Origin of the sequence: Haladaptatus litoreus, assembly GCF_900156425.1 — an archaeon.
GTDB lineage: Archaea > Halobacteriota > Halobacteria > Halobacteriales > Haladaptataceae > Haladaptatus > Haladaptatus litoreus.
In genome coordinates this window covers 1-54,703 of sequence record NZ_FTNO01000001.1, presented here as the reverse complement: position 1 = coordinate 54,703, position 54,703 = coordinate 1, and the positions used below count along the sequence as shown (strand labels likewise).

Here is a 54,703-nt window from a genome sequence, read left to right as displayed (position 1 = left end):
CTCGAACCGCCTCCCGCTCGTTTTGCTCGCTCGTTTGACCGATGTACACCGTCAGGTCGGCGTCGGCCCACGGCAGGTCTCGGTCGGTCGCGTCGGTCATGGGTCGGGAAGCCAGCGACGACTGTGAGGACATCACCGACTGCGGGGCGGAGCTGTGATTCAGGCCGAGGGTGTGACCGAGTTCGTGTTTGATAATGTGAACCGTCGAATCGCTGGAAAACGAATCGTCCACGTCGATGTGCATGGGGCGAGAAATCTGGTTTGCGTTCGTGATGTAGGGTGCACACCCCGCGGCGTGCTCGACTCGCGGACAGCTTTCGACGTTCTCCACGAAGTTAACGATGAGGTCGGGACTCTCCGCATCCGGAACGAGTTCGTACTGAATCGCGTAGCCCGCGTACTGTTCGCTGTTTGCCTCCCAGTAGTCGAGCGCCTGCTGCACTTCCTCGCGGTACTCACGGTCTGAGTTCGCGCTCGTGTTAATCGCCACCGTCACGACCGATTCACCCCACGGATTCGACCGGTCTGCGATGGCTCCCTCGGAAGCGGTTTGTCCCGTCCCCTGCGTCGGATTTCGCGTCGAATCGCCGAACGTCGGGTCAGTCGTGTCACCCCGTTCGACCTCAGTCGGCAGGTCGAACTGAACGCTGGCACAACCGGACAAGACGAGACAGAGGACGAGCAGAAGGGCGCGCCGCGTCATTATCCTATAGACGGGCCACGATGGTATCAAGCCTTGGGACTCCGGAAAGTACAGTCGAAGTCGAGGGTGTGGGTGTACGACGCCGATTCGACCTGAATCGTCGCGTGGTCGATGCCGAACTGCTCACCGAGTTCCTGCTGACAGTGGCGAAGCACGGCGTCGGGGTCAACCTCCTCTTCGACCACGACGTGCGCCGAAAGCGTGTACTGCGTCGAACTCAGCGACCAGACGTGCACATCGTGGGCTTCCACGACGCCCGGCAGGTCGGTCAGATACGCGCGAACTTCGTCCACGTCGATTCCGGCGGGGGTTCCTTGCAAGAGGATGTTCAGACTCTCGGAAAAGAGGTCTTTCGCGGAGTAAAGCACCAACAGCGCGACGAAGACGGCGAACAGCGGGTCGAGAACGTACAAATCGGTGAAGACGAGCGCAATCCCGACGGCAATCGCCGCGACGCTTCCCAGCGCGTCCGCGATGAGGTGGAGAAACGCGCCTTCGACGTTCAAAATTCCGCGGTGTTCCGACAGCACCCACGCGCCAGCGAGGTTTGCCAAGAGTCCGAGCACGCCCACGATGACCACGAGTTCGGCATCGATTGGCTGTGGATTGCCGAATCGCTGAAGCGAATCGAACAGCACGTAACCGACCGCGAGCAACAAGAGGAGTCCGTTTCCCAGCGCGCCGAGGACTTCGGCGCGCTGGTAGCCGTAGGTTCTGCGAGCGTCGGCGGGACGCGCGGAAATCCACGCCGCGAACAGCGCGAGGCCGAGGCTCGCGCTGTCGGCGAGCATGTGAACCGCGTCTGCTAGCAGGGTCAGCGACCCCGAGTAGAGTGCGCCGACAAGTTCCACGACGAAGAAAATCGTGTTGATAACCAGTGCGATAGCCAAGGCGCGAAAACTAGTGTCGCCGGAATCGTCGGCGTCGTCGTGGCCAGCATGGTCGTGCGCCATCGAACGAGGTACGGGCCGAAGGGTATCAGTCGTTTTGGGAAGTCGGCTCTTCGAAGTTACTCCTCGTCCGGTTTGACCCCGGCCAACCGCATCGCGTTGCTCGTCACGCCGAGGCTCATGCCCATGTCGCCGATGACGATGGCTTGGGCGACGCTGACCAGTCCGAGCGGTGCGCCCACCGCGAGGACGGCTTTCACCGCGAGACTCGTCCAGATGTTCTGCCGGATGACGCCGTTGGCCTTGCGGGCGAGTTTACGGAGGTACGGGAGTTTCGACAGGTCGTCGCCCATCAGAGCCACGTCGGCGGTTTCGATGGCGGTGTCGGTGCCCGCCGCGCCCATGGCGACCCCGACCGTCGCGGCGGCCATCGCGGGCGCGTCGTTGATGCCGTCGCCGACCATCGCCACGCCACCCTCAGTGAGTTCCTCGACGGCGGCCACCTTCTCTTCCGGCATGAGTTCGGCCCGGAACTCGTCCACTCCGACCTGTTCCGCGATTGCGCGGGCGGTGCCTTCGTTGTCGCCCGTGAGTATCACGATGTTCGAGATGCCGAGGTCGTGGAGACGGTGGACCGTTTCTTTCGCGCCGGGACGGACTTCGTCTGCGATGGCGATGACGCCTTCCAGTTCGTCCTCGGTTCCGACGAAAACGATGGTTTTGCCCTCCTGCTCGAACCGTGGGACGACTTCTGCGAGCAAGTCGAGGCAGTCCTCGCGGCCGTCGCAGATGCTCTCAGGTTCGACCGATTCGACCGTCTCACCCTGCTGGACGACCGCGTTACCTCCATCAGTCGTCAGATGCGTGTGTTCGAGGTCGAAGCCCAATTCGGCGAACAGTGCAGGTTTTCCGGCGTAGTGAGTGACACCGTCCAAATCTGCCCGGACGCCTTTTCCGGTCAGACTCTCAAAATCGGAGACGTCGCGCTCGCCGACGCCTCGCTCGTGCGCGTGGCCGATGATTGCTTCGGCGATTGGGTGTTCGCTCCGGTGTTCGATGCTGTGGGCACACTGAAGCACGTCGTCCGCGCTGTTTCCGTTGAGCGAGATAACGTCCGTGACGGTCAGTTCACCCCTGGTCAGCGTACCGGTTTTGTCGAAGGCGACCGAATCGAGTTCGCCCATCGCTTCGAGGTGGTCGCCACCTTTGACGAGAACCCCGTTTCGCGCCGAACTGGTGAGTCCGGACACCACGCTGACGGGCGTGCTGATGACGAATGCGCAGGGACAGGCCACCACGAGAAGCGTCAGACCGCGGGTGAACCAGTCCTGAAATGGTGCGCCGAGGAAGAGCGGCGGCACCGCGGCGGTGAGAATCGCCGCAACCACCACGACGGGGGTGTAGTAACGCGCAAATCGGTCGACGAACTGCTCGTGTTCGGTCTGGTTGCCCTGTGCATCCTCGACCATCTCCACAATGTTCGAGATGGTCGAATCGCCCGCTTCCGCGGTCGATTCGACTTCGAGGTAGCCCTCTTCGTTTACCGTCCCGGCGAACACTTCGTCACCGGCTTCTTTCTCGACAGGGACGCTTTCGCCCGTGATTGGTGCCTGATTCACGGAACTCGTTCCCTCGCGCACGTCGCCGTCCACCGGGATTTTCTCGCCGGGACGGACGACCACGGTGTCCCCGACGTGAACGTCTTCGACCGGAATCGTCTCCTCGTTTCCGTCTCGGCGAACAGTCGCCATGTCGGGCGACAAGTCCATCAGTTCGCGCAGGGAGTTTCGCGCTCTGTCCATCGAAAACCGTTCGAGGAGTTCGGCGACACTGAACAGCACCGCGAGCGTCGCGGCTTCGAAGTAGAGACCGACGCCGAGCGCGCCGAGGATTCCGACGGACATCAGCAGGTCGATGTCGAGACTGGCGTTTTTCGCGGAGTAGTAGCCGTTTCGAACGATTTCCTGTCCGCCGATTACGGTGGCAGCGAGGAAACCGATATCCGCGGCGGTGAACGTCCGACCAACTGCGGAGAACAGTTCGGGATTCGAAGCGGTGAAGAAGAATTCAAGCGACAGTCCGAAGACGAGGAAAAGCCCGCCAGCCCACGTTTTCATGGCGCGGGTGCTCTTCCACACCGTATGCGGGGATTCGACCGCGGAACCGTCGGAACTGTCATCGGTCGTCACCTCCTCCACTTCGTAGCCTGCACTCTCCACTGCCCGTACGAGGTCGTCGCGGGACGCGTCCGAGGAGGTGGTGATAACGACTCGCCCCGACGTGGGCTGTGTGTCGTACTCCGTCACCCCGTCCACGTCGGAAAGCGCGTTTTCGACTTTTCCGGCGCAAGATGGACAGTCCATACTGGGAACAGAAAGCGTCTCGGTTCGCGTGTCGTCCACGTCGTAGCCCGCACTCTCGACGGCGGTTCGGATAGCATCTGCATCGGTTCGGTTCGCGTCGAATGTGACGACTAACCGGCCCGAGGCAACCTGTGCGTCGGTTTCCTCGATTCCATCGAGGGATTCGACGCTTTTCGTCACTTTCCCGGCACAGGACGGACAGTCCATGCTCGGAACCGAGAGACGAAGCGTCTCAGCCTCGTTGTTGCTCATTATCGGACCGTAGTAGCTGAAGAGTTATTAATCACCCTGCCACAAAACCGGGGCGGTTTGTGGAATATTTATTAAATAATACAACCATAGTTAACAATAAGACGCTCGTCTGACTTTGTTTCTCTGCGTTCCAGGAACGTTTCATCGGCATATTTAGTGTGAAAAACACGGTTCAAAACCGTTCAATCCGTTAATAGACCGTTGAAAACGGAAACGGTGCATAACCATCGTTCTCACTTATTGGGGTCGCAGTGTACCGTGTAACTGGGTAGTATGACGCACATCAAAGCAAGCGCCGCCCTAGCGATGGTCGCTGTCGAAGTGCTCGCAGGGGTTGCATTACTGGCAGTGGCGTTCGGCATCTGAAAAACGGCTGAGGGGAGTAAGCCCCCTTCTGTTCGGCTCGGCATTCGGCTAAGCGTCCGCACCGTGTGTCCGAGCTACCATGATGGCACGGACTTGCACCGGCAAGGATTCGCCGTTCCATCCATTCTTCGTGATCCGCGCACTGACAGAGTCAGTACGACGTGGCGTGACGAACGTCACGCGCCCTTAGTGGGTTAACTCCCTCCCCTCTCGGGTCGGTTCGCACACTGCATCGGTCACACGAAGTGGTATCGTTTCTGTTCCAGAGCCAGTGGTCTCCCACTCCGGACTTGCGTCCGGTTGCCTGCTCGGACGGTGGGGGGACTTTCCTCACGTAGGTTCCGACGTACTACCGGAACCGTTATCCGCGGGAACCGAGCTCCCTCTGCCGGGGATAACTAGTTCATACTCGCGTTTAAGCCGTTCGGTCTTCGTAGTCATGGGGGCTTAAAGCCAGCCAGATTGAAGGGAAGCGTTGAAGATGCTTCTGTGCATAAGCAACTTGTATGTCTGAGGCACAGGCAGTAGCCCTCTCTTACGAGGATGGCACGCGCGCGGTAGAACTCGCACGGGAGGCAGTAAATTCGTACGTTATCAATGGACAACGAGAGCAACCGGGCAGTATGCGAGAAGCATTCTACGCCCGAACGGGCGTCTTCGTCCGGCTGGAGTCCACCCGTGGGCGCGGCAGTCTCCGTGGGTGCGCTGGTGCCTACGACACGAGCGAACAGTTAGGACACCAAATCGTCGATTCCGCCATCGCGGCGGCAAGCGGTGACTCCTGTGGGTCGGAAATCGAACCCGCCGAGTTGTCGAATCTCAACATCTCCGTGTTCATTGTCGAGAACACGATGCTGACCGACAACCCGACGCGAGACGTGACGTTGGGTCGCCACGGTGTCGCGGTCGAAGGCCACGGCAAACACGCGTGGATGTACCCGACGCTCCCCACCGAACACAACTGGAGCGAGTTCGAATATCTCGACCGAGCGTGTCGAAAAGCTGGACTTCCCCACGGTGCGTGGGAAGAAGACGACGTGTTCGTCACCCTCATCGAAGGGCCAGTGTTCCGCGAGCGCAAACCCGAAGGAAGTATCGAACGGATTTAAATTGACCAATCGAGCAAAGAGAGAACGAGTGTAGAAATCGGCCGAATTCAGAAATCCACTAGCGAAGCGTCGTCGCGAGCGTGACGAGCAGCAGTGTCAATATCGAACTCTCGAACGATTTTACCGTCACGAATGAGCGGTTGCAGTAGCGGTTCGCCATCAGCATCGGCCTCGTGACGCGCGAGAGAGACGTGATGTCCACCCTCTGCGGTTCGATACACCTGTTTTTTACCGGAGAGTTTTCCACGTTTTGCGACGGGTTCACCGTCGATTTCCACGATGTCGAGCGCGAAATCGACCGGTTCCGCACTGGTGATATGACTGCCGACGCCGAATCCTGCCGCCACGTCCCTCAGTTCGCGGAGTTCGTCCGGGCCGAGTCCGCCGCTAGCGAAGATGTCCACATTCTCGAAACCGTGAGAATCGAGTTCCCAGCGCAGTTCGCGCAGGATGTGGCGGAAGTCCCCTCGGCGCGACCCGGTGGTGTCGATTCTGACGCTGTCCAAGGAATCGCCGAGCGCGTTCGCCGCGCGAAGCACCTCGTCTTTTTCGTCCGAGAAGGTGTCACAGAGCGCGATTCGGGGAACGTCGTCGCCGACTGCCGCATCGAATGCCTGCCACGCCGCTTCCTGTTCGCCACTGCCGAAACAGATGAGAAGCGCGTGAGGCATGGTGCCGCTCGGTTCCTTGCCGAGGATTTCACCCGCCGCGACGTGTGAAAAGCCATCCAATCCGCCGACGAGAGCCGAGCGTTCTACTACTGCGGCAATCGACGGATGGACGTGTCGCGCGCCGAAGCTCGCGATTTGGGAGTCCGGCGCGGCGACGCGCGCTTCGAGCGCGTTCGTCGCCATTCCCGAGGCGTGGGACAGAAAGCCGAGAAGCGAAGTTTCGTGTCGCGCGAAATCGAGATAGTTGCCTTCGATGGTACACACCGGCCCGCCGTCGAACAGTCGCCCTTCTTCCATCGCGTCCACGTCGATGGGCAGTCCGGAGAGGAGATGGGCCGCGTCTTTCAGCCCGGCGAGAAGTTCGAACTCGCCGGTCGGGAACTGGTCGGCGGTCACCTCGGCGACGACGTGTGGATTCTTCCCCGCGGCTTCGAGGGTCGTTTCGGTACGCAAAAAGTAGGCGTCCGTCGCGGTTCCGTCACGAATCGCATCCTCGGAAACCACGTCGAATCGGTCGCTCACACGAACCACCTGTTGCTCATACCGGGGGTTTTCCCCGCGACAGCGAAAAACCACCGGGTTTGTCGGGCAGAGAATCGAGAAAAGGTAGAGCTATGCCTGCGGCGCGGAACCGCGTCGAACGTCCGAAAGGTCGTTGACCGTCGGCGCGTTCACGATAACGACGGTGTCGCCGTTCTGCTGGACGTAGAAGGCGTCACCGAAACCGGTGCTGTCGGGCACCGTCCACGTGTTCTGTCGGCCATCGACCTGCTTTGCGTTGCGGTAGTTGAGCAGTCGTTTGTAGGCGTCCACGAACTCAGTGGCGTCTTTGTTCGAGTCCCATTTCGTTTTGAAGACGTATCCCGTCTCGTTTTTCGGCGTGTTGTCGTTCGTGTAGGCGACGATTTTGTCACCGTCCCAGCCTTCGGTCGGCGTGCTTCGGTAGTTCAGCGGGTCGAATTCCTGCGGATTACCTTCGCTATCCCTGTTGATGAACTGGTTGGCGGGAATAACCGGTGCGCGCTGACTCTCGTAGGCGGGGTACATGAACATCGAGAAGATGCCCGCTTCGCCGACTTCACCGAAGTTCGGACGGCCCTCCGGTTTCAGACGTTCCCAACCGTTGCTGGTTCTGTCCTGCACGGTAATCTGGGCCGGTTCGTCGTCGGGATACTTTTCGGGGTGGATTACCTGCTCGGTGCTGGCGGGCGGGTTCTCGTAGAGTGCGTTGACACCCTCCCAGCCCTGCTCTTCGTGGATTGCCTTTACGAACGGCGGGCCGTCGCTGTACGGTTGGAATTTGAGCAGATACGGGCCGATGTTGGCGAGTTGACCCCCGCCACTGCTTTCGCTCTCGTCGGGCATCAGGCACGTTCCCTGCCACGCGTTGTTACACCGCTGTTCGTAGAGATAATCGAGATAGTTGCCGTCGCCCTCGACGACGCCGTCGATGGCGTTGTGTCGCTCACGAGTGGATTGGTCGAACGAGTCGAAGCCGAACTTCTGGTCTTGGAGCGCGTGGAACAACTCCTGTGACAACGTAATCTCGTTCATCTTGGGCGAACTCTGGTTGTTCGAAATGATGACGATGGATTCCTTTCCAGGGCTGTAGTAGCCGCCGACAGACGTTCCGGAGTTTTGCGTCTGCACCGCGATTGAGTCGGTCGATTCGTCAATCATCATCAACGCCTCGAATTTGACGTTGTCGAACAGCGTGCGCTTCGGTGGCGTCGTCTGTTTTCCCTGCTCGCTCCGGAACTCGTCGCGCGAGATGACTTTTACGGGGACTTTTTTATCGAACTCCAGTCCTCGAATCTTCTCGACGCGGGCCATCGACCGACTGACGACGGCGTCGAGTTCCGAGTCGTTCAGTCCGTCGTCGCGAGTGACGTTGACCGTCTCGTTGTACCAGTAACCTTCCTCCCATCCCAATACGTCGGATTCAGGGTCGGGTGGATGAACTGCTTGTCTCTCGCCCGATGGTGTGTCATCGGGGGCTTGCGTCGTGTTCGTCACGTCGGGATCGCCCGTGGTCGTGTCCTCGGTGGGAGTCGAAGAACATCCTGCCAAGACGAGCATGAGAGCGACCGCGACAACGGTAATCGTTCGCATTCCTGTAGGGGACAGGTAGGACTACTGTGTAAAAAAGGTCGTGAATGTGATGTGATACGACAGATGTGTTCGCCGAAACGATTTGGTGGGAACCTGCCGTAGAAGACGACATGAAATTCGACCCAGATTCGACCGCCGTCGTCGTCGTTGACATGCAAAACGGCTTCTGTCACCCGGACGGAAGCCTCTACGCGCCGGGGAGCGAGGGCGTTTTCGACCAAATTCAAGAACTTCTCGCACGCGCACGCGAAGCAGGTGCGTCCGTAGTGTTCACCCGCGACGTTCACCCGCCGGAGCAGTTCGAGGACACGCACTACTACGACGAGTTCGACCGCTGGGGAGAACACGTCGTCGAAGGGACGTGGGAAACCGAAATCGTGGACGAGCTCGACGTGCACGAGGACGACCACGTCGTCACGAAACACACCTACGACGCCTTCTACCAGACCGACCTCGAAGGCTATCTCGACACACACGGCATCAAAGACCTGCTCATCTGCGGAACGCTGGCGAACGTCTGTGTCCTCCACACCGCCGGAAGCGCCGGATTGCGGGATTTCAAGCCGGTAATCGTGGAGGACGCCGTGGGATACATCGAAGAGGGCCACAAGGAGTACGCGGTAGAACACTCTGCGTGGTTGTTCGGGGAAGGTGTGGAGTTGGACGACGTGGAGTTCGAGTAGGGAAACGTTCCGAAATCGGTAACTCGGAGGGCGGGCAGGCCGACGGCCTGCCCGCCCAACCGCTTAGCCGAACGAGCCAACAGCACGGAACACGAATCGAAACGCAGTGTCGAACGACCAATCGGAAACCGACGGCCCGGAAGACGACGCAAACTATCGAGAACACCCCGAAAAGTACATCGAGAACTACGAACTCGACGGAAGCGAAAAAGGCGTGTTCAAAGTCGAACCGTACAAATCCGAACTGCTTCCGCACTGGTCGTATGCCGACCCCGAATCAGCAGAAGAGTCGGCAAACAAACTGTTCGAACAGTACGAAACCTACCGCGAGAACGGCGACTTCGTCGGGATGGATATGGCGCGAAAGTACTGCCAGATGGGGTTCACGCGGGCGATGCGCTACGCGAAATATCCCGGTGGGAAGAAGTACGATGACGATGGCGAAGAACGAGAACCGGAACGCTGGGCCGACTCGGAAAAGCGCGAAGCGGCGAAGATTTTTAAACGAAGATGGGACGAGATTCGCCACGATGAAAGATACCAGACGTTGAAAGAAGAATACCGAAACTGTACGCAGTAGTTAGCCAACCCTCGAATCGGTAGATGCCCTTCGAACTCAGCGAATGCTCACGGAAATCGAGTCCCCAACAGAAAAGTCGTGGCCCGGACAGACGAGTTTCGCGCCGAACTGCTCGCGCGCGACGAACAGCGAGAGGCCGGTAATCGGCGTTCCGTTCGCACGAATTTCCACGTCGTTCCACGTCACGGTTCGTCCGTCGGCTCTGCCGACGGACGAACCCAAAAGCGAGACGGAAGCTGAAATATCGGAAAAGCGCTGCGCCAGCGCGCCGCCGCCCTCGTAATGCGGGAGTCCGCCGTCGAGTACGATGGTTTCATCGCCCGCAATAGCCGCAATTCCAGCAAATCGCTCGCCGGGTGCGGGATGCGTCGGTGAATCGAGGACGACGAAGGTGTCGCCAGTAGCAACCACGCGGCCCGACCCGTCCCACGCGAGCGGTTCGATTTCCACCGAACACTCCATCGGAAGCGACCCGGAGGCCCGAACCGGGTTCGAATCCCGCGGGCGAAAACCGAGGTGGATGTGGTTTGCGACCCACGGCGCGAAGAATCCCGACCGAACCATCGCTCCCAGCGAGTCGCCGACTTCGACCCAGTCGCCGGGTTCGACACTCGGCTCGACGTGGAGCATCCGGGCCAGATAGTCACCGGTATCGACCACAATGAGGTAGTCGTGTGCCACGGCGTAGGGTTTCTGCGGGGCGGTCACCGTCCGGGTTTCGACTACCTCGCCAGCGACAGGACTGGGCGCGCTCGTCTCACGGGTCGCTTCGCTCCCCGCTCGACTGTCCGATGCTCGGAAATCACCACTGCCGGGGTACAGGTCGATAGCACAGCCCTCGTCGTGGGCCGTGTAGGGAGAGTTGTACAGAGAAAATCTCGGATAGTGCGACAGAACCTCCGGCGAAAGCCCGACCATGCAACCCACTCTAGACCGAGTGCGTTTACATACGTCGGGTTACAATGGGGTGCTATGCGCGTGCTTCGTGGTCGAGCCGAGACGCGAGATGAAGACCGGACGGTCACCGCCACGATGCTCACGGAGACGGCGGACAGCGACGAGGCCGCAGTTCGAGTGTGGACACCCCACCGCCAAATCGCGTTCGGGCGACGGGATGCCCGCGCCGATGGGTTCGATGTGGCGAAATCCGTCGCCGAAACGTGCGAGTTCGAATCAGTAGAGCGAAGCGTCGGTGGACGAGCAGTCGCCTACACTGGAACGACAGTCGCGTTCGCCCACACAGTTCCACTCGCGGATATGCGACGCGGGATGGAAGAGCGATACGCCGAAACGACCGAGGCAGTTCAGCGGGCCTTCTGGCGACTCGGTGTTCCGGCCCAGCGCGGCGAACCGCCGCGTTCGTTCTGTCCGGGCGACTACTCGCTTCAGTGGAACGGAAAACTCGCGGGGGTCGCACAGCGAGTTAGAACCGGGGCGGCGCTGGTGTCCGGCGTCGTCGTCGTTGACGGCCACGACGAAATCGCGAGCGTCCTCGACCCGATTTATGCGGCGCTCGACGTACCATTCGACCCGCATTCGGTCGGGAGCATCGCCAAGGTGGACGGAGATGCAGACCCCGAACTCGTCATCGAAACCATCGAGAATTTGCTGGTCGGCGATGCGGAGACCACGGTCGAACACGTCGGCGACCGAGAGATTTAGGACGGTTCCCGAACCACTCGCGGGTATGCTTACCATTCGAAACGCGACGCTCGCCGACGGAAGCAAGCGAGACGTTCGTATCGACACCGACGCGGGACGGATTTCCGCAATCGGGTCGTCGCTCACGGAATCGGGCGAAGCCATTGACGCCACAGGGAAACTCCTTCTGCCGGGCGCAATCGATGCACACGTTCATTTTCGAGAACCCGGCTTTTCGCACAAAGAGACGTGGGAAACCGGAAGCAAGAGCGCGGCGGCGGGCGGCGTGACAACGGTCGTAGACCAACCGAACACCAACCCGCCGACGATAGACGGCGAGTCGTTCGACGAGAAGGCAAAGCTGGCGGAAAAATCGTACATCGATTACGGAATCAACGGCGGCGTCACGCCCGAGTGGAACCCGGAATCGCTGTTCGACCGCCCGGTGCTCGCCCTCGGCGAGGTGTTCCTCGCGGATTCGACGGGGAAGATGGGAATCGAGGAAGACCTGTTCCGCGAAGCGGCCGAACGCGCCACCGACGACTATCTCGTCGTGACGGTCCACGCGGAAGATGCGGACTTGTTCGATGAAGACGCCAAATCGCGGGGAGACAGCGACGTAGACGCGTGGAGCGCATACCGCACGGCAGCGGCCGAGGCCGCCGCCGTGGAGCGAGCCTGCGAAATCGGGGACGAGCTCGGCGCTCGACTGCACATTGCACACACCAGCACGCCCGAGGGCATCGACGCCGCACAAAAAATCGGCGCGACGTGCGAGGTGACGCCGCATCACCTGTTCCTCTCGCGCGACGACGCGGACGAACTCGGAACCTTCGGGCGGATGAATCCACCGCTCAGGAGCGAAAAGCGGCGGGAAGAAGTGTTCGCGCGCGTTGCGGACGGAACGGTCGATATGATTGCAACCGACCACGCACCGCACACCAAAGAAGAAAAGGACGCGAGCATCTGGAATGCGCCGAGCGGCGTCCCCGGCGTCGAAACGATGCTTCCGCTTCTGCTCGAACAGGCCCGAAAGAATAACCTGAGCTACGACCGCGTCGCCGACCTCACCGCCCGGAATCCGTCGAAGGTGTTCGGCATGCCGCGAAAGGGTCGCATCGAAGAAGGAAGAATGGCCGACCTCGTGCTGGTTGACCCCGACGAACCCCGTAAAATTCGCGGCGACGACCTTCATTCGAAATGCGGGTGGACACCGTTCGAAGGCTGGACGGGTGTCTTCCCCGAGCTGACGATGGTTCGCGGAAACGTGGTATTCGAAGACGGTGAGTTCGGAGTGGCGGTCGGTGAGAACGTTCGAGGGTAACCCGAACTATTTAAAAATTCGACAGAATAGGGAGCGTATGCAAGCCGTCGTCCTCGCCGCCGGAAAAGGAACGCGCCTCCGACCACTGACCGATGAGAAACCGAAGGCGTTGGTGGAGGTGGCCGACACACCGATTCTCACGCGCTGTTTCGAAACAGTGGTCGAACTCGATGCCGACGAGTTAGTCGTCGTGATTGGCTACGAGGGAGAGAAGATTCGAGAGCGGTATGGCGACTCATTTTCGGGAGTACCGATAACCTACGTGCGGCAGGACGAGCAGTTAGGAATGGCGCACGCGTTGTTGCAAGCCGAACCACACGTCGAGGGGAGTTTCATGTGCATCGACGGCGACTGCATCATCCAATCGGATTTGCGACCTCTCGTGGAACGCCAACGAGAAGATGGAGTGGATGCAGTTCAAGAAGTCGAGTTCGTCTCGACGGCAGAAGCGCGCGTGAAAGCCATCTGTGAGGTGAACGAGGAAAACGAACTGCTCGGAATCGAGAAAGAACCCGAAAACCCACCGAATCCCAGCCTCGTCGCGGCGGGATTCGCAGTGTACGATTCAGGTATCTTCGACGCTTGTTCGAAGACGGAACTGTCGGTTCGAGGTGAGTACGAACTCGCGGAGGCTATTCAGCGGTTCGTGAGCGAAAAGACGATGCTAGCGATGACGACGAACGGTTGGTCGGTGAACGTCAACACGCCCGAAGAACGAAAAATAGCGGAACAGAGACTGAGAAACAGCACGTGACAGCCGTCACGATTACGCACTGCGAGGTCGAATACCGACGTATCATGGAATCGGGGGAGGTGGCGATTCCGGTCGGTGGCGTTCAACTGGAAGGGAATCTCGAAGTTCCGCAGGAAGCAACGGGAGTCGTCCTGTTCGCGCACGGCAGTGGAAGCAGTCGGAAGAGTCCGCGTAACAACTTCGTCGCCGAGCGACTGCGCGAGTTCGGTCTTGGAACGTTACTGTTCGACCTGCTGACCGAAGCAGAGGACACCGTCTACGAGAATCGGTTCGACATCGAACTGCTGACCGACAGACTCGTCGCGGCGACGGAATGGGTCGAAAACCGTGCGGAGACAGCAGAGTACCAACTGGGTTATTTCGGGTCGAGCACGGGGGCCGCCGCCGCGCTTCGTGCGGCGGCGCGCCACCCTGTTGGCGCAGTGGTTTCGCGCGGCGGGCGGGTTGACCTCGCAACAGCAGTGTTAGACGAAATTTCCGCGCCGACGCTGTTCATCGTCGGCGCGGAGGACACGCAAGTACTCGAACTGAATCGGGAGGCATACGCGCAGTTGTCTTGCGAGAAGGAATTCGAAATCGTGGCAGGTGCGGGCCACCTGTTCTCCGAACCGGGGACGCTGGAGACAGTTGCGAATGTGACAGGCGACTGGTTTGCGTCGAACCTGTAGCTACGGGAGGAAAAGCGGGACGATTACCAGCAGCAAGCCGAGGAGGGTACAGAGCAGTCCGTAGGCTTGGTATCGAGCGATGCCGAACTCGGTGAGTTCACCAGAAGAGGCGACGGCAACTCTATGTCGGATTGCAAATGTTTTCTGTGGTTTTGTCGCTACAGCAACCCCAATTCCGAGGAGCAGAAGCCCCACAAGTGTCGATTCGAGAACGACCATACAACTCTTAACTATGATATTTAGACAAAAAGCTTACGGCCTAATATGCCGCATGCAAGACAGGCGTCATCGCACTCACGCCGACCATCCAGCCAGCACCGACACTACCGATGACCGTCATCGCGCGACGGGAGTCCTCCTCCGTCCAGTTCGAGTTCGAGTCGAGTTGTTCGTTCATGTTTTCGATGGCCTCACCCGCGAACACCGAACCCGACCAGCCGAGGAGACCAATCGCAAACCCGAGCGCGCCGAGAGCGAACACGTTCGCGCTGGCGAACCGCACCGAATCACCCAACAACACGGCGACGAAGAGAGCAACAGTCCCCAACGCGAATCCGAGAAGCCCGAACCGGGCGGCGAAACGAGCGCGCGAAAAGAGCACCGCGCCGAGGGAATCCATCAGTCTACCGTTTCACGCATGCGGGGGTCGAGTGCGTCGCGCATGCCGTCGCCGAGCAGGTTGAAGCCCAGCACGGTCACGGCGAGGAACAGACCGGGGAAGAACGACCACCACCACTCGCCGGTGAGCAGGCCGTTTTCGACACCGTTCGAGAGCATCAGCCCCCACGATGGCGTCCCCGCCTGCGCACCGAAGCCGAGGAACGAGAGCGCCGCGAGGTCGATGATAGCCAGCCCGAAGTTGAGCGTACTCTGCACCGTGATGGGTGCGAGCGAGTTCGGCAGGATGTGCCGGACGAGTACCCGCGGGTCGGTTGCGCCGAGTGCAACCGTCGCGTCGATGTACTCGTCTTCGAGCACTTTCAGCGCCGCACCGCGGACGACGCGGGCGAACCGCGGCGTGTACACGAGCGTCAATGCGACGACTGCACGCCAAAGACCCCATTCGTTCGGGAAGATGGCGACCAGCGCGAGCGCCAGCAGCAGCGCCGGGAACGCGAGCAGCACGTCCATCGTCCGCATGATGACGTTGTCGGTGAGGTCGCTGTAGTAGGCTGCCATGATGCCGAGTCCGACACCGAGAACCGTCGAGGCCCCGACCGTGATGGTACCGTATTTCAGCGCCAGCCACGCACCGTACATGACGCGGGGGAAGATGTCACGGCTCTGGATGTCGGTTCCGAAGAGGTACTCACAGGAACCAAGAGAGCCGACCGTTCCCGAAAGCGACTGGTGCCCACACGGCCCTTGCATCGACGGGGCGCTACCGAGTTGCGAGGTCGTGATTACCCCGAGGTCGAGGAACAACCTCGCATAGAGGGCAATTGCTACCATCGAGAGGATGATGAGCAAACCGGTTACGGCGAGACGATTCGACAGGAGCTGTGAGAGGAACGGCGAGGCCCGGAGTCGTTCGACGAATCCGCGCGTCTGCTGTTCCTCGGATTGTGATTGCGTACTCATTGTTCGATCCTCGGGTCGAGGTAGGAGTATGTGATGTCAACGCCGAGATTGACCAGCGTGAACAGGAACGCGAATACCAGCACGGTGCCCTGCACGACCGGGTAGTCACCGGCGCTTATCGCGTCCACTAGCAGTCGGCCGACTCCAGAGATACCGAACACGGTTTCGGTCAGCACTGCACCGCCGAGCAGTGACCCGAACTGGATGCCGATGACCGTAATCACTGGAATGAGTGCGTTCCGAAGGCCGTGTTTCATCAGGGTGATTTTGATTCCCTGCCCCTTGGCGCGCGCAGTTCGGATGTAATCCTGCCGGACGACTTCCAGCATCGACGAGCGCATCATCCGTGAGATGAGCGCCATCTGGTAGATGCCGAGAACGAGACACGGCAAGAAGAGGTGCCGAACTGCGGATATGAACGCATCGAACTCAAGCACGAGCAGTGTGTCGAGCGTAATAAAGCCGGTTATCGCTGGTATCGAGTACTCCGTTGCGATGCGCCCACTCGTCGGAAGGACGCCGAGCATCTGCGCGAACAGGAGGATGAGAAGCGGGCCGCTCCAGAAGATAGGCACGCTGATTCCCGTCAGTGCTCCGACCCGCGTGAAGTGGTCGGTGAACGAGTTTTGCTTGACCGCGCTGATAATCCCCAGCGGGATACCTATCGAAACGCCAATTATCTGGCCGAGAACGGCCATCTCGATGGTGGTTGGGAGTTTGTCACCCAAAATCGTGGTGACGGGAACGCCTCGCCGGATGTTGTACGACTGACCCAAATCGAGTTTAAGCGTGTTGAAGAGGAACTCTCCGTACTGCACCCATATCGGTTCGTCGAGTCCCAGGTCGCGTTCTATCTGGCGAACGAACTCCTCCGATGCGCGCTGACCGGCCATCGACCGCGCCGGGTTCCCCGGAGAGAGATGGAGAATTGCGAAAACGAACGTCGCAACACCCAGCAAAACCGGGATCAGCAACAGAACACGCTTCAGGAGAAAGCGCTTGCTAATCATTATCCAAACGCTTGGTATCAGTCACCAAAAAAGATGCGTTCTTCGGTCGTTACAGTTCAACCAAATTGAGGTACGGCCCGCTGATTGGCGCGAGCGTGAAGTTGCTTACGTCGCTGCTGATACCGCGGAGTTCCTCGGTGTGGGTGACGTACACCCACGGTGCTTCGTCGTGCGCGATTTTTCCGGCTTTCTTGTACAGTTGCTCGCGCTCGCTGTCGCCGTACTTCTTCTGTCCTTCCTCGATGAGGCTCATGAACTCGTTGTTCGCCCACGCGGCGTTGTTGCTCGTGTTGTTCATGTCCTCCCACGCCATCCAGTCTTGGTCTTCGGAGGCTTCGACGCCCTCTTTCGGCTGTGGGTGGAGGAGCGCGTAGTAGAAGTTGTCCGGGTCACCGTTGTCGGTCATCCAGCCGAGGAAACAGGCGTCGTGTTTACCCTCGGACGTGTAGGTGAGGTACGGGTCCCACACCTGTTCGTTGACCGTGACGTTGATGCCGATTTCGTTGAGATTCGAACGAACCGTGTCCGCCGTCTGAACGGGCGACGGGAAGTACGGACGTGGGTTGTTCATCGTCGCTAGTTCGAACGAGAAGCCGTCGGCGTAATCCGTCTGGTTGAGGAGTTCTTTGGCCTTCTCCGGGTTGTACGGGTACGGGTCGAGCTGTTCGTTGTAACCCATGACTCCCGGCGGAATCGGCTGACTCGCCTGCACGGCGAGTCCCTCGTAGATGTTGTCCACGATGGCTTTCGTGTTGATAGCGTGGCTGATAGCCTGCCGGACGTTCTTGTCGCGGAACGCTTCGACGCGCGACATGTTGAACGCCATGTATCCGACGTTCAGGCCTTCCGTCCGTTCGAGCGTGACGCCGTCGCCACCCTCAATCTGCTTTGCCTGCTGTGCGCCGAGGCCGTCAACGATGTGGGATTCTCCGGAGAGGAGTCGCTGCGCGCGGGTTCCGTTGTCCTGAACACCTTCGAAGACGACTTCATCAACGTTCGGCGCGTCGCCCCAGTAGTCGCCGTTCGCCGCGAGTCGGATGCGACCTTGGTTCGTGTTCCAGTTGTCCAGTTCGAACGGGCCGGTGCCAACTGGCTGTTGGGCAATCTGGCCACCGCTCTCTTGAATTTGTTTCTTCGAGAGCACCGCGAGTGCGAACACGGCGAGGTTGGCGAGGAACGGCGCGTACCGCTCTCCGAGCTCGAACTTCAGCGTGTAATCGCCGTCGGCACTCACGTTGTTGACCTTTCCGAGCAGGTAATTGCCGTAAATGGACGCGTTTCCTTTTCCATCGTAGTGGTTGTCGATGTAGTGTTCGGAGTCTTCGTTGAGGAATCGGTCGTAGGTCGCGAGGAAGTCGTCTGCGGTGAAATCCTCGCCGTTGTGGAATTTTGCGTCCTCGCGGAGTTGGAGCGTCGCCGTCTGGCCGTCGAGGTTGAACTCCGTCGCAAGACCTTTGGTGAGCGCGGTTTCTCCGGGCTTGAAGTGGATGAGGCGGTCGAAAATCTGGTTCATCACCTTTGCGTCCTCACCGCTGGTCGTCGCCTGCGGGTCGAGCGAACTGGAGTCACTTCCACGCGCGTAGGAAAGCAGTCCACCACCGTTGCCGTCGCCGTTTCCGTCGCCGTCTCCTTCGTCGCCGCCGAGACACCCGGCGAGCGATGCGGCGGCGGCCGCTCCGCCTGCCGCTTTGAGGAAACTACGTCTGTCTGTTACATTGTTTCGTGACGCCATACGTCACAGTGTTTCTATGTTCCATATAAACATACCGAACCGATAGTAATAGAAGTTCACACGAATCAACACATGGTACGTCGAGAAAGTGATTAGTAGTCGCTAATTCGTCTTTCAGGTTATTAATAAATCGGCAGAGTACTATTTTTACTAACGATACGAAAGTTTCGATACGACACGATAGTTTTGGATTCGGTCAAGGAGGGACGATAAAAACTGAACATACTGCTCGCCAATTTTCACCACATTCGGGCAAAAATACGCAAAGATACACGAAACCCAGCTATTCGGGTTGGTCGTAGAGATGACAGGCCGAGGGGTGCGCACTGTCCTGTAGCACTGGATTGTTGTGTTCGCAGATGCTCGTGAAGTTTTCACGGAGGAGCGATTCGGCAGACTCCCAATCACCGTTTTCGAGATGGTCGAACGATTGTTCGATCACCTCGCGGGGTTCGCCTGTCGGTTCGGTGTCGAACAGGCGACTCCAGAGAACGGCGCGGAAAGAACCACCGGCGACCGACCCGCCGTCGGTTGCGGTCGCTTCCTGCACTGGGGCGGTGCCTTCCTCGGCCTGTTCGCGCACGGAATCGAGGTTGATTGCGCGCTCTTCGACTCGTTCACGGTAATCCATCACCTCGCGGAACGCTCGCTGGTCGATGTCCATGTCTTCCGGCGGGATGATTTTCGGACAGCGGGTTCGGAAGTGACAGCCACTCGGTGGGTCGATTGGCGACGGAACGTCGCCTTCGAGGATGATTCGGTCGTCCGTATCGGCCCGCGGGTCGGGTTCCGGAATCGCCGAGAGGAGCGCCTGCGTGTAGGGGTGTTTCGGGTCGGCGAACAGTTCGTCGGTGTCCGCGACTTCCACGATTTCCCCGAGATACATCACCGCAATGCGGTCGGAGATGTGACGAACCACGGAGAGGTCGTGCGCGATGAACAGGTATGTTAGGCCGAACTCTTCCTGCAAATCTTCGAGCAGATTGATGATTTGGGCTTGCACGGACACGTCCAGTGCAGAAACCGGTTCGTCGGCGACGATGAAGTCGGGGTCAACCGCCAGCGCGCGGGCGATGCCGACGCGCTGGCGCTGACCGCCCGAAATCTCGTGCGGATAGCGGTCGCGTTGGCCCGGTTCCAGACCGACGTTCTCCATCAGTTCTTCGACGCGCTCGTCCCGGTTGCCTTTCGCGAGGCCGTGGATTTTCAGCGGTTCGGCGATGGTTTGGCCGACCGTCATCCGGGGGTCGAGGCTGGACAGCGGGTCTTGGAAAATCATCTGCATGTCCTTTCGCGTCTCGCGAAGTTCCGTGCTGTCCAACCCGCCGAGGTCGGTTCCCGCGAAGACGACGCGCCCGTCCGTCAACTGTTCGAGGCGCAGGAGCGAGCGACCGGCGGTGGATTTTCCACACCCGGACTCGCCGACGAGGCCGAGCGTCTCGCCCTCGTAGATGTCGAAGGAGATGCCATCGACCGCTTTTACGCTCTGGTTTTCCTTCGCGAGCCACTTGTCGAGGAAATCGTCTGCCCGCGAATAATGTTTTTTCAGTTGGTCAACCGTCACCAGCGACTCGCCGGTTTCGTGTCCTTCGGTCGAAATACTCTCGTGTTCCTCGATGTACTCTTGCTCGTCGAAATCTTCGAGAACGCATTTCGCGCGATGGTCAACGTCGTCGGGACCGTGTTGAAGGTTCGGAATCTCGCCCTGCGTACACTCCGGTTTCGCCCACGGACAGCGCGGCGCAAAGTGACATCCTTCGGGCATGTCGATGAGGTCAGGGACGTTGCCGTCGATTGGCGTCAGGCGCTCTTTGTCCTCGCGCGGGATGGATTCGAGCAGCGCGTAGGTGTAGGGATGGCTCGGATTGTGGAAAATCTCGTCAACCGGGCCGACCTCCACGAGGTCGCCTGCGTACATCACCGCGACGCGGTCGCAGGTTTCGGCGACGACGCCGAGGTCGTGCGTAATCATGAAGACAGACATGCCCAGTTCGTCCTGTAAATCGTTGATGAGGTCGAGAATCTGGGCCTGAATCGTCACGTCCAGCGCCGTCGTCGGTTCGTCCGCGATGAGCAGTTTCGGTTTGCAGGCCAGCGCGATGGCGATGAGGACGCGCTGGCGCATCCCGCCGGAGAACTCGTGCGGATACTCCTCGACGCGGGATTCTGGTTCGGAAATCCCGACTTCCTGCAGGATGTCGATGGTGTCCTGCAGGAGGTCTTCGTCCATTTCGTCGCCACCGAGTTTCGGCGCGATTTCACGAACCGCGTTCCACCAGTTGTCGTTTCGTTTGCCCTCGTACTGGTGGAGTTGGAGGCTCTCCGCGACTTGCTCGCCCACGGTCAGCGCGGGATTGAGCGAGGTCATCGGGTCTTGGAAAATCATCCCCATTTCGCCGCCCCGGATGTCCCGCATGACGGGTTCAGGAGCGTCCATGAAGTCGATGTAGCCCTCGTCGGGGAAGACGAACTCTCCGACGCCTTCCGGATACTTTTCGGCGAACTCCGAAGCGATTTCCTCGTCTTGGAACTTGATGTCGCCGGAGACGACTTCGCCGGGGTCGTCGATGAGTTGCATCGCGGAAAGCGCGGTGACGCTCTTTCCCGACCCCGATTCGCCGACGAGTCCGACCGTCTCACCCTCGCGGATGGTCAGTTCGAAGTCGTCCACCGCCTTGACCGTTCCCCGCTCCGTGTGGAACTGCGTCTTGAGATTCGAGATGGACAGTAAATCGGTCACAGTTACGCGGGTATCCTTTTCCTGTTAGCAAAAATCGTTCGGTTGTATGTAGCACGCGGCATACGAACGAGGAAAGCGGCCATCGACGAAGGAAGGTTGTTGTCCGGGCGGAGTGTGCGGGATAGTATGAAGCAAGTATCCGAACTGTATTCCCCGGAACCAGTGGCGGAGTACACGCTGGACGACGGCAGACTCGTAGAAGCCGAAGACGAATGGTTGCGGCTTTCGACGGACAGGGAGGCCGTCGAATTTGGTCGGGCGATTACAGTCACGATAGAGAACGTTTCCGATAGAGAGGTAATCGTTAGTCCAGAACACCCGTTTACACTTTTGGAAGAAACCAACTCCGGGTGGGTAGAACTTGTCGGGACGACAGCGAACGGTGTTCTGTTGGCGGCATTGGCTCTGCCTCCGGGTAGTTCGGAAGCCATAGAGCTACCGATAGGACAGGATATAGTCGCCGATTTCGGGACGTACGGTCTCCTTCGAGAACTCTCGCCGGGACAACATCGGTTCGTCTATCTTGGTTCGAATCCGTACCTGTGCATCGATTTCGAGATAAAATCGAGCGAAAAACAGTAGTCTGGAATTACAACCGCAGCACCATCTCCAACTCGAAACTTTCTGCGTCCGCGGTTTCGAAGCCGACGTTGCGGTAGAGGTTCACGGCCGCGCGGTTCCAGCGTTCGACGGTGAGCCACACCTTATCCACGTCCTGTTGTCGTCCGTAGCCGAGCAGGGTACGAATCAGGTGCGACCCGATTCCCGCACGCTGGTAGTCCTGATGGACGAAGATGGCGAGTTCGTAGGCGGAGTCACCGTCTGGAACGAGGGTCGCGTGGCCCGCGATTTCGTCGCCGTGCCACGCGACGACGTTGTAGCCGTCGCCGTCGGTCAGGGTTTCGACCCAGTTTCGGACTCGTGGCTCCGTGGCCGGAGGAATCCCTTGGGCGCGGTCGGCAGGGTCGAAATCGGTGTACATCGCCACGAGCGGTTCCACGTCCTCATCTTCGAGGGCGCGAATTTCTATCTCGCGCTCCTCGCGGTCGTTGAACGAAAGCGGCGGTTCCGGAAACGGCCCTGCGGGTTCGTCCGGAAAGCGTCGATGGTCGTTCATCGTACCAGTTTCACCGACACGTGGGAGTTCAACAGGACGAACTCGGCGATGTGGCCGAGCCGAATTTTCCCCATCGGACTGCGCTGGCCGCCGCCGAGAACGATTTGGTCGTAGCCCTCGCTTTCGGCGATGTCGAGCAGTCGGCTTCCAGGGTCGCCCGACACGTCGCGCACCGTTGCGTCCAAGTCGGCGTCCGTGAGCACGTTTTCGACTTTCTCCCCGATTTCGTCCTTCGACCGGTCGCTCTCCGGGTTGTCGAGGACGGCGACCGTCAGGTCGTCGTCCGCGAGAACGGCGCGCGATACCGTCTGTTCCAGTGCGGTGAAAGAGTCCTCACTTCCACCGATTCCCAGTAATACTTTCATACTACCCCCATATCCGGCATGTGCCAAAACAATTGGGTGCGACACTGCGATACGCTTTTGCACCCCGCTCGGTAACGACGGCGTATGTCAAACGACCCCTCCCCACCGGAACGCGATACGGAGGAAACAGACCGGATGGACGGAATGGACGAGCCGAATGGAATCAATGAGACGGACGAAAAGACGGAATCGAGCGCGCACGGAGCGGAATCCGGTTCGGATTCCGCTCCCGAACTCCCGCCGGACGTACAGAAATACGCGCGGTTCAAGAAGATGGATGGCGCGGAGTACGACCGCGTCAACGAGTTCCTGCGCGACCGAACGTACATCACCGCGCGCGAGTGGGCAATCGCTCGACTCTGTGCAGATTTTAGAACCGAAACGGGCGTCGAGATGACAAAAATCGGCAACAACCTACCGTACCTCATCCCGTTCATGACCGACACCTACACCCCGCAGGCGGTCAACCAAGCGCGGTCTGCGTTCGAGGACAAAGTCAGGAAAGCGGGCGCGACGTTCCTCTACGGCGCGATGTCCGGCTTTTTCACCGCGGAGGAACTGGACGACGTGATGTACGAGGTGACCGAGGTGGCGAAGTTCCTCCTCGAAGTCGAGGGCGTTGACCTCTCGGTTGACGACGAACTCGCCGCCGAAGACCGAATTTCGGACGTGATGCGCGAAGTGCGCGAATCCAGCGAGCAGTTGCGCCACGACGAGATGGAGTGTCCGCACTGCGGCCACGAAATCGGCGAAAACGAGTAGTAGCTATTCGTCGGCGCTAGTCGCCGGGTCGTCCGTCTCGGCTTCTTGCTCCGGTTCCGGCGGTTGGAACACCGTGGGGTCGTCGTGCGTGAATCGAACGCGGTCTTCAGTCAAGGTTCGGATGAACGAGTACATCACGCCCGCGTCCATCGCGTCCTGTAACATCTGTTCCGCCCCTCGCACGTCGTAGTACGTCGGATAGCAGACCGCGGTTTCGGTGTCGTGGTCTTCCATGACGACGACGACGAACACGAGGGAGTCGCCCATCGCGCGGAACGCCTCGAAGGCGTCGAACTCGACGCCGGAATCGAGCAGGTCCGAAACCGCATCGAACTCGTCGTTCGGGACGAGTATGTCCAGACCGAACTCGTCGTGGTCTTCAGTCCAGCGTGGCGTCACGTCACCCGGATGGAGTTGTACAACGTTCCATCCGGACTGTTCGTATTCCTCCGCCGTGGCTTCCATGTCGGCGAGAACGTCCTCCCAAAACGGCATCGCTCGTGAGTGCGCCGTGGTATTCGGCGTCGTCCCGTCCATACACCGATTCGGGGCTTTTTCGGGTAAAAACGTTGTGTCATCGCGGTTCGAGAAAATCGGACAGCGCGAATCAGACGGAGGAAAAGTCAGACCGAAAGTACGGGTTGGCTGGCGTACAACAGAACGTACTCCGCGGCCTTCTCCAGCACTTCGCCGGGTTCGCCGGAGAGCGGTTCCCGCGGAATGACGAGGAAGTCGGCGTCGATTTCGTCCGCGCAGTCGAGGACGGCACTGCCCGGGTGCTGAAGTTTGCGCATGGTGGAGAACCCGAGTGCGATAGAGTTGCTGAGTTCGACGCCCGCGTCGTCCGCGACGTCGCGGGCGCTGTCGATGAACGATTCGGTTTCGACGACGACATCGTCCTCTTCGACGGCACCTGTTTCGACTGCGCGGGTCATCTCCTCGCCGAGGACGTAGAGCGCGTGGACGCGCGCGTCGTACTTCTCGGCGATAGCGACTGCGTACTCGATTGCTCGCACCGATTCGTCGCTTCCGTCAACCGGAACGAGTACCGTATTCACTTCGACTGGCGACGCGGTCATATCCGTGGGTGCGTGCAGGGAGGCAAAAAACCTTCTCTCACTGGGTTCGGAATCGGCATGACTCTCGAAATCGGAGACAGTACGGGAGAACGTTCGGTTCGATACCAACAAACCGCAATCGGGTGTGATTGCGGTTTGGGTGCAACCTTGCCCCGTCGGGCGTATTGATAACGTATAACATAACACTTAGCAGTTTGGGTTGACGCAATATACGACCTCACACTTTAACAACGATGCAAGCGGAAGGAGAAAGCATGATAGACACCGTCGTTATCGCCACGGATGGCTCCGAGAGTGTGGAGCGTGCGATTGTGGTCTCGCTCGACCTCGCACGTAAGTTCGACGCCGAAGTTCACGCGCTGTACGTCGTGGACGCAGGCGAGGTCGAATCCTCACCCGAGACGCTCCGAGACGAACTTCACGCCGCGCTCGAATCGCAGGGCGAAACTGCACTCGAATCGGTGCACGACCACGCAGACCGCAACGTCGTGACCGCAGTTCGGGAAGGCAACCCTGCCGCAGAAATCCGCGAGTACGCCCGCGACAATGACGCCGACGTGGTTGCGACGGGAACCAGAGGTCGCCACGGCGAGAACCGATTCCTCATCGGAAGCGTCGCAGAGCGCGTCGTCCGCACCTGCCCGACGCCCGTGATGACTGTTCGGCAACTCGACCCCGGCGAGGCGTAGAGAAAATATCCGAAAATTCCACTGTCGCTGGAATAACACGTACTATTTAGAATAATATTTATTAGTTCATAAGAAAGTGATAAGCGTAAGATAGTTGTTGTATAATTGCTAAATGGTTAGAGACAACCAAGCAGAAAAATCGGACAATTCGAGATTCGAAACCGGCAGTTCGCGGCGGAGCTTTTTGCTGAAGTCGGGCGCGGCACTCGCGGCAACGACGGTCGGATTTGCTGGAACCGGGGCGGCAAGCGGAGAGCATTCGTCGTACACGATTCGAACCGGAACCGAGGAGGAAACCGACGTGTACGTGACGGAGTCCGGCGAGCCTGGCCCGACGGCAGTCGTCGTCGGTGGCATTCACGGTGACGAGGAAAGCGGCTATCGCGCGGCGGACGACGTGGCGACGTGGTCAGTCGATAGAGGAACGCTCGTGGTGATTCCGCGGGCGAACCCGGTCGCCATCGAGCGCGGAACGTCTTCGAACGACAACGGCGACCTAAACCGAAAGTTCACTCCCGGAAAGGAACCGAGAACCGCGCTCGCCAGAGCGATCTGGAGCGCCATCGACAGGCACAATCCGAAAACGGTACTCAACCTCCACAGTTCGAAGGGACTCTACCGGGAATCGGACGGCCCTGACGGCGACGGACAAGCCATCTACCCCACGCTTTCGGAAGGGGCGGACGTGGACACGACGATGACGGCAAAGTACATGAACGAGCATCATCTGGATGACTCGTTCCCCGAGTACTACGAGTTCAAACGCGGGAACCTCGTCGACGGCGACCAACCGCTGTTGATTCACAAAGTCTTCGCGGATATGTACATCCCCGGCTACATCGTGAAGACGACGCGATACGGCACCGACCTCGACACGCGCGTCAACTGGACGCTCAACATGGTTCGCCACCTGCTTCGACGAAACGGAATGGACAGGACGTACGAGTAGGCGAGAAAAACGTCCCGCCCGCAGAACCGGGAACTCTTTGCGTCGCGCACCAGAGAAGAGGTATGAAAGATTGGGTTATCGACGACGACAACCTCTCGCTGGAACGGAAATCGCTACTCCCCGGTGAGGGCTTTTTCATTCCCGACTCGTTCGAAGAGCGGAAAGAGGAACAAGAGGCACAGGAGACGCTGACCGGCGCCGAAGTCGCAGTGGTGGCCGATCCAGACGCTGACGGACTGGCCGCGACGGCGCTCATCCGCGAAGCCTACGGCGAAGGCGCGCTCATCGACGCGGGACCACACGACCTCGGGGACGCGCTCGAACGAGTCGTCGCCTACAGCGAACCCGGCGCGACCGTTTTCGTCTGCGACCTCTGTCCGGACACCTACGAAGAAATCGCGGCAGAGTTGGAAATCCTCGTAGAGGAGGCCGACGAAGTGTTCTGGTACGACCACCACCAGTGGGACGACGCCGTCGCCGACGCGGTTCGCGCCGCAGGCGTCGAACTCGTCGTCGGCGAATCCGAAGAAGAGTGTACCGCCGATGTGGTCGCTCGGTCACTCGATTACGAGTTCCCGGACTACTTGGTCGAACTCGCAGTCGTCACGCGCGACCACGACCTGTGGCTCCGCGAAGACCCGCGAAGCGACGACCTCGCGGACTACTCCTACTGGTCGGAACCGGAAGAGTACATGGACGTGATTCAGGAGCACGGCGCGGATTTCCCGGAAGAAGTGCTCGAATTTCTCGCCGAACAGCGCGTCGAAAAAGAAGCACTCGTCGAGCGCGCAGTGGAGCGCGCAAACATGAAGGAAATCGGTGACTGGACGGTCGGCGTCACCTACGGTCGCTGTTCGCAGAACGAAGTCGCCGAGGCGATGCGCGAGCAGGGAGCGGACGCTTCCGTCGTCGTCAAACCTGCCGGAAGCGCGAGCATCCGCGGCACCGACGAGTTCCAGCGATGCCACGAAGTCGCCCGACAGGTCAACGGTGGCGGCCACCCGAAAGCCGCGGGCTGCAAACCGAGCATCTACGACGACATGCTGGATTACGCTCACCACTGGACGACGCAGGGTGCGGTGACGAAACAGGTCATTCTCGAAGCGTTCTGGAGCCTGAAACACGAAGATGATGAGGGAGCAAAGGAAGAGGAAACAGAGGAAGAGGCGGAAGCGGAAGGCGAATCGGACGAGTAGGAAAATCGAGCGATACGACAATCGAGCAAAAAGGGAGTAGCGCTCAGGGGAGAAGCGACTGCATCAGTGTTCGCTGCTGTTCTGCAATCTCGTCGTCTTCGCCGTACCAAAGGTCGAACCACGCGAGCGGCCAGAGCTGCGTGATGAAGAAGTACGCGTGTCGAACTGCGTCGAATCCTTCGTCGCGTGAGAGGTCGTTCGTCTCACCGTAGCCTGCTTCGAGCGCGTTCCGGACGAGATGGCGACGGTCAGCGTCGAGCGGGAGTCGCCCGCAGAGATACTGTTCTGTTTGGACGAGATCGTATTCGCTGTGACCAGTGGACGGGTTCCCCCAATCGAGAACCGTTCGAACTGCACCAGTTTCGGGGTCGATGAGTAGGTTTCCGAATCGGTAATCGGCGTGGATGAGTACCGGTTCGGGGTCGGCAGGAACCGCGTCGAGATGCGTGTCGAGGCCAGCACGGAGGTCGCCGAGAATGTCGGAAAACCGGGTTTCTTCGATGCGTTCGAATCCATCTTCCACGGAGCGTCGAAGCGCCGATGGCAAATCTTCAGCGGGGTCGGCGACCGCGAGGTCGCCGACGGTCGGTTCGCCATCGACATCTACACCTGCACGAAACCAACCGTAGCCGTCGAACGACGCGGCGGAGTGGAGTTCACCGAGATGCCGTCCTGCATCGTTTGCGGTTCGTTCGAGCGCGTCGTCGGTGAGCGATTCCGGGCCGGAAATCTGCTCGCCGGGTGCGCGACCCATCAAGAAAAACGGCGCGGGCAAATCGTCGTGGTCGTCCACGTAGCCGAAAACGTCCGGAACTGGAATCTCGGTTCGCCGACTCACGAGGTCGATAACTCGTGGTTCGACTCGAAACGCAGGCGGGTCAACGAACGAACAGGCTTTCAGCACGCACTCACGACTGGTACTTGGCATCTCGACGGTCACGAAGAAAACGTCGTCAGTGCCCTCTTCGGCCGCTTTTACGTCCACCACTCGCCGACCGCCCAGAATCTCTTCGACCATTCGAGGGACGACCTCGACATCCAGACTCGTTCCGGTCATAGCAACGATAGTTCGCTCATGGCTACGGCGGTAGAAATCTTTTGGTGTCGAATCGTCAACATCAATTGGGGAGACGGAAACAGCCAACCGACACCCACGAACGAACTCGATTCCCTTAATTCGGGACGCGACGACCATCCAGTATGAGTATTTTCGACACCGACGACGCAATCGTCGGCATGGTTCACCTGTCTGCCCTCCCCGGTTCGCCCGGTTACGGCGGTAATTTCGACGCGGTTCGAACTCGCGCGCTCACTGACGCTCACGCGCTCGAATCTGGGGGCGTAGACGCCATCATGGTGGAGAACTTCGGCGATTCCCCGTTCTACCGCGACGACGTGCCGAAACACGTCGTCGCGTCGATGACCCGCATCGTCACCGAACTCCGGCAGGCGGTCGGCTGCCCACTCGGCGTGAACGTCCTCCGAAACGACGCAAAATCCGCGCTGTCGATTGCGACCGCTGGCGGCGCGGATTTCATCCGCGTGAACGTCCACACTGGCGCGCGCCTGACCGACCAAGGCGTCATCGAAGGGAACGCACACGAGACACTACGACTTCGGGACGAAATCGATTCCGACGTGAAAATCCTCGCCGACATCGACGTAAAACACTCCGCGCCGCTGGCCGAGCGACCATTGGCGGAACTCGTGGACGAAACCCTCGGGCGCGGACGCGCGGATGGACTGGTCGTGAGCGGCGTCGGAACCGGCCACGAAGTCGATACCGACCTGCTCGAATCGGTCGTCTCGAACCGAGACGAAACCGGTTCGGACGCCTCCGTCCTCGTCGGCAGTGGAACAACGGCGGAGAACGTGGCCGACTTACTGGAAATCGCGGACGGCACAATCGTCGGAACTGCGCTGAAAGAAGGTGGGAAGACGACGAACGAAGTGGACGAATCGCGGGTTTCGAAACTCGTTCGCCGAGTGTAGCGCCCGGAAAAGTATCACGCGGAAATGGCGGTGTCATCCTGAAGGATGACACCGCTCTCTGCCGACGCCACTCACGACCAGTTTCAGGTGTACTGCTCCGGATTGTCTTCGAACTTTTCCTTGCATCCCATTCCTTCACAGAAGACGTAGGTTTCGCCTTCGTACTCGGTTGGGGCTGGCGGGTCGTCCGCATCGACGTCCATTCCGCAGACGGGACATTCGGCCATCGTGAATCACCGATTTCGAGGCACGACCTGCTCGTCAATGGTCGTTTCGGCCACGTTGGAGTTGGTGCATCGACTGCGGAACCGTCGTCCTCGAAAGAAGAAAGTCGCGTTTTCAGTGGGAAGAGTGCGTCTTGCGGTCGTCGGGAAGCCCTATTTTACCTTCGAATCAGCTCATCCGGTTACGCTGCGCACTTTTCGTCTTTGTCTTTCTTGCCGTCCTTCTTGTTGTCTTGGTCGCTTTCGTTGCTCGCTTCCGATTCGGCGATTTGCTCGTTCTGATTGACTTGGTAGTTGAGTTGTTCCGCCATCGCGGTGCCGTCGTTCTCGGCGTACGCGACCGCACTGTACTGTTCGTTGACGTTCAACTGCTCGACGTACTGCGCTTGGTCGATGTCGGCGATGGCCGTTTGCTGGTTGACTTGGTCGCCGCCGTTGTCGTAGCTAACCGCCCACGACCCGTCGCCTTTGGCGTCCGTACCGTTCAACACCGTTGCCGCCTTCCAATTGCCCTCGTCGATGTTGACCGCTGCCGCCTCCGCGACTTGTGCGTTGAAGTTCCCTTGGTAGCTGGCCTGCGTCGCGTACGAATCGCTTTTGTCGAGAGCGACCGAAACGGCCGCATTCTGTAGGTTGATATTCAGTTGGTTGACACCTTGGAATTGGTCGATGTCCGCCTCCGCGTCCTGCGTGTTGGCCTGGTCTTTGCCGGTCTTCGTCCGCTTCACGTCCGACTCCGAGAAGTCGCCATTCATTCTGGCCGTCGCCGCGACCTCATCCATGGATTTCGGGTCGAAGTTTATCGCGGCCGCCTTCGCAATCTGCTTGTTCGTGTTGAACTGACAGCTCACCTGCCACGCCTTCGCGACGCTGTCCTCGCCGACTGCGATTGCGACGGCGATACCCTGTTCGTTGACGTTCAGTTGGTCGACATCCTGCCACTGTTCAACCGACGAATCGGCCTTCTGACTGTCGCCGTCGCCGACGTTCAGCGCCAGCGCTTTCGCCGTCTGCACGTTGTTGTTTTCTTGGTAGCTTCGCTGGTACGAGCGGGAGTAACTACCGCCTTCCGAGATGGCGACAGCAGTGCTCTGGCTGTTGTAGTTGACCTGTTCGACCTCCTGTTCTTGGTCGATGTCCGCCTCCGCGCTCTGTTTGCTCTCGAAAACGTTGTCGCTGACGACCCAGCCGGAAAACTCGCGCGAATCGGAGTCACCCGCGAAGACGATGTACGCGTTTTTGACGTCTTCGAAGGTGTGTTCTTTCTTCTCTTTCTTTGCGTTTATCGACTGTGCATCACCTTTCTGCGTGTTCGTATTGTACTGGTAGGTGCGCTGAATCGCGTCCGCCTGCCCGCCGTCGATGGAGATTGCGACAGCGTTCTCCTGTTGGTTGACGTTCAGTTGGTTGACATCCTGATACTGGATGACTTCGGAGTTCGACTCCTGCGAACTCGATTGCAGGTCGCCTGCGCGGTTTTCTAGCCACGATTCGAGGTCTGACGACGTGTCAGCACCGAAGACGAGGTACACGTCCTCGCCGTTCGCATTCGTTCGGGCCGCCGACGCACCGGAAAAGATTGTACCGGCACCGATACCGGCCGCTGCTATCCCTTTTACGTAGTCTCTGCGATTGAGGTTCCTCTCGTTGTCGTTGTTTTTTGGCATGCTACAAAATGGTGGAAAACGGATTCACACTTTGTTATGAGTAGTCTGATGGAATAATAACGCAGTAATGAGTGCCTACAACGTGGTTTTACGGAATAATTATTCTGAGACCGCGTAGAAGTATAGTATCATTCGTTGACTTGTTGTGCGAGAACTATTTGTGTGAGAATATCGGAGTCGATAGTACGAGTGAAGCGGCAAGCGAATGAAAATTGGCTCCCGACGAGTAGATTCCCCCGTCCATGAAGCGAGGTGGTGACCGAGGCGAACCGTCGTACGGTGTGTCTACCGGGTCAATGGTCGATGAAAAATAGGAGATAACGCCGATTGTACGCGGTTGCTATCCGAATCGCCGAACCATCCACACCCTTTCGTCGGTGGCACTCGTTCTACGGCCTGCGAAACACGTAGGTCACCCCGGCGCGCTCGATTCGAATCGCGCCAGCACGGTGGTCGAAGACGAGCGAATCGGCCCGGCCGTCGAAATCGTGCAGTGGCATTCCTGCGGTGACGTGTCCCTCCCGAGTGATGGTGAATCGAGCAACACCCATTCTGGCGATGAGTTTTGCCTCGTGTCTATCGACGTTTGGGGCGAATCGGCGAAGGTTATCGGAGATTGCGTCCCAGTCCGAGATGGGTACGCGCGTTGCCATGCGTGAACAGACGACATCGGAAGTAAAGTCGGTATCGACGCGAGCGAAACGTCAGTGGACTATTGGCGTTGTTGTGCGCATTCGACGCCGGAAAAGCGAAAGCGCGCACCGCCATCGTCACTGTCCTCGACATGCATTTTCCACCCGTGAGAATCGGCGATTTCCTTGACGATACTCAGGCCGAGTCCGGTGCTATCGGCGGTAGAGTAGCCCGATTCGAGAACGCTCTGGCGCTGTGTTTCCGGAATCCCGGAACCGCCGTCTTCGACGTAAAAGCCGTCTTCCGTGGTTCCGACCGAGATGACAACGTCGTTGCCACCGTGTTCGACCGCGTTTCGAAAGAGGTTGGCAAACAGTTCGGTCAGACGGTCGTGGTCTGCAACGATTCGAACGTCGGAAAGCGTGAGATAGAGCGTGGCTTCCCCGCTCTCGATACCGTCCCAGACATGTTCGACGAAGTCGTGAAGATGGATGACTTCGCGGTCGAGTTCCTTTTGACCCTCTCGGGCGACTTCTAACAGGTCGGAGATGATTGCTTCGATGCGGTCCGCGGCCCCCTCGATTTCGTCGAAGTGCTCCTTCTTGCCCGTCTCCCGAGCGACGTTGAGATAGCCGTAGATGATGCTCAGCGGACTGCGGAGGTCGTGTGATACCTTACTCGCAAACGCGTCCAATCGTTCGTTTTCCTGAATAAGTTCTTCTTCGCGTTCCTTTCGTTCGGTTACGTCTCGAACAGCACAGACGTACTCGTTTTCCGCGACGGTCGAGAGTGAGAGAGTCAGCGTGAGCGTGTTTCCGTCGTGATTTTGGCCGGTGATCTCCCCCGTCCATTCACCCTCTGAATCGACCATCGGAATGATGTCGGAGCGAAGACGTTCGACCGATTCGTCGGAAATCGTCTCGGCCCATCCGAGTCCGATGAGCGTTTCTTGGTCGTAGCCGAACAGTTCCGCGTAGGCCTCGTTGACGTAGTTGAAATCGAACGAGTTCGTGAGAAGCGCGATACCTTCGTTGGTCATCTCGATGGCTCGAAAGCCACGGTGAACTTCCTTTTCCGTTCGGCGATGGGAAACAGCCTGACGGATTTGCGAGATGAGCGAAAGTAATCTGGTGTCCGTCGTTCCTTTTTGCAGATAGTTGGTCGCGCCACAGGACATCGCTCTGCTCGCCACGTCTTCGCTTCCATTGCCGGTGAAGACGATGAACGGGAGACTCGGCCACCGCTCTCTGACGGTGTCGAGCAGTTTCAACCCGGAACCGCACTCCGGGTCGTAATCGCTGACGACGCAGTCGATGTCTGCATGATGCTCTGAGAGATAGTCGATGGCATCGTCGTTGCTCGTAACAGGGACGACTGTGTCGATGTCGTTTTCACGTTCGAGCGACTCCCGGGACGCTTGCAGAACCGCTTCGTCGGCATCAACATGAAGAACGCGAATCCCGATTGGTAGATTCCTTCTCGTCGATATATCCTCTACACCCGGCATGGAGTCGTTTTTTCGAAAGTGGCCGTAAGATATATAATTAACCCATTCATTTCGGCCCCAAAACGGGAATGAGGGCGGGAGCACCGAACAACGGTCAACGTCTTATCGTTCGCCGGCCACCCATTTGTGGGAGAACGCAGTCCCACAGGCGCAGTAGGCGTAGGCGTGAATCACGTCCCCCTCGCCGTAGAGACCGCCAACCTCCTCGTTCTGTTCTTCCGCGAACGCGAAGATGAACTCGACGTCGTGGTCGCCCTCTGGACAGTCAGCGGCGGAGAGGTCGGCCGCGATGTCCCCCTCGGTTCCCATCGCCTGTTTCGCAAAGCCCATCGCCTCCATTCCCGTCGCCTTCTGGAAGACGCTTCTGCCCGTGTCGCCCGAAACGATGAGAAGCGTTCCGCCGGGAACCGACTCGCCGTAGTCGGCAATCGACTCGTTCGAAACGAACGAGTCCGCGAGAAAGAGCGCCACGTCGTCGGTGCGCTCGCCCGCCAGAAATTCCGCGCGTTTGTCCGCGCTCATTGGTCGTCCACCTGCTTTGCGATGTCGGCGAGACTCTCGTTCGGCGCTTCGGTCGCTTCGTAGACGGCGCGCTCTCCCGGATTCCGGATACCGTACTTGAATCCCTCTTCGACGACGTCCACGAGAACCGACCCACCGAACTGTCGGTTGCTCTCGGCGAACCACTCGGAGAGTCGATTATCGCCCTCTCCCGGATTCCGGGCGATTCGCGGCGTGTCGTACAGGCCGCGAATCAGGCGGCCGTCACCGGTCAGTGGACGCTCGATTCGAGCACGATATTCGGATTCGTCCGCGACGAAACGGACGATTTCGTCCGCCGGAAACGCGTCCGCATCCTCCGCCGGAATCTCGATTCGTGGCCGGTTCGTCGCACCCGCTTGTGCCATCGTCGCCCGGACTGTTTCGGTCGTCTCGCTAGAAACCCGCTGGGTCATGGTGATGAAAAGACAGTGTAAGTGTTTGAGTGCTCCGACGGATTACTCGTCGTCTTCTTCGCCGTCGCCTTCGCCGTACAGTTCGTCAACGGACTGGTCGCCACGCTCCGAAATCGAGACGTTCAGTTGAGCGACTGCCTCGCTGATTTCCTTGCCGCGAACGGAGATACGGCGTCGCTCGCCGTCTCGTTTCGGGTTGTAGCCCGTGCCGCCTTCGAGGAGCACGTCCTTGAGGCTCGGGCCGTTGACGTCGCCGCGCATCGGTCGGCCAGCGTTGTCGGAACCGCCAGTGATTTCGACCGTGTAGCCGTCGAGTCCGACGGCACCGCCGTCTACGTCCTCGCCGATGGATTTGCCGAGGAATCGGTTCGCATCCTGTCCGTCGATATCGCGCTGATAGGCCGCTCCGGAGTCGGGGTCCGCAACGACGACCTGAAAGTTTGCCATACGGAAACGATGACGGTCGCTCCCTAAAAGGAATACGATTTTGGCCGCGTGCTCGTGCGACGTGTTGGTGGCCGAAGCGGCGCACGAACGGCAACGTTCGCCGAAGCCCCTTTAGAGTGGGACGGTGTGTTCCTTGCGGGGAGCATGGCCGACGTCTACTACTTCGTCAGCGACCTTCACGTAGGGGGCGACGAACAGTTACAGAAGTGCGAGTTCGAAACCGAGTTCGTCGAGTTTCTTCAAACGCTCGAATCGGCGGACGAGGACGCCGAACTAATAATTCTTGGTGACGCTTTCGGACTCTGGGAGTTCACCGAGACGAATGGAATAGCGAAGTTCGACGAACTCGTGAACCATCATCCGAAGCTCTTCGAACAGCTCCGCGAGACGGGCGAGAGCATTGACATCACGCTCATTCCGGGCAACCACGACGCCGAACTGGCGGGCTATACGGAATATATCGAGCGATTACGGGAGTTCAACGTCATCCTCGACCCGACGCTTTCGCTCGTCAGAACCGTCGCCGAGCGGAAAATATGGATAGAACACGGGATGCAACAGGACGCGCACAACCGAATGCCGGATTTCGGCAATCCACGAGCGAACCCCCTCGGATACTTCGTCAATCGCCATATCACGAGCAAGGCCGGACAACTCTCGGGGCGCGGGAGGTACAACTGGCTGAAAGATATCCAGTCGCTCACGCCGCTCGAAGAGATTCCGGATTGGATAGCGTCGAACTACTTTTATCGGGAGATGAGTCCTTTTCTGCGGTATGCCGCGCTTCCGTTCTTGCTCCTGTTCAACGTGAGCTTCATCTATCTAGTCGTTTTGCTCATCGGGGACAGTGGCCTGTTCGGTGCAAACGCAGCAACGAGGGTCACCGCCGAGATACTTCGGGATTTGGGATTCGTCGGAAGCCTCATCGAGTTCGTCTTTTTCGTCAATCTCGTGGTCGTCAGTCTCCTGTTCGTCATCTCGATACCACTCTACTTTTTCATCCGTGACGCGCGGAAAACGCTCGAACGGTTCGACCTCGTCCGGTCGGACGAACCAACTGAAAATCCCGATGCGCCTTACGTCAAGGCCGCGAAAAACGTGTTTGAGGAGTATCCCGACGTCGCGGCGTTCATCTACGGCCACACCCATCGCGTCTCGCTCACGCCAGTCGGCGAGCGCGTCATCATCAACACCGGAACGTGGCTCAAGCGACTGCACCGAACCCCGACGTGGGTCGGACTCCTCCCACCGGTGTACTACCCCTCGTTCCAATTGAACTACTTCCGAATCGGCGAGGAAGACGGGAACGTAGTCGTGGAGTACCACACAATTGAGAAGGACGCGCCGAACGAGCTCACGCTGCTGCAACGACTGCTCTCACGAAAGCCAAAATCCGACCCGAAAATCCCTGACCGAACTGTTATCGAGGGGTCGGAAAAAACGGTGGTCGAATCGACGTCGGAAGAGTAAAACGCGACAGAGCTGGCTATCGAGCGCGAACGACCACGGTGTTCGCGGCGATGTCGCCGATTCGTTGGCGGTCGTCGTTGATGAGCATAACCACAAGCCCGACGGCGTAGTGGAAGAACGCGTCGATAATTCGAAGCACGTTTCTGACGACCGACGCGCCCATCGAACACGGGTTGCCGTGTTTCGTGACGACGACGATTCCGAGCAATCGTTTGCCGACCGTCTGGCCGTACAGTCCTTCGAGGACGACGTGATAGCCGAAGATGATGGCGAGAGCCAAGAGAATCGCAAGGCCACTCGAACCGAGCACTCCGCCAACCACTCCGCCGACGACCAGCGCGCAGACGAATGCGATGATTTCGTCGAGTATCAGCGCGACGACGCGGCTGAGAATAACGTCTTCTTCCGTTCCCATGACTGGTTCTGGCATTGCCATCAGCCTCCGAGACGGAGATGATAAGTTTTCTGTTGTGTCGGGGTCGCAGTACTTTCACCACTCGCAAAAGCGACCGAAGGGAGCGATAGGCAGACTGACTTCCGACAAGAGCCAGTAACTCCACCGCGAGCGAAGGAGCAACGCGACTGAGCGAGTGGGCCAAGCGACGACCGAAGGGAGGCGCGGAGCGCCTCGAAAAGCGAGCGGCAACGCCGCGAGCCAAGGGAGGAGCGCCGTGTCTTCGTGAGCGAAGCGAGCGAATGGCTCGTCAGAACGTCGTTCTGACGGTGCTTTTGGTCCAGCTTTTACAGGGAATGCGAGATAGCAAAGCTATCTCGTTCCTTCACGGGCGACGCCCGTGAAGAAGCCAGCACGCGGGACGACGGTGGTCGTCGTCCCGCGTGCCTGCGACCGTCGTAAAAGGTGGTGGTTAAAAGGGTGGTTTAGAACGGATATTGGCGCTTCTCTTCTTGAACCGAAACCCACTTCGTCTGGGTCAGTTCGTGCAGAATCTCTTCGCCGTCGTACCGTCCGATGCCGGACTCTTTCACGCCACCGAACGGCACGTTCGGTTCCTCGTTGATCGGTTGGTCGTTGATGTGAACCATGCCCGCTTCGATACTGTCCGCGAGTTCACGCGCACGGTCCATGTCGCCAGCGTGAACCGCACCGGCGAGGCCGTACTCGGTGTCGTTCGCCATCTCGATGGCTTCCTCGTCATCCGAATACGGAATCACGGGCGCAATTGGACCGAAGTGTTCGTTGCACGCCGCGGCCATGTCGTTGGTCGCGTCGGAGAGAACCGTCGGTTCTACGAAGAGGCCATCGTGGTCGCCACCAGTCTCCAGCGTCGCACCGGCCTCAACAGTCGATTCAACGTAGTCGAGCATCTGGTCGCGCTGGCCCTCGTCGATAATCGGACCGATGACGTTGTCCCTGTCCGTGGGGTCGCCAATCGGCAGACCCGCTGCTCTCTCAGTTAATTTCTCGACGTACTCGTCGTACACGTCCTCGTGGACGATGTGGCGGTTGATTGAGATGCAAATCTGGCCCTGATGGAGGAACGACCCGAACACCGCCGAGTCGATTGCGGCGTCGATATCCGCGTCGTCGGTGACGACGAATGGGTTGTTGCCACCGAGTTCCATCGCCGGGAGCGCGAGGTTCTCTGCGGCCTTCGAAGCTACGCGCTTGCCGATTTCCGTCGAACCGGTGAACGCCATAACGTCGAGTTCGGGATGCTCGGCCATCCGGTCGCCGATGTCGCTTCCGTGGCCGGTCACGACGTTCAACAGACCGTTCGGCAGGCCAGCCTCGTCGAAAATCTTCGCCAGTAGCAGGCCGCCGGTCACGGGCGTCGGCGAAGCAGGCTTCAAGACGACTGCGTTACCGAGCGCCAACGCGGGGGCGACGGCACGCATCGAGAGATTGAACGGGAAGTTCCACGGCGAGATGACGCCGACGACGCCTGCCGGGATTCGCTCGATTTCGTTTTCCTTGCCGGGGATGAACGAGTCCTGCTCTTTGGTGCCGAGTTGGTCGGCCAGACCAGTGGCGTGGTGGCACATCCCCTGTGCGGTCTGCCACTCGGCGAAGGCCTTGGCGTTCGCGCTCCCCGATTCGACCGCCAGCGATTCGAGAATCTCGTCGCGGTGGTCGTCCAGCAGACCGAGCGCGTTCTTGATCACGTCTACGCGCTCTTCTGCCGGTTTCGCGGCCCATTCAGTCTGTGCCTCCGCAGCGGCCTCGTAGGCGCGGTTTACGTCTTCTTCGGTACCCGCCGGAACCGTCGTGATTGGTTCCTGGGTCGCCGGGTTCGTCACTTCGAGTTCGTCTCGGTCGCCAGCCTCAACCCATTCGCCGTCGATGTAGAGCGCGTTCCAGTCTCCGTCCGCTGTGAAGTCTCTGTCCGACATTCGTTCTCCAATCTGGTCTTGACCCCGATAAAGAGTAGGGAATCGGCGGTGGTGTAGTGATTTGCACTGATAGAGGCGAGCATTCATATCGCTAACAGTGAAATAGAGAACTATGACTCGATGGTTGCGTCTTGGCGGTTGGGCGGTTCTCGCACTCGCCCTCCTGTGGCTCGTCGCGGAAATCGTGAGCATCGTCCTCGGCTTCCTGTCGTGGCTCGTCAGCACTGTCCTCGCCCTCGTCGTCCTCGCAATTCTGCTGTATCTGGCGTACATCGTGGTGTCGAACGTGGTCGGCGGGAGCGGCGGGTCAGGTCGGTCCCAGTCACGCAAGCGAGAGCGCGAGCGAGAGAAGATATTCGAATAGTCGATTCCATACGCGACTCGGCAAAAGTGGAGTCGAATAGCGACGGTTCTCGTTCAGTCTCCTGACCGCCGGTCGTCGGTCGGAACGTCGTGTGGACGACTGCCGACTGTTCGGCGGTCGGCATCGGCAAGCGAACCGACGAACGAAAAGGTGTTCGGCGAATACAGTCCGGCAATGAATATCCAGTTTCTCGGCGGGGCGCGCGAAGTCGGGCGAAGCGCGATTCTCGTCAACGATTCCCTTCTGCTCGATTACGGGATGTTGACGGGGAATCCACCGCAGTTTCCAGTCGGAGACGCGAATCCCGACGCCGTCGTCGTCTCACACGGCCACTTAGACCACGTCGGGATTCTTCCCTCCCTCCTTTCCGGTGACGACCGCCCGCCGATACACTGGACGCCGCCGACCCGGGAGTTGGCCCATCTGCTCGCACGCGACACGTTGAAACTCCACGGCGGGAGCTACGACTGTCCGTTTACGGAAGCCGATTTGAAACGACTCAGACAGGTGTCGGTTCCGCATGGGTATTGCGAGACGTTCGAAGCGGCAGGTCACGAAATCACGTTCTTCGACGCTGGACATATCCCCGGAAGCGCGCACGTCCTCGTGGACGACGGCGAGACGACACTGCTCTACACCGCGGATTTCCACACTGGCAACCAGCGACTCTTATCGGGAACCACGGCGCGACCCGACGCGGACGTGGTCATCTGCGAAAGCACCTACTCCGATGTCGAACACGACGAGCGCAAACAGGTCGAAGAGCGATTCGCGGAAAGCGTGAAGACGACGCTCTGGGAGGGCGGAACCGTCGTCGTTCCGGCCTTCGCCATCGGTCGAACGCAGGAGATGTTGCTGGTCTGCGAAGCCCACGACATCGACTGCTACGTCGATGGGATGGGCAAAGAAGTGACTCGAATGCTTCGACGAAATACCGACTTCGTCCGGGACGAGGATGCGCTCAAACGAGCCGTCTCGAACGCGCGATTCGTGACGGGGAAAAACGGCCAGCGAAAGCGGATTGCGAGGAAAAACACGGTCATCGTGACGACCTCTGGAATGCTTTCAGGCGGCCCCGCGATGACCTACATTCCGGAAATTCGCGCGAACCCCGTCAACAAAATCACGATGACTGGCTATCAGGTCGAAGGAACGCCCGGCAGGGAACTGCTGGATTCGGGCCGCGGCGAAATCGACGGGCGAGTGATGCCCGTCAGCGCGCAGGTGGAGTCCTACGACTTTTCCGCCCACGCAGACCGCGATGGCCTGTTCGACTTTCTGGAATCGTACCGAGATGCGACGGTGTTCGTGAATCACGGTGACAGATGCGAAGCGTTCGCCAAAGAACTTCGAGAGGACGGCTTCGATGCCCGTTCTCCCGAACTCGGGGAACTAGTTGCCCAAGTGTGAGAGTTCTCTCTACGACCAGCGTTTGAAAACGGCGTGTCCAGCCTGGCTTTCCGTGCTAGACTATAGTCACTGATGACAGGAGCAACCACATTCCGGAATAACTGTTCAGGCAGGTTCGTCTGCGGTAATCGGTTCCCCTTCGTGCCATTCGTGATAGGCGTTTTTCATGAGTAGCGCGTTGTCAAATTCGACGGTTTCCGCCGGAAAGTCCTCGAAATAGCTGGATTCAACGGACTCGACCGAGAATGGCTTCACGTCCCAGTTCGGAATGTGGAGGTCCATGGCGTCGTATTCCCCACCCTGTTCGGTTGGAGAGTAACCCATCGAACCGTTCTCGAAGAACGCCGACGCTGTTTGCAGAGAGTCGAAAATCGAGTCTTCGGGGAGTGAATCACCAGATTCACCGATAAGGGCCGACCGAGTACCATCCACCTTGCTGGTCATCGAGATTTCGAATCGGTCGTTCGATTCGTCAACTTCGAACGATGCGGGATTGAAGATGCCGGGGAACAGATTGCCACCGAGCACGCTGTTCAGACGAGAGTCCGTATCTCGCCGTGAAACGTAGACTCCGGAACGGGTTTCGCCGTCTTCTTCCCACTCCACGGCAATTCGGTGAGCGGCATTCTCAGAACTCATACCAAGGAACGACGGCACCCCCCGCGGACGGAGATTCCGTAATCGAATGAGACAGATTCCTCCGATTCCGTAGCCGCTCACCGTCTGTGGTCGAAATGGCTCTGGCAATTCCTCGGCCAGAACGTCGGGGGCGATTCGATAGTTGACCAGAATACGGCGGTCGATAGCCCCACGGATGTTGAATAGCATCTTCTCACCGCCTCCTCGTGATTGTTCCCGTCTCGCGCATCCGAAAGGACAGCTCGTTCATCCAAAACGGAGCGTCGGCAGGGCGATGGTGGACATAATTCAGTAATCGTTGTGCTGACCGGGGAGGTAGCATAAATTCTGCCATAGTCAAAAATACATCATTTAGCTAATAGTTATTATCTACTTAAGAGTATCCGAGACAGATATGAAAATCATAATCACGAGCGATGTGGACGACGAGCACCGACAGATTCCAGTGGCGTCGAACCGTCGTCTCGACAACTGCGGCGATTTCACAGATGAAACGTTATCCCCCGATGTCACGACCCGACGACGCACCGAAATCCGTGTTCAACGGCGGTCACCTCTGGATTCAGGAGAAGGTGGACGGCGCACAGCTCCGATTTCGGCTTCAGGAGTCGGGACTGCTCCAATTTGGCGACTGGAATCGCGTCTACGACGCAGACGAGATTCCGACGCCCCTCCAGCACGCGGTTCGGCATATTCGAAAAAACCTCGACCGGTCGGCGCTCCGTTCGGCGGTCGAAAACGTCGAATCGGTCGTCTTCTTCGGCGAAGCAACATCCCAACACACCATCGACTACGACTGGCGTCGGACGCCATCGTTTCTGGGGTTCGACGTCTGGTCGGACGGCAGTGAGCGGTTTCTGTCTCCCGACCGGGTGGAGGCGATTTACGACCGTCTCGGTCTGGACCACGTGAACACCTTCGAAAAAGAGGTTCGGGCGGTCGATTTCGACCCCCACGACTACGAGATTCCGCAGTCGAACTGGTACGACGGAAAAGCGGCGGGTGTCGTGCTTCGGAACAAAACGGGCGGTCGCGTCAAATTACTCGATACGGATTTTGAAGCGACAAACGAACGAGAAACGAGCGAGAAATCACCGGAGGAGTTGGCCCGAGAGTACGCGACCGACCGCCGTTTCGAACGGGTAGCAAACGCGCTGGAATCGAATGGGCAGGCGGTTACGGTCGATACGCTGTTTGAACGAACGTTCGAGGCAATCGCTCGCGAGGAACACGCCCACCTGTTCGGCGAGATGGACGACATCGACGTGCAGGCGTTTCGGTCGGAACTCGCATCGCTCACCCAGCAGTTCGTCTCCCGTCGCTGAAATCGGACTGAAAACGGAACGAAGTCGGGTACCGATTTCGCACCTTCTTATCGTTTCGTTTCCGGCAATCGAACGATGTCTTCCGGATTTTGGTAGGCGTAGATGACGATGTCGCCCTGGTGACGTTGCTCCCGGAGCAGTTTTTCTCCATCCTTTCTATCCACGTCGGCCATGATTTCCAGCGCGGTCAGAATGTCCGTTTGTGCGATTCCTCGTTCTCCCTTCGGAAACTCCTTACCCGCCGCCTCCCGGCCGTCCAGCATCACCCGCACGTAGTCGGCCACGTCGCGCGACCCGTCCAATCGTTCGTGCCACGAAAGGGGATAGATGCTGATGCCGTCGCCGATTCGGTAGAACACGTCGTCTGCGACCCACGTCATCGAATCGACGATGCGGCCTTCCAGCAGTTCGTCGGTGCGCTCGCGTTCGTAGCCGAGTGCGTCAGCGTAGGCGTGAATGACCGAAAGCGGGACGCCCGGTTCGTCGCGAAGGTGGCGTTCGAGATACGTTACGAAATCCTCGATTCGGTAGTATCGATCGTGTTTCGCTATGTCATCGACCAACTGTTCGTCAACGAGTGCCATGCAAAACTATTCGACGGATAACGCGATAACCCTCTGCGGAACCGTTCTGAGAGGTTCCGCGTTAGTGCTACGTCGAATCGTAGCTACTGTATCGAAAAGTCACTGCAACGCCGACCTGAAAACAGTTATCCGAGCACAAGAGAAAGTCGCGGTCGAAATCATGGGAAAGGCCCTCCAAACACTTCGCTCGTCACTCCGACGAATCGACCCGGTCACGGTGAGCTATCTCGGAGTTCTCGGGATTCCAAGCTATTTTGCGGAGTCGCTCGAACCGCTCCGAATATTTATGCTGTTCTGGCTACTCGGCCTGTGGCCGTTGGTCAGCGTCCTGATTCCGACCTCGGACGAGAAGTCGCCGGTGGAGTTCGACACCGACTGGCGCTGGCGAGGGCGCTTTCTGGCGAGCAACCTTCTCGTGATGGTCAACCCGTTCATCTTCGTGCAGTCGATGGGACAAATCGTCGGCAACGTCGTCGCTCTGTTCCGGTATCGTGGTCAGCCACCAGCACCAGAACGATTCGACCAGCAGACAGACCTCACACTTCCGTTTTCCGGGACGTGGACGGTCGTCAACGGCGGCGTCGAGAAGGAGGATTCCCATTCGTGGAGCATCGTCTCACAGCGATACGCCTACGATTTCGTGATTTCGGACGAAGACAGACGCACGCACGATGGTGATGGCGACAGTGCCGACGATTACTTTTGTTACGGCGAACCGATGCTCGCGCCCGCGGACGGAATCGTGGTCGAAACCAAGGACGGCCACCGCGATTCGCCGTATTTCCGGGGAATGCTCGACCCGTTTCAGCGCGACATCAGGGGGAACTACGTGACGATTCAGCACGCAGAAGACGAGTACAGCGTTCTCGCACATCTGGCAGAGGGAAGCGTCGCGGTCGAAGAAGGCGAGAGAGTCGAACAGGGCCAGCAAATCGGTCGCTGTGGACACTCCGGAAACTCGACCGAACCACACCTGCATTTCCAACTGCAAGACCAGCAGGATTTCTTTTCCTCGGCGGGACTGCCGATTACGTTCAGTAATCTCGAAATCGAAGACGACGAAACTGGAGCAGACGAACAAAACGACCGCACCTCGATTCGGGAGGGACAGCGCGTGACGGCGACTGAATCGACGAATTCCGAAATTTCAAAACGTCAGATGTGACGAGGACGACGGCATGCCGTCGTCCTCGTCGTCATCGTCCTCAATACCGCCCTCGTGCAGGAAGTCACACGTTCTATCGGTGAGATAAATATCCCCATCTTCGACCGCCACATCCACCGAAAGCAAGGTCGAACCTTTCGCCTCTCCGTTGTCGCAGTGGCCGGAACAGGCGTCGAACATCGACCCGTGTTTCGGGCAGATGATTTCGCCGTCGCGCATGGCGGCCCCGAATCCACGGTCGAGTCGCTGGTCGGTTTCGTGCTGGCAGAAGTTTCGCCACGCGGCGATGCAGTCGCCGCCGTTTACCAGAATCACTTCCCCTTTCGACCCGTCGTGCTCGAGAACGGTGAACAGAAACGAATCGTTTTCCGGGAGTTCGTCAACCGTCGTCAACTGTGTAGCATCGTCCGTGGCGACCATGTACACTCGTCGTATGCACGCTAGATAAAACGTACTTCTCCGGAAGCAATTAATCGTCGTCTGCGGCTTTCGCCTGCGCGAAATCGTAGGTAACTCCCGTCAGGTCAGAAGAAATCTCCCACAGGCGGTCGGCCATCTGCTCGTCGTACGACCGGTCGCTGGACGGTTGGATTTCGGGGAGTCCGCGCATGTTCATCAGGCCACCGGGACCGACGTACTCTCCGCCCATGACGTCCTCGCCGGTCGCGGCGTAGAGCATCGGAAGCGCGCCACGTTCCGCGCTTTGAGCGAACACCGCGTTCGCGAGACGCATCATCCACAGTCGAATCCGCGAGCCTTCCTGTTCCGGGCCGCGCCGCTGGAGGTTCGTACTCGCATAGCCCGGATGGCAGGCGAGGCTCAGCACGTTGTCAATGCCCGCCTCGTCAAGTCGCCTGTCGAGTTCGTAGGCGAACAGAACGTTCGCCAGTTTGCTCTGGGCGTAGGCGTCCCACTTGTCGTACTCCTGTTCGCCGTGCAAATCCTCGAAGTTGATGTCACCGCGTTCGTGCACACCACTGCTCTGGGTCACGACACGCGTCTCTCCCGGCGTTTCGAGCAGTCGGTCGAACAGCAGACCCGTCAGCGCAAAGTGACCGAGATGATTGACGCCGAACTGCATCTCGTAGCCGTCTTCGGTTTCCCGGCGCGGAATCGCCATCACGCCTGCGTTGTTGCAAAGGACGTGCAGGTTGTCGTAGTCGGCTTCGAAATTCTCCGCAAACGACCGGATTGATTCCCGGTCTGCGAGGTCGAGTTCGCGCACGTCGAGGGTTGCGTCAGGAACTTCCGTGAGAATACGGCCTTTGACCGTCTTCGCGTGATTCGTCCGTCGGCAGGCCATGACGACGGTCGCGCCCTTTCGAGCCAAGGCGCGAGTCACCTCGTAACCGAGGCCGCTGTTCGCACCCGTGACGACCACGGTTTTTTCGGTCATGTCCGGCATTCGCTCGGTAGTCCATCCGGTGTCAGTCATGGAATCGTGTACGGTCGCACGGTACAGAAAGCCACTGCCCGATACGGAGGATATGAAATCCCCAACCGCGGCCTACACACCCGCGCCCGTCGGCGCGTCGGGGAGTTCGACTGGTTCGACCGGAATGCCGAGTTCTTCCAACGCGGCTTCGAGGTGTTCCGCCTTGGCGTACTCCGAGCCGTCCTCCTCGCGTAGGCGTTGGGCAGTGGCGAGCACTTCGGCACGTCTGTCGTCCGGAATGTCGAACTTGTCCGTCGTCAGTTCGATGGTCAGTCCGTTGTGGTCGCTGGTGTACAGCGAGTAGAAGATGCTCCGGTCGAAAACGTTGTATCGGTGGCCGTTTTCTTCGAGTCCTTGCTTGATTTCCTCCAAGCGTTCCGGTTCGAACCGGAACGCGAGGTGGTGAACCGCACCGATGCCCGTTCGCTGTGGCGAGGGATTCGACTGTCGCCCTTCCTCCACGAAGAAGGTGATGACTCGGCCGTCGCCGGTATCGAAAAACAGGTGTGTGACGTTCGGCGCGTCAAGGTTCGGCTGACGGAGGATGAGCGGCATCCCGAGGATGTCGCGGTAGAACGCGACGGTGTCCTCTTCGTTACTGCCGATGAGGGTGACGTGGTCGGTTCCGCTGAGGTGAATCGTGCTGTCCGGGCGGTCCGCCGTAATCGGAATTTCCCCGTTTGAGTTCTCGTCTGCCATGATTTTACTGTATCCGTAGATACGAACCGGACGGCAATATACTCTCGCGGACAGCGACGACACCACGTGACACCGATGCCAGTGGGACGAAAAATCACCGCAACGCAACCGACAGCCTCACCACTCTTCGATTAGCGACCGAAGTTCCGGGTCGAGTTTCTCGAACGCCCGCCTGCGCCCGTCGCCGTCCGCACTGGATTTTTTCACGTAGGTTCGCTCCTCGCGGTCGAAGACGGCGGACTCGTCCAGTCCGCGCTCTTCCGCTAACTCTTTGAGCTTTTTCGTATCGAAACTTCTCGCCTCGTCTGGGTCGATTCCGGCTCGGTTCAGTTCGGCGCGAATCACCTCCTCGTCCTTCTGATTCCGTCGTTGGGTGGTGTATCGCTTTACCGACCCGAAATCGGACGAGATTCGTCGGTCGTCTTGGAGAACGCCGAGAAGCGCGTCGCGGACTTCCTTTCGGGCATCGTCGGCACCTCTGCTCACGTCGGACAGCAGGGTGTAGAGGTTCACCAGTCGGAAGGTGTCCAACTCCGTCAGCGAGTCGGCGTCGTACTGCCGAGCGAGGTCGAGTAAGACGAGCGCGTCCCGAGCGAATCCGAGGTCGAGTTGCGGAATTTCGTCAGGGTCGGGAGTTTGGGTGGGCGTTTGGATGGATTCGGTTTTCGGGGAAGAACCGACCTCCATAGGTGGACTGTTTGGGGGATTCTGGTCGTTGGTCGCGCCGTCCTGTTGTCTGCGCTTTTCTCGGATGACGAAATCGCGGGCACCGTCGAAGACGAGGTTGTCCCACGAGTGGCGGTCGTCGTCCGTCGTGCTGATGTGCGCGGCGACGGAGCGGATTGCGTCCTCGTAGTCACAGCCCGCCGCCGGGCAGGTCGTCGGGTCGTACTCTTCGTCTCGCATAGTTAGTCGTTTAAGGAGTGTCTCGATGTGGTTCGCCGTGATTTAGTGGTTTGATGGTTCGGCCGTGATTCCGTCTCTACCCGAGAATTTGGCGGCTTCGCTTATAAAATTGCGGCAGCAGCGTGGGGTTCGGTGGATGGATTCTGAGGGAGGAATTTGTCGTAGACGAGAGTCGCGAGTGAGGTTTGTCGTAGAGAAGAGCAGTGAGTCAACTTCGCGTGAGCAAGTCAGGACTCTACTGAAACCGCAACCGCACCACGGCAGGCCACACGCCTCCCCAACCGATTCGTTCGCTCCGGAAGAGACACGCTCTTCCGTGCTCTCGTTCGCTCCGCCGTCACTCACGAGAACTCCTTGCAGTCGCTCACTCATCCCTCGCGCGGCTACAACGTGAGCCTCCGGACGTGACGTCCTCCGACTCACGCCAGCGCGCGCCACGATATTTGCGAATTTGCGAAAGTCAGCACAGACAGAACCATTCGAAAGAACGGCAAAGGACGCTCAAACAAAAACGAGTAACACCCACAGCCAACCATCCCGCAAAAAACAAGGCTAGCAGTTCCTTTTTGCCCTGTCGGGACAATCGACACACAATGACTGACGGCTTCGGGGAGGAACCGCCAGCAGACCGGAAATCACCGGTCGGTGAACCCGTCATCCGCGGCGACGAGACGATTACCGGCGACCACGCGAATCAGGCCAAAGCGTTCGACCCGGACGACCCGAAAAGCGTCGCGGAAGCCGCCGAAACCGTCCGGGCGTTCGCGGACGGAAGCACGGGAAGCGAGGATAGCGTCTACATGCTCCGCGGGGCCGCGGCCTGCGCCGCGCTGGTTCGGGGCGTCGGGTCGTACAAAGGTGCCGCGGAGGAAGCGGGCGGCGAAACGACGGTGGCCTTCATCCGCAAATGGGCGCGGGTGCACGACCTGCCGCGGTCGATTCGCCGCCACGTCGCGCTGGGCCAAATTGCACCGACCGCGGCGAAACACGTCGCACGGGTGGGCGGGGACGCCCGATACCAACTCGCGTGGGCCATCCTCGACAATTCGCTGACAGTGCGGGACGTTCGCGCCATCGTCAGCGAAATCAACGACGGAACGTCGCCCGAGCGGGCGCTGCGGCGTCACGGCGTCACACCCGGAGAGGTGACGCTCTCGCTTCCGCCGGAGGTGTACCGGGAACTCAGACGGCAGGCCGCGCTGACGGGCGAAGAGCCGGAATCAGTGGTCGCACGCGCGTTGGAACGCGAACTGGAGTGAAGTAAAGTTTGGAGTGAGGTGCGAAAACCCGTTTAGCCGAGGAACTCGCGGGCAGTGTCAACTAAGATTGCACCTGCGGTTTCCACATCCGGCCAGTGAATCGTCTCGTTCGGGAAGTGAGCCTGCTCGATGGTTCCGGGACCGAATATCACGGTCGGAATCCCCGCGTGGACGTAGTGGCGCGAGTCCGCGCCGTAGGTCGCCCCACGGAGCGTCGTGTCGAGATTGTGGTCGTAGTCGGCCATCGCGGACTGGAGCGCGCCGACGACGGGTTCGTCCGCGTCCGTCTCCGCAGCCTCGAATTGGATCGAAAATCGTTCGAAGGTCGGCGGATGTTCGGACAGCCATTCGTTTTCTTCGACTACCTCCGCCAGACGTTCTTCGTAGGCGGCCTCGACTTCGTCAACCGTTTCGCCGGGGGCGACGCCGAGGCGCATTTCGGCAGTCAAGTTCGCCGGGGTGGTGGACGACCACGTTCCTGCTTCGACCGTGCCGATGACGATAGGCCACGGGACAGGGAACTCTTCGTACAGTGGATGCGTCACCGACTCGCCGCGCTCGGATTCGAGGTCGTAAAACGCCTCGCGGATTCGCTCGAAATGCGGGAGGACGCTTTCGCCACGCCAGCGCGTCGCCGCGTGGGCCGAGCGCCCCGTGAGGTGGAGTCGCTTCATGACGCTCCCCTCAGTGGCGATGACAGGGGTGAGGTCGGTCGGTTCCGCGACGATTGCCGCGTCGCGCTCGAACGGGTACGGATTAGAGAGTGCGGCCGCCGCCGCGCCGAGTCCGCCTTCTTCCTCGCCAACGACGCTTTCGACGACGATTCTTCCGTCGAGTTCCCCAGCATCGGTTTCCGCGAGGTGCTTCGCCGCGAAAATGCAAGTCGCGACGCCGGACTTCATATCCGCCGACCCGCGGGCAGTGAGGCTCTCCCCCGCATCGTCCCACGTCGGTTCGAAGGGGCCAGTGTCCCACGACTCGCGCGCGACAGGCACCACGTCCATGTGACCGTTCAGGACGAGCGTCGGCCCGTCGTTCGGGTTTCCGAACTCAAGCACGCCCGCCACGCTGGGGCGCTCGGCCAGACTCGGCCCGCCTGCGCTGGCCTCCGTGTGTTCGATGTCCGTCGGGTCGTCGGGAAACGACGGATGTTTGCCCAATCGCTCGGCGTCGGCAGTCCACTCGTAAGTTTCGAACCCGAAATCGGCGAGCTTGTCGGCGAGCCATTCCTGTGCGGGGCCTTCGCGTCCGCCCGTCGTGTCGAACGAGCAGAGTCGTTCGGTTACTGTTCGGAGTTCGTCACCCTGCGCATCGGCAAACCCTGTCATGGTTCGACAGACGTAGGCGGGAGTGTAAACCTTGCTGCCCCAATACCGGAAGAGAATGGTAAACGTTTAACCGTCGCAACTCCCACAATTGGATGAGGGCTGGTAGCTCAGTTAGGCAGAGCGTCTGGCTTTTAACCAGACGGCCAGGGGTTCAAATCCCTTCCAGCCCGTACTTCTTGCGTCGAACTATTGCGTGAGCCGTGAAAATAGCCAGTATTGTATATTTTTGTGACGAATCCACGCGGAGAGAACACTGTTGGAAATATCACGCCACGATTATTCTCCCGGCCAATTATGTCGTAAGCAGGACTGAATTTGTCCCGAAAGGCGATTCCGCCGCCGTGGTAGATGGTATCCATAGTATCCCATCACTTAACCATGTCCGGTGCCATTACTGGATGTGAGTGAAGAAACAGAACGTCGAAATCTTCGAATGCCTAACAGCGACGAGATGTTCGGCGTCGTAACAGAACACAACGGCGGGAACCACGTTCGCGTTCGATGTGAGGACGGAAAGGAACGAATGGGACGGATTCCCGGTCGAATGAAATATCGAACATGGATTAACGAGGGCGACGTCGTCCTCGTCGAGCCGTGGGACTGGCAAGATGAAAAAGCCAACATCGAATGGCGCTACACGGGACAGGACGCAGATCAGCTTCGGCGCGAAGGCCACATCCAATAATACCCGTTTCTCTAGAACTGAGAACAACTACACTATCCTTATCGAATTAATCGCCGAGAGTCATCTGAACTATTCACACGCTTCGCGACTTCATTCAGTAGATGTTATACGGTAGCCCAACACAGAACACCGGTATGAACCGATTCGTCTCGGATCCGCTCGAACCGCTCGGCATCGTCATGGGAGCACTGCTCGTCCTCATCGGAATCGCAACACTCGTCGGCACACCGTGGGCAAGCAAATCCGGCAGCGTCCTGCTCATGATTGGCCAGATAATCGGGGCGCTCTCCGCAATCGGCATTGGTGCGGCGCTGGCGTGGATTTCCCGGGCGTAAAAAAGCGATTTTTCGACTGTTGGTCGTCGTTCAGCTACCCTTTGAACGGCAGGAACGCGAACATAGCCAACAGTAGTGCCGCAAGGAAGCTCAAGATAGACACTCCCCAGAGGCCCGCGATGCGTTCGTTGAACTCACCGATTTCCGCATTCTGGCTGTTGTACGCATCCACGTTCGACGAAAGAACGACGCTTCCATCCTGACCGTGGGCGACGTAGGTCTGATTGTTCGGGCCGAGTTCGGCCGTTTCACCGCTCGAAAGCGAGGTTGTCGTCGTTTTCGGAGCCTCCCACTGTAGGAGCACGGACTCCGCGGAGATGTTCGCTATCGTCGTCGAGTTGTTTTGGTACTGGAAGTTGTTTCCTTGTCGGAGCGTTTGCGTCTCCGGCTCGCCGAACTGCTGTTGCTTGTACTCGTCCACCGGAACGAGCGACTTGTTGGCGGTGTCGTTGCTACTCTGGTTGACCACGACGTAGGTCACGTTACCCTGATTAACCGTTTGTGTGTCCTCGCTCAGGTTTTGTACCTCGGTCAGTGTGGCTTGGCTCGGGTTCGACTGATTCGGAATGAGGAGTCGGAACGTGGTGTTGTCCTGTTCTACCGTAGTGTTGTTCCCCAACTCAGCCGAATAGGTTGCAGATTGGTTCGTCCACGCGACTTCCGCGGAACCGTCGCTAAGCGACGTGACGTTGTACTGTCGCCCATCGACGTTGAATTTCTGTCCTTGGTTCGAGAGGGTCTGGTCGGGGTTTTCGACCGAAACCGTCGGCTCCTGAGCGACTCCGATGAGTGAGTACGCCCCGGCAGCGATAACCAGAAAGACGGTTACGTAAACGCCCGCTGCTCTTCGTTGCATGTTCTAGCCCCAGTCCGCGTTGGGCATAATGGTTACTTTTTGCCGACACCGACCATGCCCCGTATTCGCATACGCCCATATGTCTCCTTCATATCGAAAACAAAACGGTAGTGTGGCTTTCGACACGATCACGAACATCGAGGCCAACCATCGGTTCTGCGATTTGGGCGGATGGTGACGGAACCCCGTTGCTTGACTTCTCGACTACGCAAAGCGTAATTCGTTCCCAGAATTGCAGTTATTCGGTCGACACGTTCATCTTCCGAAACGAGAATACTCAAACGAGGTGATGATAGATGTCGGCTTCCAACGCACTCACGAAGCTCGACGAGCAAGCAGAACAGCTTTCGACGTGGCAATACGCCATCGTCGCAGGATTGTTCGGACTAATCGCTGGCACCGCCATCTACCTCGCACTCGGCAACAACATCGCGGTCGCAACCTTCGATGCGCTTAGCACCGCATTTGTTGCGATGGCAGCGGCGTACATTCAGCGATGGCGTGCGTAACCGACAGTCGCCTCGTTTTTCGGCAACTATCTTACAGATGATGTTTCTCGCGGGGCGAAGAAAGTGGCAGACAAACGGTAGAATACGACGAAAATACTGTCCCGTTACGAATAATTACACTGAATCGGATATTACTACCAGTACTACTAGCGACGTGAGAACGGTCAGTTCAGCGGCATATCCAGCAAGAGCGTACTGTCAGTTTTGCATCTGTTCGAACACCATATCTCGGCCGCACACGGAGTCGAATGACATCTTGTTCGTATAATAAGACGACTGTGAACCAACTATTCCGACAACATTCTTCCGCGGACAGATGGCTCTCCGGGTTCGCCTCGTTCGTTAGAAAAGCCAAGGGCCGGATTTGAACCGGCGATGGGCGGCTCTGCAGGCCGCTGCGTTCGGCCGGACTCTGCCACCTTGGCGCAGTCTCCTCTTTGTATTCTGCTGGTTTAAGTATAGCGGTCTTTGGTTGGCTGATATAAATAGCAAAAAACCCACCGCGAGCGCTAGCGCTCGTGGTGGGTTATGAATGCAAGTATGAATGGGAGGCGGCGAATCGGATTTCCCAGAGGCTCGCGCACTCCAGTACTGACCGAAACGCAGACAGGCTTAACTACCGTGTTCGGGATGGGTACGGGTGTGACCCTGTCGCTCTGGCCGCCTTAACGTCAACTCACGGAATCGAACCGTGACTACGGATACCAATCGTTGATGGTTCGGACAACCGTATGTAATGTGCAATCCAGTTTGCGCCTGGACTCACACGCGTGTGCGTGTGAATTCCAATATGCGGTATGATTGTGTGGCATTGACCTGTTAGTGCTCGCGGACTGAACGCCTCGTTGCCTCGGCGCGTACATCCCGAGTCTATCGAACTCGTCTTCTACGAGTGGTCTCGGTGGTATCTCTTTTCCAGGTGGGTTTCGAGCTTAGATGCGTTCAGCTCTTACCCCGTGGTGCGTGGCTGCCCAGCACGCGCTCTTTCGAACGACTGGTACACCAGTGGCACCCATTCGTAGTTCCTCTCGTACTATACGAACGTTCCCGTCAGATACCGTAACACCCCCAATAGATAGCAGCCGACCTGTCTCACGACGGTCTAAACCCAGCTCACGACCTCCTTTAATAGGCGAACAACCTCACCCTTGCCCGCTTCTGCACGGGCAGGATGGAGGGAACCGACATCGAGGTAGCAAGCCACCGGGTCGATATGTGCTCTTGCCGGTGACGACTCTGTTATCCCTAAGGTAGCTTTTCTGTCATCAATGGCCCGCATCAAGCAGGCTCATTGGTTCGCTAGACCACGCTTTCGCGTCAGCGTCCCTCGTTGTGTAGGACACTGTCAGACTTCCTTATGCTCTTGCGCTCTTCTCCGAGTCTCCGACTCGGGTGAGGAAATCTTGGGGCGCGCTCGATATCTTTTCGAGCGCGTACCGCCCCAGTCAAACTGCCTGGCTACCGGTGTCCTCCGCCAGGAGTGAGAGTCACAGTCACTACCGGGTAGTATTTCACTAATGCCTCGGTGGCCCGCTAGCGCGGGTACCTGTGTAGCGGCTCCTACCTATGCTGCACAGTAGCGACCGTGTCTCAGCGACAGCCTGCAGTAAAGCTCTATAGGGTCTTCGCTTCCCCTTGGGGGTCTCCAGACTCCGCACTGGAACGTACAGTTCACCGGGCCCAACGTTGGGACAGTGACGCTCTCATTGATCCATTCATGCAAGCCGCTACTGAAGCGGCAAGGTACTACGCTACCTTAAGAGGGTCATAGTTACCCCCGCCGTTAACGGGTCCTTCGTCCCATTGTACTGGGTGTTCAGATACCCGCACTGGGCAGGATTCAGTGACCGTACGAGTCCTTACGGATTTGCGGTCACCTATGTTGTTACTAGACAGTTGGAGCGTCCGAGTCACTGCGGCCTGCCTTTATACAAGGCAGGCATCCCTTATCGCGAACTTACGGGACTAACTTGCCGAATTCCCTAACGTCGGTTGATCCCGACAGACCTTGGCTTTCACCGCCAGAGTACCTGTGTCGGATCTCGGTACGATTAACACACTCACCTTTTCACGGGCCCCGGGTACCATCGACTTGCGCTATCTCAACATTCATCCGCTTCCTGCCATTACGGCTTCCACGGATTTTGATGATTCGACCGGGCGAAAACCCGGTTCGATGTTTCCTGAGGCGTCGGCTTTGAATGGTGTTAGCACTGGAATATTAACCAGTTTCCCTGTTGTCCCACTCGAATTACGATGGGACTTAGGATCGGCTAACCCTCAGCTGATAAGCATTGCTGAGGAACCCTTACTCGTTAGGTCGTCGGGGTTCACACCCGACTAACGCTGCTACTATGGCCAGGATTTTCTATACTGAACGGTCCATACGAATTCTCGCCCGTACTTCCACCCATTCAGAATGCCAACCTACTGGATCACTCGGTCAAGAGTGCCGCTAGGTCTCGGTGATGAACTTGAGCCCCGATCATTTTCGGCGCCGCAAACCTCGGCCGGTAAGCTGTTACGCTATTCTTAGAGGGTAGCTGCTTCTAAGCTCACCTCCCGGCTGTTTAGGGCTTGCGACCACCTTCAATCGCACTTAGCTCATACTTTGGGACCT

At 58.8% G+C, this 54,703-nt stretch carries 56 protein-coding genes, 2 tRNA genes, 2 rRNA genes, 1 other RNA gene and 2 pseudogenes (1 of these 63 cut by a window edge); 25 read left to right on the top strand and 38 right to left on the bottom strand.

Annotation, left to right across the window (positions count from 1 at the left end; all coding sequences use genetic code 11):
• From BW974_RS00305 to rnpB, 4 genes are all read right to left on the bottom strand, one after another.
• A protein-coding gene (locus BW974_RS00305; protein ID WP_076426971.1) for a M57 family metalloprotease crosses the window boundary here: on the bottom strand, positions 1-703 show its 5' portion. Its footprint begins 368 nt before the window's first position; 703 of the gene's 1,071 nt are visible here — the first part of the coding sequence; its start codon is at positions 701-703; its stop codon lies beyond the left edge, outside the window.
• Between the two features lie 26 nt (positions 704-729).
• Entirely contained in the window at positions 730-1,656 is a 927-nt protein-coding gene (locus BW974_RS00300; protein WP_084186164.1) for a cation diffusion facilitator family transporter, read from the bottom strand.
• Between the two features lie 56 nt (positions 1,657-1,712).
• Positions 1,713-4,208 carry a heavy metal translocating P-type ATPase gene (locus tag BW974_RS00295; RefSeq protein WP_076426969.1) on the bottom strand — a complete coding sequence of 832 codons (2,496 nt, stop codon included), beginning with the start codon at positions 4,206-4,208 and terminating at the stop codon, positions 1,713-1,715.
• 371 nt (positions 4,209-4,579) lie between these two features.
• Positions 4,580-4,964, bottom strand: an RNA gene (rnpB, locus tag BW974_RS00290) — RNase P RNA component.
• Positions 4,965-5,080: 116 nt separating this feature from the next.
• Between rnpB and BW974_RS00285 the strand changes: the two genes are divergently transcribed.
• Entirely contained in the window at positions 5,081-5,683 is a 603-nt protein-coding gene (locus tag BW974_RS00285) for a TIGR00296 family protein (protein ID WP_076426966.1), read from the top strand.
• Between the two features lie 47 nt (positions 5,684-5,730).
• On the opposite strand, the gene BW974_RS00280 is transcribed toward BW974_RS00285, so the two are convergent.
• Both BW974_RS00280 and BW974_RS00275 read right to left on the bottom strand, forming a co-directional pair.
• The gene (locus BW974_RS00280) at positions 5,731-6,876 is read right to left on the bottom strand and encodes a nicotinate phosphoribosyltransferase (RefSeq protein WP_076430165.1); all 1,146 of its coding nucleotides are present in this window, start codon (positions 6,874-6,876) and stop codon (positions 5,731-5,733) included.
• Positions 6,877-6,966: 90 nt separating this feature from the next.
• Positions 6,967-8,466 (bottom strand): Hvo_1808 family surface protein, encoded by a 1,500-nt coding sequence (locus tag BW974_RS00275; protein WP_076426964.1) that lies wholly within the window; start codon positions 8,464-8,466, stop codon positions 6,967-6,969.
• A gap of 110 nt (positions 8,467-8,576) precedes the next feature.
• Between BW974_RS00275 and BW974_RS00270 the strand changes: the two genes are divergently transcribed.
• Positions 8,577-9,149, top strand: coding sequence for a cysteine hydrolase family protein (locus BW974_RS00270; RefSeq protein ID WP_076430164.1), 573 nt, complete (start codon positions 8,577-8,579; stop codon positions 9,147-9,149).
• Positions 9,150-9,255: 106 nt separating this feature from the next.
• Complete coding sequence (locus tag BW974_RS00265; RefSeq protein WP_076426962.1) at positions 9,256-9,729, top strand: DUF4385 domain-containing protein; 474 nt, start codon at positions 9,256-9,258, stop codon at positions 9,727-9,729.
• A gap of 36 nt (positions 9,730-9,765) precedes the next feature.
• Here the strand turns inward: BW974_RS00265 and BW974_RS00260 are convergent, their stop codons facing one another.
• Entirely contained in the window at positions 9,766-10,647 is an 882-nt protein-coding gene (locus BW974_RS00260) for a DUF8155 domain-containing protein (RefSeq protein ID WP_076426960.1), read from the bottom strand.
• A 54-nt stretch (positions 10,648-10,701) separates the two neighbouring features.
• On the opposite strand from BW974_RS00260, the gene BW974_RS00255 reads away from it, so the two are divergent.
• The 4 genes from BW974_RS00255 to BW974_RS00240 are packed head-to-tail and all read left to right on the top strand — an operon-like array spanning position 10,702 to position 14,116.
• Positions 10,702-11,391 (top strand): lipoyl protein ligase domain-containing protein, encoded by a 690-nt coding sequence (locus tag BW974_RS00255; RefSeq protein ID WP_076426957.1) that lies wholly within the window; start codon positions 10,702-10,704, stop codon positions 11,389-11,391.
• A 25-nt stretch (positions 11,392-11,416) separates the two neighbouring features.
• Positions 11,417-12,694, top strand: coding sequence for a dihydroorotase (locus BW974_RS00250; RefSeq protein ID WP_076426955.1), 1,278 nt, complete (start codon positions 11,417-11,419; stop codon positions 12,692-12,694).
• Positions 12,695-12,731: 37 nt separating this feature from the next.
• Positions 12,732-13,448 (top strand): sugar phosphate nucleotidyltransferase, encoded by a 717-nt coding sequence (locus tag BW974_RS00245; RefSeq protein WP_076426953.1) that lies wholly within the window; start codon positions 12,732-12,734, stop codon positions 13,446-13,448.
• Between the two features lie 44 nt (positions 13,449-13,492).
• A complete protein-coding gene (locus BW974_RS00240; RefSeq protein WP_076426951.1) occupies positions 13,493-14,116 on the top strand; it encodes a dienelactone hydrolase family protein in 624 nt (207 codons plus the stop codon).
• Here BW974_RS00240 and BW974_RS00235 read toward each other — a convergent pair whose 3' ends face one another.
• The 6 genes from BW974_RS00235 to BW974_RS26880 all read right to left on the bottom strand — a co-directional run bounded on the left by BW974_RS00235 (position 14,117) and on the right by BW974_RS26880 (position 21,179).
• Entirely contained in the window at positions 14,117-14,335 is a 219-nt protein-coding gene (locus tag BW974_RS00235; RefSeq protein ID WP_245799861.1) for a DUF6199 family natural product biosynthesis protein, read from the bottom strand.
• Positions 14,336-14,375: 40 nt separating this feature from the next.
• Positions 14,376-14,735: a DUF7268 family protein gene (locus tag BW974_RS00230; RefSeq protein ID WP_076426949.1), complete on the bottom strand. Its 360-nt coding sequence runs from the start codon at positions 14,733-14,735 to the stop codon at positions 14,376-14,378.
• Positions 14,735-15,697 (bottom strand): ABC transporter permease, encoded by a 963-nt coding sequence (locus BW974_RS00225; RefSeq protein WP_076426947.1) that lies wholly within the window; start codon positions 15,695-15,697, stop codon positions 14,735-14,737. Before BW974_RS00225 ends, BW974_RS00230 begins: the two co-directional genes overlap by 1 nt.
• Positions 15,694-16,707: an ABC transporter permease gene (locus tag BW974_RS00220; RefSeq protein WP_076426944.1), complete on the bottom strand. Its 1,014-nt coding sequence runs from the start codon at positions 16,705-16,707 to the stop codon at positions 15,694-15,696. The genes BW974_RS00225 and BW974_RS00220 overlap by 4 nt, the downstream gene beginning before the upstream one ends.
• Before the next feature lie 49 nt (positions 16,708-16,756).
• Complete coding sequence (locus BW974_RS00215; RefSeq protein WP_076426942.1) at positions 16,757-18,439, bottom strand: ABC transporter substrate-binding protein; 1,683 nt, start codon at positions 18,437-18,439, stop codon at positions 16,757-16,759.
• 283 nt (positions 18,440-18,722) lie between these two features.
• Positions 18,723-21,179, bottom strand: coding sequence for an ABC transporter ATP-binding protein (locus tag BW974_RS26880; RefSeq protein ID WP_076426940.1), 2,457 nt, complete (start codon positions 21,177-21,179; stop codon positions 18,723-18,725).
• 126 nt (positions 21,180-21,305) lie between these two features.
• On the opposite strand from BW974_RS26880, the gene BW974_RS00205 reads away from it, so the two are divergent.
• Positions 21,306-21,761, top strand: a complete 456-nt coding sequence (locus BW974_RS00205; RefSeq protein ID WP_076426938.1) for a hypothetical protein — start codon at positions 21,306-21,308, stop codon at positions 21,759-21,761.
• Between the two features lie 7 nt (positions 21,762-21,768).
• Here the strand turns inward: BW974_RS00205 and BW974_RS00200 are convergent, their stop codons facing one another.
• Positions 21,769-22,296 carry a GNAT family N-acetyltransferase gene (locus BW974_RS00200; RefSeq protein ID WP_076426936.1) on the bottom strand — a complete coding sequence of 176 codons (528 nt, stop codon included), beginning with the start codon at positions 22,294-22,296 and terminating at the stop codon, positions 21,769-21,771.
• Positions 22,293-22,661, bottom strand: coding sequence for a universal stress protein (locus tag BW974_RS00195; protein WP_076426934.1), 369 nt, complete (start codon positions 22,659-22,661; stop codon positions 22,293-22,295). The genes BW974_RS00200 and BW974_RS00195 overlap by 4 nt, the downstream gene beginning before the upstream one ends.
• Before the next feature lie 84 nt (positions 22,662-22,745).
• Between BW974_RS00195 and BW974_RS00190 the strand changes: the two genes are divergently transcribed.
• On the top strand, positions 22,746-23,423 hold the full coding sequence (locus BW974_RS00190) for a DUF5806 family protein (protein WP_076426932.1): 678 nt from the start codon (positions 22,746-22,748) through the stop codon (positions 23,421-23,423).
• Between the two features lie 3 nt (positions 23,424-23,426).
• Here the strand turns inward: BW974_RS00190 and BW974_RS00185 are convergent, their stop codons facing one another.
• Both BW974_RS00185 and BW974_RS00180 read right to left on the bottom strand, forming a co-directional pair.
• Positions 23,427-23,960: a DUF7529 family protein gene (locus BW974_RS00185; RefSeq protein ID WP_076426930.1), complete on the bottom strand. Its 534-nt coding sequence runs from the start codon at positions 23,958-23,960 to the stop codon at positions 23,427-23,429.
• A gap of 86 nt (positions 23,961-24,046) precedes the next feature.
• Entirely contained in the window at positions 24,047-24,502 is a 456-nt protein-coding gene (locus tag BW974_RS00180; RefSeq protein WP_076426929.1) for a universal stress protein, read from the bottom strand.
• A gap of 254 nt (positions 24,503-24,756) precedes the next feature.
• On the opposite strand from BW974_RS00180, the gene BW974_RS00175 reads away from it, so the two are divergent.
• The 3 genes from BW974_RS00175 (at position 24,757) to BW974_RS00165 (ending at position 27,336) form a co-directional block, all read left to right on the top strand.
• On the top strand, positions 24,757-25,191 hold the full coding sequence (locus tag BW974_RS00175) for a universal stress protein (RefSeq protein ID WP_076426927.1): 435 nt from the start codon (positions 24,757-24,759) through the stop codon (positions 25,189-25,191).
• Positions 25,192-25,303: 112 nt separating this feature from the next.
• Positions 25,304-26,140: a M99 family carboxypeptidase catalytic domain-containing protein gene (locus BW974_RS00170; RefSeq protein ID WP_175609595.1), complete on the top strand. Its 837-nt coding sequence runs from the start codon at positions 25,304-25,306 to the stop codon at positions 26,138-26,140.
• A 62-nt stretch (positions 26,141-26,202) separates the two neighbouring features.
• Positions 26,203-27,336 (top strand): DHH family phosphoesterase, encoded by a 1,134-nt coding sequence (locus tag BW974_RS00165; protein WP_076426925.1) that lies wholly within the window; start codon positions 26,203-26,205, stop codon positions 27,334-27,336.
• A 43-nt stretch (positions 27,337-27,379) separates the two neighbouring features.
• On the opposite strand, the gene BW974_RS00160 is transcribed toward BW974_RS00165, so the two are convergent.
• A complete protein-coding gene (locus tag BW974_RS00160) occupies positions 27,380-28,393 on the bottom strand; it encodes a phosphotransferase family protein (RefSeq protein WP_076430161.1) in 1,014 nt (337 codons plus the stop codon).
• An 18-nt stretch (positions 28,394-28,411) separates the two neighbouring features.
• Between BW974_RS00160 and BW974_RS26875 the strand changes: the two genes are divergently transcribed.
• Together BW974_RS26875 and BW974_RS00155 are read left to right on the top strand one after the other, a co-directional pair.
• Complete coding sequence (locus BW974_RS26875) at positions 28,412-28,540, top strand: hypothetical protein (protein WP_281247638.1); 129 nt, start codon at positions 28,412-28,414, stop codon at positions 28,538-28,540.
• On the top strand, positions 28,537-29,328 hold the full coding sequence (locus BW974_RS00155; RefSeq protein ID WP_076426924.1) for a BtpA/SgcQ family protein: 792 nt from the start codon (positions 28,537-28,539) through the stop codon (positions 29,326-29,328). The genes BW974_RS26875 and BW974_RS00155 overlap by 4 nt, the downstream gene beginning before the upstream one ends.
• Positions 29,329-29,411: 83 nt before the next feature.
• Here BW974_RS00155 and BW974_RS00150 read toward each other — a convergent pair whose 3' ends face one another.
• From BW974_RS00150 to BW974_RS00120, 7 genes are all read right to left on the bottom strand, one after another.
• The gene (locus tag BW974_RS00150) at positions 29,412-29,555 is read right to left on the bottom strand and encodes a YHS domain-containing protein (RefSeq protein ID WP_076426922.1); all 144 of its coding nucleotides are present in this window, start codon (positions 29,553-29,555) and stop codon (positions 29,412-29,414) included.
• 179 nt (positions 29,556-29,734) lie between these two features.
• The gene (locus BW974_RS00145) at positions 29,735-31,219 is read right to left on the bottom strand and encodes a hypothetical protein (protein ID WP_076426921.1); all 1,485 of its coding nucleotides are present in this window, start codon (positions 31,217-31,219) and stop codon (positions 29,735-29,737) included.
• 389 nt (positions 31,220-31,608) lie between these two features.
• Positions 31,609-31,872: a hypothetical protein gene (locus tag BW974_RS00140; protein ID WP_076426919.1), complete on the bottom strand. Its 264-nt coding sequence runs from the start codon at positions 31,870-31,872 to the stop codon at positions 31,609-31,611.
• A 59-nt stretch (positions 31,873-31,931) separates the two neighbouring features.
• A complete protein-coding gene (locus BW974_RS00135) occupies positions 31,932-33,359 on the bottom strand; it encodes an ATP-binding response regulator (RefSeq protein WP_076426918.1) in 1,428 nt (475 codons plus the stop codon).
• Positions 33,360-33,461: 102 nt separating this feature from the next.
• The gene (locus tag BW974_RS00130) at positions 33,462-33,881 is read right to left on the bottom strand and encodes a DUF5807 family protein (RefSeq protein WP_076426916.1); all 420 of its coding nucleotides are present in this window, start codon (positions 33,879-33,881) and stop codon (positions 33,462-33,464) included.
• On the bottom strand, positions 33,878-34,315 hold the full coding sequence (locus BW974_RS00125) for a DUF7112 family protein (protein ID WP_076426914.1): 438 nt from the start codon (positions 34,313-34,315) through the stop codon (positions 33,878-33,880). The genes BW974_RS00130 and BW974_RS00125 overlap by 4 nt, the downstream gene beginning before the upstream one ends.
• A 42-nt stretch (positions 34,316-34,357) precedes the next feature.
• Positions 34,358-34,762 (bottom strand): 30S ribosomal protein S6e, encoded by a 405-nt coding sequence (locus BW974_RS00120; protein WP_076426912.1) that lies wholly within the window; start codon positions 34,760-34,762, stop codon positions 34,358-34,360.
• A gap of 144 nt (positions 34,763-34,906) precedes the next feature.
• Between BW974_RS00120 and BW974_RS00115 the strand changes: the two genes are divergently transcribed.
• Positions 34,907-36,232 (top strand): metallophosphoesterase, encoded by a 1,326-nt coding sequence (locus BW974_RS00115; protein ID WP_076430160.1) that lies wholly within the window; start codon positions 34,907-34,909, stop codon positions 36,230-36,232.
• Positions 36,233-36,248: 16 nt separating this feature from the next.
• Here the strand turns inward: BW974_RS00115 and BW974_RS00110 are convergent, their stop codons facing one another.
• Together BW974_RS00110 and BW974_RS00105 are read right to left on the bottom strand one after the other, a co-directional pair.
• Positions 36,249-36,662: an RDD family protein gene (locus BW974_RS00110; protein WP_245799860.1), complete on the bottom strand. Its 414-nt coding sequence runs from the start codon at positions 36,660-36,662 to the stop codon at positions 36,249-36,251.
• 449 nt (positions 36,663-37,111) lie between these two features.
• Positions 37,112-38,584 (bottom strand): aldehyde dehydrogenase family protein, encoded by a 1,473-nt coding sequence (locus BW974_RS00105; RefSeq protein ID WP_076426908.1) that lies wholly within the window; start codon positions 38,582-38,584, stop codon positions 37,112-37,114.
• Positions 38,585-38,696: 112 nt separating this feature from the next.
• Here BW974_RS00105 and BW974_RS00100 point away from each other — a divergent pair, with 112 nt between their 5' ends.
• Complete coding sequence (locus BW974_RS00100; RefSeq protein WP_076426907.1) at positions 38,697-38,948, top strand: hypothetical protein; 252 nt, start codon at positions 38,697-38,699, stop codon at positions 38,946-38,948.
• Between the two features lie 174 nt (positions 38,949-39,122).
• Positions 39,123-40,358: an MBL fold metallo-hydrolase gene (locus tag BW974_RS00095; protein WP_076430159.1), complete on the top strand. Its 1,236-nt coding sequence runs from the start codon at positions 39,123-39,125 to the stop codon at positions 40,356-40,358.
• 105 nt (positions 40,359-40,463) lie between these two features.
• On the opposite strand, the gene BW974_RS00090 is transcribed toward BW974_RS00095, so the two are convergent.
• A complete protein-coding gene (locus tag BW974_RS00090; RefSeq protein ID WP_076426905.1) occupies positions 40,464-41,186 on the bottom strand; it encodes a DUF2071 domain-containing protein in 723 nt (240 codons plus the stop codon).
• Between the two features lie 299 nt (positions 41,187-41,485).
• On the opposite strand from BW974_RS00090, the gene BW974_RS00085 reads away from it, so the two are divergent.
• Positions 41,486-42,322, top strand: coding sequence for an RNA ligase family protein (locus tag BW974_RS00085; RefSeq protein WP_076430158.1), 837 nt, complete (start codon positions 41,486-41,488; stop codon positions 42,320-42,322).
• A gap of 47 nt (positions 42,323-42,369) precedes the next feature.
• On the opposite strand, the gene BW974_RS00080 is transcribed toward BW974_RS00085, so the two are convergent.
• Entirely contained in the window at positions 42,370-42,906 is a 537-nt protein-coding gene (locus tag BW974_RS00080; protein ID WP_076426904.1) for a hypothetical protein, read from the bottom strand.
• 160 nt (positions 42,907-43,066) lie between these two features.
• On the opposite strand from BW974_RS00080, the gene BW974_RS00075 reads away from it, so the two are divergent.
• A complete protein-coding gene (locus BW974_RS00075) occupies positions 43,067-44,071 on the top strand; it encodes a M23 family metallopeptidase (protein WP_076430157.1) in 1,005 nt (334 codons plus the stop codon).
• Here BW974_RS00075 and BW974_RS00070 read toward each other — a convergent pair.
• The 3 genes and pseudogenes from BW974_RS00070 to BW974_RS00060 all read right to left on the bottom strand — a co-directional run.
• Positions 44,054-44,491 (bottom strand): Rieske (2Fe-2S) protein, encoded by a 438-nt coding sequence (locus BW974_RS00070; RefSeq protein ID WP_076426902.1) that lies wholly within the window; start codon positions 44,489-44,491, stop codon positions 44,054-44,056. The genes BW974_RS00075 and BW974_RS00070 overlap by 18 nt on opposite strands.
• Before the next feature lie 49 nt (positions 44,492-44,540).
• On the bottom strand, positions 44,541-45,506 hold the full coding sequence (locus BW974_RS00065; protein ID WP_076426901.1) for an oxidoreductase: 966 nt from the start codon (positions 45,504-45,506) through the stop codon (positions 44,541-44,543).
• A gap of 72 nt (positions 45,507-45,578) precedes the next feature.
• A pseudogene (locus tag BW974_RS00060) lies at positions 45,579-46,115 on the bottom strand (VOC family protein); the annotation flags it as partial.
• Between BW974_RS00060 and BW974_RS27115 the strand changes: the two are divergent.
• Positions 46,080-46,190 (top strand): annotated as a pseudogene (locus BW974_RS27115) (hypothetical protein); the annotation flags it as partial. The pseudogenes BW974_RS00060 and BW974_RS27115 overlap by 36 nt on opposite strands.
• A gap of 132 nt (positions 46,191-46,322) precedes the next feature.
• On the opposite strand, the gene BW974_RS00055 reads toward BW974_RS27115, so the two are convergent.
• Positions 46,323-47,111 carry a DUF7983 family protein gene (locus BW974_RS00055; RefSeq protein WP_076426897.1) on the bottom strand — a complete coding sequence of 263 codons (789 nt, stop codon included), beginning with the start codon at positions 47,109-47,111 and terminating at the stop codon, positions 46,323-46,325.
• A 593-nt stretch (positions 47,112-47,704) separates the two neighbouring features.
• On the opposite strand from BW974_RS00055, the gene BW974_RS00050 reads away from it, so the two are divergent.
• Positions 47,705-48,370, top strand: coding sequence for a DUF7119 family protein (locus BW974_RS00050; RefSeq protein WP_076426896.1), 666 nt, complete (start codon positions 47,705-47,707; stop codon positions 48,368-48,370).
• 32 nt (positions 48,371-48,402) lie between these two features.
• On the opposite strand, the gene BW974_RS00045 is transcribed toward BW974_RS00050, so the two are convergent.
• Complete coding sequence (locus BW974_RS00045; protein WP_076426894.1) at positions 48,403-49,698, bottom strand: M20/M25/M40 family metallo-hydrolase; 1,296 nt, start codon at positions 49,696-49,698, stop codon at positions 48,403-48,405.
• 96 nt (positions 49,699-49,794) lie between these two features.
• Here BW974_RS00045 and BW974_RS00040 point away from each other — a divergent pair.
• The 3 genes from BW974_RS00040 (at position 49,795) to BW974_RS00030 (ending at position 50,718) form a co-directional block, all read left to right on the top strand.
• Positions 49,795-49,868 (top strand) — tRNA-Lys (locus BW974_RS00040).
• Positions 49,869-50,098: 230 nt separating this feature from the next.
• Complete coding sequence (eif1A, locus tag BW974_RS00035) at positions 50,099-50,383, top strand: translation initiation factor eIF-1A (protein ID WP_049971906.1); 285 nt, start codon at positions 50,099-50,101, stop codon at positions 50,381-50,383.
• A gap of 134 nt (positions 50,384-50,517) precedes the next feature.
• Entirely contained in the window at positions 50,518-50,718 is a 201-nt protein-coding gene (locus BW974_RS00030; RefSeq protein ID WP_076426892.1) for a DUF8123 family protein, read from the top strand.
• 34 nt (positions 50,719-50,752) lie between these two features.
• Here BW974_RS00030 and BW974_RS00025 read toward each other — a convergent pair whose 3' ends face one another.
• Entirely contained in the window at positions 50,753-51,574 is an 822-nt protein-coding gene (locus BW974_RS00025) for a hypothetical protein (RefSeq protein WP_076426891.1), read from the bottom strand.
• Positions 51,575-51,870: 296 nt separating this feature from the next.
• On the opposite strand from BW974_RS00025, the gene BW974_RS00020 reads away from it, so the two are divergent.
• Positions 51,871-52,083 carry a hypothetical protein gene (locus BW974_RS00020; RefSeq protein ID WP_076426889.1) on the top strand — a complete coding sequence of 71 codons (213 nt, stop codon included), beginning with the start codon at positions 51,871-51,873 and terminating at the stop codon, positions 52,081-52,083.
• 349 nt (positions 52,084-52,432) lie between these two features.
• On the opposite strand, the gene BW974_RS00015 is transcribed toward BW974_RS00020, so the two are convergent.
• The 3 genes from BW974_RS00015 to BW974_RS00005 all read right to left on the bottom strand — a co-directional run.
• Positions 52,433-52,508: transfer RNA gene (locus BW974_RS00015), tRNA-Cys, on the bottom strand.
• 121 nt (positions 52,509-52,629) lie between these two features.
• A 5S ribosomal RNA gene (gene rrf / locus BW974_RS00010) occupies positions 52,630-52,751 on the bottom strand.
• A 131-nt stretch (positions 52,752-52,882) separates the two neighbouring features.
• Positions 52,883-54,703, bottom strand: a 23S ribosomal RNA gene (locus tag BW974_RS00005); the annotation flags it as partial.

Excerpts from the sequence above, each read along its gene's own strand:
- BW974_RS00300 (WP_084186164.1), bottom strand. The coding sequence starts at position 1,656 with ATGGCGCACGACCATGCTGGCCACGACGACGCCGACGATTCCGGCGAC.
- BW974_RS00295 (WP_076426969.1), bottom strand. The coding sequence starts at position 4,208 with ATGAGCAACAACGAGGCTGAGACGCTTCGTCTCTCGGTTCCGAGCATG.
- BW974_RS00285 (WP_076426966.1), top strand. The coding sequence starts at position 5,081 with ATGTCTGAGGCACAGGCAGTAGCCCTCTCTTACGAGGATGGCACGCGC.
- BW974_RS00275 (WP_076426964.1), bottom strand. The coding sequence starts at position 8,466 with ATGCGAACGATTACCGTTGTCGCGGTCGCTCTCATGCTCGTCTTGGCA.
- BW974_RS00270 (WP_076430164.1), top strand. The coding sequence starts at position 8,577 with ATGAAATTCGACCCAGATTCGACCGCCGTCGTCGTCGTTGACATGCAA.
- BW974_RS00260 (WP_076426960.1), bottom strand. The coding sequence starts at position 10,647 with ATGGTCGGGCTTTCGCCGGAGGTTCTGTCGCACTATCCGAGATTTTCT.
- BW974_RS00255 (WP_076426957.1), top strand. The coding sequence starts at position 10,702 with ATGCGCGTGCTTCGTGGTCGAGCCGAGACGCGAGATGAAGACCGGACG.
- BW974_RS00250 (WP_076426955.1), top strand. The coding sequence starts at position 11,417 with ATGCTTACCATTCGAAACGCGACGCTCGCCGACGGAAGCAAGCGAGAC.
- BW974_RS00245 (WP_076426953.1), top strand. The coding sequence starts at position 12,732 with ATGCAAGCCGTCGTCCTCGCCGCCGGAAAAGGAACGCGCCTCCGACCA.
- BW974_RS00240 (WP_076426951.1), top strand. The coding sequence starts at position 13,493 with ATGGAATCGGGGGAGGTGGCGATTCCGGTCGGTGGCGTTCAACTGGAA.
- BW974_RS00235 (WP_245799861.1), bottom strand. The coding sequence starts at position 14,335 with ATGGTCGTTCTCGAATCGACACTTGTGGGGCTTCTGCTCCTCGGAATT.
- BW974_RS00230 (WP_076426949.1), bottom strand. The coding sequence starts at position 14,735 with ATGGATTCCCTCGGCGCGGTGCTCTTTTCGCGCGCTCGTTTCGCCGCC.
- BW974_RS00225 (WP_076426947.1), bottom strand. The coding sequence starts at position 15,697 with ATGAGTACGCAATCACAATCCGAGGAACAGCAGACGCGCGGATTCGTC.
- BW974_RS00220 (WP_076426944.1), bottom strand. The coding sequence starts at position 16,707 with ATGATTAGCAAGCGCTTTCTCCTGAAGCGTGTTCTGTTGCTGATCCCG.
- BW974_RS00215 (WP_076426942.1), bottom strand. The coding sequence starts at position 18,439 with ATGGCGTCACGAAACAATGTAACAGACAGACGTAGTTTCCTCAAAGCG.
- BW974_RS00205 (WP_076426938.1), top strand. The coding sequence starts at position 21,306 with ATGAAGCAAGTATCCGAACTGTATTCCCCGGAACCAGTGGCGGAGTAC.
- BW974_RS00200 (WP_076426936.1), bottom strand. The coding sequence starts at position 22,296 with ATGAACGACCATCGACGCTTTCCGGACGAACCCGCAGGGCCGTTTCCG.
- BW974_RS00195 (WP_076426934.1), bottom strand. The coding sequence starts at position 22,661 with ATGAAAGTATTACTGGGAATCGGTGGAAGTGAGGACTCTTTCACCGCA.
- BW974_RS00190 (WP_076426932.1), top strand. The coding sequence starts at position 22,746 with ATGTCAAACGACCCCTCCCCACCGGAACGCGATACGGAGGAAACAGAC.
- BW974_RS00185 (WP_076426930.1), bottom strand. The coding sequence starts at position 23,960 with ATGGACGGGACGACGCCGAATACCACGGCGCACTCACGAGCGATGCCG.
- BW974_RS00180 (WP_076426929.1), bottom strand. The coding sequence starts at position 24,502 with ATGACCGCGTCGCCAGTCGAAGTGAATACGGTACTCGTTCCGGTTGAC.
- BW974_RS00175 (WP_076426927.1), top strand. The coding sequence starts at position 24,757 with ATGATAGACACCGTCGTTATCGCCACGGATGGCTCCGAGAGTGTGGAG.
- BW974_RS00170 (WP_175609595.1), top strand. The coding sequence starts at position 25,304 with ATGGTTAGAGACAACCAAGCAGAAAAATCGGACAATTCGAGATTCGAA.
- BW974_RS00165 (WP_076426925.1), top strand. The coding sequence starts at position 26,203 with ATGAAAGATTGGGTTATCGACGACGACAACCTCTCGCTGGAACGGAAA.
- BW974_RS00160 (WP_076430161.1), bottom strand. The coding sequence starts at position 28,393 with ATGACCGGAACGAGTCTGGATGTCGAGGTCGTCCCTCGAATGGTCGAA.
- BW974_RS26875 (WP_281247638.1), top strand. The coding sequence starts at position 28,412 with ATGGCTACGGCGGTAGAAATCTTTTGGTGTCGAATCGTCAACATCAAT.
- BW974_RS00155 (WP_076426924.1), top strand. The coding sequence starts at position 28,537 with ATGAGTATTTTCGACACCGACGACGCAATCGTCGGCATGGTTCACCTG.
- BW974_RS00150 (WP_076426922.1), bottom strand. The coding sequence starts at position 29,555 with ATGGCCGAATGTCCCGTCTGCGGAATGGACGTCGATGCGGACGACCCG.
- BW974_RS00145 (WP_076426921.1), bottom strand. The coding sequence starts at position 31,219 with ATGCCAAAAAACAACGACAACGAGAGGAACCTCAATCGCAGAGACTAC.
- BW974_RS00140 (WP_076426919.1), bottom strand. The coding sequence starts at position 31,872 with ATGGCAACGCGCGTACCCATCTCGGACTGGGACGCAATCTCCGATAAC.
- BW974_RS00135 (WP_076426918.1), bottom strand. The coding sequence starts at position 33,359 with ATGCCGGGTGTAGAGGATATATCGACGAGAAGGAATCTACCAATCGGG.
- BW974_RS00130 (WP_076426916.1), bottom strand. The coding sequence starts at position 33,881 with ATGAGCGCGGACAAACGCGCGGAATTTCTGGCGGGCGAGCGCACCGAC.
- BW974_RS00125 (WP_076426914.1), bottom strand. The coding sequence starts at position 34,315 with ATGACCCAGCGGGTTTCTAGCGAGACGACCGAAACAGTCCGGGCGACG.
- BW974_RS00120 (WP_076426912.1), bottom strand. The coding sequence starts at position 34,762 with ATGGCAAACTTTCAGGTCGTCGTTGCGGACCCCGACTCCGGAGCGGCC.
- BW974_RS00115 (WP_076430160.1), top strand. The coding sequence starts at position 34,907 with ATGGCCGACGTCTACTACTTCGTCAGCGACCTTCACGTAGGGGGCGAC.
- BW974_RS00110 (WP_245799860.1), bottom strand. The coding sequence starts at position 36,662 with ATGCCAGAACCAGTCATGGGAACGGAAGAAGACGTTATTCTCAGCCGC.
- BW974_RS00105 (WP_076426908.1), bottom strand. The coding sequence starts at position 38,584 with ATGTCGGACAGAGACTTCACAGCGGACGGAGACTGGAACGCGCTCTAC.
- BW974_RS00100 (WP_076426907.1), top strand. The coding sequence starts at position 38,697 with ATGACTCGATGGTTGCGTCTTGGCGGTTGGGCGGTTCTCGCACTCGCC.
- BW974_RS00095 (WP_076430159.1), top strand. The coding sequence starts at position 39,123 with ATGAATATCCAGTTTCTCGGCGGGGCGCGCGAAGTCGGGCGAAGCGCG.
- BW974_RS00090 (WP_076426905.1), bottom strand. The coding sequence starts at position 41,186 with ATGCTATTCAACATCCGTGGGGCTATCGACCGCCGTATTCTGGTCAAC.
- BW974_RS00085 (WP_076430158.1), top strand. The coding sequence starts at position 41,486 with ATGAAACGTTATCCCCCGATGTCACGACCCGACGACGCACCGAAATCC.
- BW974_RS00080 (WP_076426904.1), bottom strand. The coding sequence starts at position 42,906 with ATGGCACTCGTTGACGAACAGTTGGTCGATGACATAGCGAAACACGAT.
- BW974_RS00075 (WP_076430157.1), top strand. The coding sequence starts at position 43,067 with ATGGGAAAGGCCCTCCAAACACTTCGCTCGTCACTCCGACGAATCGAC.
- BW974_RS00070 (WP_076426902.1), bottom strand. The coding sequence starts at position 44,491 with ATGGTCGCCACGGACGATGCTACACAGTTGACGACGGTTGACGAACTC.
- BW974_RS00065 (WP_076426901.1), bottom strand. The coding sequence starts at position 45,506 with ATGACTGACACCGGATGGACTACCGAGCGAATGCCGGACATGACCGAA.
- BW974_RS00055 (WP_076426897.1), bottom strand. The coding sequence starts at position 47,111 with ATGCGAGACGAAGAGTACGACCCGACGACCTGCCCGGCGGCGGGCTGT.
- BW974_RS00050 (WP_076426896.1), top strand. The coding sequence starts at position 47,705 with ATGACTGACGGCTTCGGGGAGGAACCGCCAGCAGACCGGAAATCACCG.
- BW974_RS00045 (WP_076426894.1), bottom strand. The coding sequence starts at position 49,698 with ATGACAGGGTTTGCCGATGCGCAGGGTGACGAACTCCGAACAGTAACC.
- BW974_RS00030 (WP_076426892.1), top strand. The coding sequence starts at position 50,518 with ATGAACCGATTCGTCTCGGATCCGCTCGAACCGCTCGGCATCGTCATG.
- BW974_RS00025 (WP_076426891.1), bottom strand. The coding sequence starts at position 51,574 with ATGCAACGAAGAGCAGCGGGCGTTTACGTAACCGTCTTTCTGGTTATC.
- BW974_RS00020 (WP_076426889.1), top strand. The coding sequence starts at position 51,871 with ATGTCGGCTTCCAACGCACTCACGAAGCTCGACGAGCAAGCAGAACAG.